Source organism: Acinetobacter sp. IK23, assembly GCF_035615275.1.
GTDB classification, from domain to species: Bacteria; Pseudomonadota; Gammaproteobacteria; order Pseudomonadales; family Moraxellaceae; genus Acinetobacter; species Acinetobacter seifertii.
Window position 1 is genome coordinate 1 of the sequence record NZ_JANBNX010000023.1, and the last position, 57,671, is coordinate 57,671.

The 57,671-nt window shown below is 38.8% G+C and carries 47 protein-coding genes and 1 pseudogene (1 of these 48 running past the window's edge); 28 read left to right on the top strand and 20 right to left on the bottom strand.

All coding sequences use genetic code 11. The features are described 5' to 3' along the window. Positions 1–314 precede the first annotated feature (314 nt). On the top strand, positions 315–2,513 hold the full coding sequence (locus MSG95_RS14230; RefSeq protein ID WP_077166128.1) for an OsmC domain/YcaO domain-containing protein: 2,199 nt from the start codon (positions 315–317) through the stop codon (positions 2,511–2,513). 63 nt (positions 2,514–2,576) lie between these two features. On the opposite strand, the gene MSG95_RS14235 is transcribed toward MSG95_RS14230, so the two are convergent. From MSG95_RS14235 to MSG95_RS14250, 4 genes are all read right to left on the bottom strand, one after another. After that, positions 2,577–4,247 carry a GMC family oxidoreductase gene (locus MSG95_RS14235; RefSeq protein ID WP_077166129.1) on the bottom strand — a complete coding sequence of 557 codons (1,671 nt, stop codon included), beginning with the start codon at positions 4,245–4,247 and terminating at the stop codon, positions 2,577–2,579. Positions 4,248–4,274: 27 nt separating this feature from the next. Further along, positions 4,275–5,168, bottom strand: a complete 894-nt coding sequence (locus tag MSG95_RS14240) for an alpha/beta hydrolase (RefSeq protein ID WP_077166130.1) — start codon at positions 5,166–5,168, stop codon at positions 4,275–4,277. Positions 5,169–5,240: 72 nt separating this feature from the next. Further along, on the bottom strand, positions 5,241–6,095 hold the full coding sequence (locus tag MSG95_RS14245) for an SDR family NAD(P)-dependent oxidoreductase (RefSeq protein ID WP_017386380.1): 855 nt from the start codon (positions 6,093–6,095) through the stop codon (positions 5,241–5,243). Positions 6,096–6,139: 44 nt separating this feature from the next. After that, entirely contained in the window at positions 6,140–7,627 is a 1,488-nt protein-coding gene (locus MSG95_RS14250) for an NAD(P)/FAD-dependent oxidoreductase (RefSeq protein ID WP_324645094.1), read from the bottom strand. A gap of 134 nt (positions 7,628–7,761) precedes the next feature. Here MSG95_RS14250 and MSG95_RS14255 point away from each other — a divergent pair, with 134 nt between their 5' ends. Further along, positions 7,762–8,775, top strand: coding sequence for an AraC family transcriptional regulator (locus tag MSG95_RS14255; RefSeq protein WP_077166132.1), 1,014 nt, complete (start codon positions 7,762–7,764; stop codon positions 8,773–8,775). Between the two features lie 8 nt (positions 8,776–8,783). Here MSG95_RS14255 and MSG95_RS14260 read toward each other — a convergent pair whose 3' ends face one another. The 4 genes from MSG95_RS14260 to MSG95_RS14275 all read right to left on the bottom strand — a co-directional run bounded on the left by MSG95_RS14260 (position 8,784) and on the right by MSG95_RS14275 (position 13,172). After that, positions 8,784–9,659, bottom strand: a complete 876-nt coding sequence (locus MSG95_RS14260) for a class I SAM-dependent methyltransferase (RefSeq protein WP_077166133.1) — start codon at positions 9,657–9,659, stop codon at positions 8,784–8,786. Positions 9,660–9,770: 111 nt separating this feature from the next. Next, positions 9,771–11,294: a flavin-containing monooxygenase gene (locus MSG95_RS14265; RefSeq protein WP_077166134.1), complete on the bottom strand. Its 1,524-nt coding sequence runs from the start codon at positions 11,292–11,294 to the stop codon at positions 9,771–9,773. Between the two features lie 22 nt (positions 11,295–11,316). Beyond that, positions 11,317–12,150 (bottom strand): SDR family NAD(P)-dependent oxidoreductase, encoded by an 834-nt coding sequence (locus MSG95_RS14270; RefSeq protein WP_004702815.1) that lies wholly within the window; start codon positions 12,148–12,150, stop codon positions 11,317–11,319. 62 nt (positions 12,151–12,212) lie between these two features. Beyond that, a complete protein-coding gene (locus tag MSG95_RS14275; RefSeq protein ID WP_077166135.1) occupies positions 12,213–13,172 on the bottom strand; it encodes a metal-dependent hydrolase in 960 nt (319 codons plus the stop codon). A 526-nt stretch (positions 13,173–13,698) separates the two neighbouring features. Between MSG95_RS14275 and MSG95_RS14280 the strand changes: the two genes are divergently transcribed. Next, on the top strand, positions 13,699–14,322 hold the full coding sequence (locus tag MSG95_RS14280) for a TetR/AcrR family transcriptional regulator (RefSeq protein ID WP_004702811.1): 624 nt from the start codon (positions 13,699–13,701) through the stop codon (positions 14,320–14,322). Between the two features lie 58 nt (positions 14,323–14,380). On the opposite strand, the gene MSG95_RS14285 is transcribed toward MSG95_RS14280, so the two are convergent. Continuing rightward, positions 14,381–15,103: a pirin family protein gene (locus tag MSG95_RS14285; RefSeq protein WP_000459995.1), complete on the bottom strand. Its 723-nt coding sequence runs from the start codon at positions 15,101–15,103 to the stop codon at positions 14,381–14,383. A gap of 555 nt (positions 15,104–15,658) precedes the next feature. Between MSG95_RS14285 and MSG95_RS14290 the strand changes: the two genes are divergently transcribed. From MSG95_RS14290 to MSG95_RS14315, 6 genes are all read left to right on the top strand, one after another. Next, the gene (locus tag MSG95_RS14290; protein WP_223861106.1) at positions 15,659–16,576 is read left to right on the top strand and encodes a metal-dependent hydrolase; all 918 of its coding nucleotides are present in this window, start codon (positions 15,659–15,661) and stop codon (positions 16,574–16,576) included. A 65-nt stretch (positions 16,577–16,641) separates the two neighbouring features. Next, a complete protein-coding gene (locus MSG95_RS14295; protein WP_004702805.1) occupies positions 16,642–17,472 on the top strand; it encodes an SDR family NAD(P)-dependent oxidoreductase in 831 nt (276 codons plus the stop codon). Positions 17,473–17,495: 23 nt separating this feature from the next. Then, positions 17,496–19,046 carry a flavin-containing monooxygenase gene (locus tag MSG95_RS14300; protein ID WP_077166136.1) on the top strand — a complete coding sequence of 517 codons (1,551 nt, stop codon included), beginning with the start codon at positions 17,496–17,498 and terminating at the stop codon, positions 19,044–19,046. A gap of 368 nt (positions 19,047–19,414) precedes the next feature. Next, positions 19,415–19,642 (top strand): hypothetical protein, encoded by a 228-nt coding sequence (locus MSG95_RS14305; RefSeq protein WP_004702801.1) that lies wholly within the window; start codon positions 19,415–19,417, stop codon positions 19,640–19,642. A gap of 322 nt (positions 19,643–19,964) precedes the next feature. Beyond that, positions 19,965–21,284 (top strand): NCS2 family permease, encoded by a 1,320-nt coding sequence (locus tag MSG95_RS14310; RefSeq protein WP_324645096.1) that lies wholly within the window; start codon positions 19,965–19,967, stop codon positions 21,282–21,284. Positions 21,285–21,396: 112 nt separating this feature from the next. Then, positions 21,397–22,395: an adenosine deaminase gene (locus tag MSG95_RS14315; RefSeq protein WP_077166137.1), complete on the top strand. Its 999-nt coding sequence runs from the start codon at positions 21,397–21,399 to the stop codon at positions 22,393–22,395. 43 nt (positions 22,396–22,438) lie between these two features. Here the strand turns inward: MSG95_RS14315 and MSG95_RS14320 are convergent, their stop codons facing one another. Next, a complete protein-coding gene (locus MSG95_RS14320; RefSeq protein WP_077166138.1) occupies positions 22,439–22,996 on the bottom strand; it encodes a cytochrome b in 558 nt (185 codons plus the stop codon). A gap of 238 nt (positions 22,997–23,234) precedes the next feature. Between MSG95_RS14320 and MSG95_RS14325 the strand changes: the two genes are divergently transcribed. After that, entirely contained in the window at positions 23,235–23,612 is a 378-nt protein-coding gene (locus MSG95_RS14325) for a hypothetical protein (RefSeq protein ID WP_077166139.1), read from the top strand. Positions 23,613–23,679: 67 nt separating this feature from the next. After that, positions 23,680–24,246 carry a ribonuclease HII gene (gene rnhB, locus MSG95_RS14330; protein WP_004702791.1) on the top strand — a complete coding sequence of 189 codons (567 nt, stop codon included), beginning with the start codon at positions 23,680–23,682 and terminating at the stop codon, positions 24,244–24,246. Positions 24,247–24,316: 70 nt separating this feature from the next. On the opposite strand, the gene csrA is transcribed toward rnhB, so the two are convergent. From csrA to alaS, 3 genes are all read right to left on the bottom strand, one after another. Continuing rightward, positions 24,317–24,571, bottom strand: coding sequence for a carbon storage regulator CsrA (gene csrA, locus MSG95_RS14335; protein WP_000906487.1), 255 nt, complete (start codon positions 24,569–24,571; stop codon positions 24,317–24,319). Positions 24,572–24,816: 245 nt separating this feature from the next. Further along, a complete protein-coding gene (locus MSG95_RS14340; RefSeq protein ID WP_077166140.1) occupies positions 24,817–26,097 on the bottom strand; it encodes an aspartate kinase in 1,281 nt (426 codons plus the stop codon). A 65-nt stretch (positions 26,098–26,162) separates the two neighbouring features. Then, a complete protein-coding gene (gene alaS, locus MSG95_RS14345; RefSeq protein ID WP_049063549.1) occupies positions 26,163–28,799 on the bottom strand; it encodes an alanine--tRNA ligase in 2,637 nt (878 codons plus the stop codon). 269 nt (positions 28,800–29,068) lie between these two features. Here alaS and MSG95_RS14350 point away from each other — a divergent pair, with 269 nt between their 5' ends. The 6 genes from MSG95_RS14350 to MSG95_RS14375 all read left to right on the top strand — a co-directional run bounded on the left by MSG95_RS14350 (position 29,069) and on the right by MSG95_RS14375 (position 35,420). Further along, entirely contained in the window at positions 29,069–30,088 is a 1,020-nt protein-coding gene (locus tag MSG95_RS14350) for a type I glyceraldehyde-3-phosphate dehydrogenase (RefSeq protein WP_039253865.1), read from the top strand. Between the two features lie 172 nt (positions 30,089–30,260). Continuing rightward, complete coding sequence (locus MSG95_RS14355) at positions 30,261–31,349, top strand: hypothetical protein (protein ID WP_077166303.1); 1,089 nt, start codon at positions 30,261–30,263, stop codon at positions 31,347–31,349. A 183-nt stretch (positions 31,350–31,532) separates the two neighbouring features. After that, positions 31,533–32,699 carry an ATP phosphoribosyltransferase regulatory subunit gene (locus tag MSG95_RS14360; protein WP_019458153.1) on the top strand — a complete coding sequence of 389 codons (1,167 nt, stop codon included), beginning with the start codon at positions 31,533–31,535 and terminating at the stop codon, positions 32,697–32,699. A gap of 60 nt (positions 32,700–32,759) precedes the next feature. Next, positions 32,760–34,079: an adenylosuccinate synthase gene (locus MSG95_RS14365; RefSeq protein ID WP_004702779.1), complete on the top strand. Its 1,320-nt coding sequence runs from the start codon at positions 32,760–32,762 to the stop codon at positions 34,077–34,079. A 126-nt stretch (positions 34,080–34,205) separates the two neighbouring features. Beyond that, positions 34,206–34,523 (top strand): hypothetical protein, encoded by a 318-nt coding sequence (locus tag MSG95_RS14370; protein ID WP_004702777.1) that lies wholly within the window; start codon positions 34,206–34,208, stop codon positions 34,521–34,523. A gap of 117 nt (positions 34,524–34,640) precedes the next feature. Continuing rightward, positions 34,641–35,420 carry a M48 family metallopeptidase gene (locus MSG95_RS14375; RefSeq protein WP_019458152.1) on the top strand — a complete coding sequence of 260 codons (780 nt, stop codon included), beginning with the start codon at positions 34,641–34,643 and terminating at the stop codon, positions 35,418–35,420. Positions 35,421–35,475: 55 nt separating this feature from the next. Here the strand turns inward: MSG95_RS14375 and MSG95_RS14380 are convergent, their stop codons facing one another. Continuing rightward, on the bottom strand, positions 35,476–36,525 hold the full coding sequence (locus MSG95_RS14380; RefSeq protein ID WP_077166304.1) for an NADP(H)-dependent aldo-keto reductase: 1,050 nt from the start codon (positions 36,523–36,525) through the stop codon (positions 35,476–35,478). A 159-nt stretch (positions 36,526–36,684) separates the two neighbouring features. Beyond that, positions 36,685–37,392, bottom strand: coding sequence for a cAMP-activated global transcriptional regulator CRP (gene crp / locus MSG95_RS14385; RefSeq protein WP_004702771.1), 708 nt, complete (start codon positions 37,390–37,392; stop codon positions 36,685–36,687). 439 nt (positions 37,393–37,831) lie between these two features. Here crp and MSG95_RS14390 point away from each other — a divergent pair, with 439 nt between their 5' ends. After that, positions 37,832–38,254, top strand: coding sequence for an OsmC family protein (locus MSG95_RS14390; protein ID WP_039253874.1), 423 nt, complete (start codon positions 37,832–37,834; stop codon positions 38,252–38,254). 92 nt (positions 38,255–38,346) lie between these two features. After that, entirely contained in the window at positions 38,347–38,772 is a 426-nt protein-coding gene (locus MSG95_RS14395; RefSeq protein ID WP_077166305.1) for a GNAT family N-acetyltransferase, read from the top strand. Here the strand turns inward: MSG95_RS14395 and MSG95_RS14400 are convergent. Then, positions 38,769–39,578 carry a peptidoglycan DD-metalloendopeptidase family protein gene (locus tag MSG95_RS14400; protein ID WP_039253881.1) on the bottom strand — a complete coding sequence of 270 codons (810 nt, stop codon included), beginning with the start codon at positions 39,576–39,578 and terminating at the stop codon, positions 38,769–38,771. The two genes, MSG95_RS14395 and MSG95_RS14400, sit on opposite strands and share 4 nt — an antisense overlap. 356 nt (positions 39,579–39,934) lie before the next feature. Here MSG95_RS14400 and MSG95_RS14405 point away from each other — a divergent pair, with 356 nt between their 5' ends. Next, positions 39,935–43,843: a Dyp-type peroxidase gene (locus MSG95_RS14405; protein WP_151819329.1), complete on the top strand. Its 3,909-nt coding sequence runs from the start codon at positions 39,935–39,937 to the stop codon at positions 43,841–43,843. Positions 43,844–44,165: 322 nt separating this feature from the next. Further along, the gene (gene clpB / locus MSG95_RS14410; RefSeq protein WP_019458146.1) at positions 44,166–46,745 is read left to right on the top strand and encodes an ATP-dependent chaperone ClpB; all 2,580 of its coding nucleotides are present in this window, start codon (positions 44,166–44,168) and stop codon (positions 46,743–46,745) included. A 56-nt stretch (positions 46,746–46,801) separates the two neighbouring features. On the opposite strand, the gene MSG95_RS14415 is transcribed toward clpB, so the two are convergent. Next, the gene (locus MSG95_RS14415) at positions 46,802–47,290 is read right to left on the bottom strand and encodes a CinA family protein (RefSeq protein ID WP_151819330.1); all 489 of its coding nucleotides are present in this window, start codon (positions 47,288–47,290) and stop codon (positions 46,802–46,804) included. Positions 47,291–47,556: 266 nt separating this feature from the next. Here MSG95_RS14415 and MSG95_RS14420 point away from each other — a divergent pair, with 266 nt between their 5' ends. After that, positions 47,557–47,973, top strand: a complete 417-nt coding sequence (locus MSG95_RS14420) for a hypothetical protein (protein ID WP_004702759.1) — start codon at positions 47,557–47,559, stop codon at positions 47,971–47,973. A gap of 24 nt (positions 47,974–47,997) precedes the next feature. Here the strand turns inward: MSG95_RS14420 and rlmKL are convergent, their stop codons facing one another. After that, entirely contained in the window at positions 47,998–50,202 is a 2,205-nt protein-coding gene (gene rlmKL, locus MSG95_RS14425; RefSeq protein ID WP_019458144.1) for a bifunctional 23S rRNA (guanine(2069)-N(7))-methyltransferase RlmK/23S rRNA (guanine(2445)-N(2))-methyltransferase RlmL, read from the bottom strand. Positions 50,203–50,430: 228 nt separating this feature from the next. On the opposite strand from rlmKL, the gene MSG95_RS14430 reads away from it, so the two are divergent. The 5 genes from MSG95_RS14430 (at position 50,431) to MSG95_RS14450 (ending at position 55,677) form a co-directional block, all read left to right on the top strand. Beyond that, complete coding sequence (locus MSG95_RS14430; protein WP_049066570.1) at positions 50,431–50,775, top strand: hypothetical protein; 345 nt, start codon at positions 50,431–50,433, stop codon at positions 50,773–50,775. Positions 50,776–50,898: 123 nt separating this feature from the next. Further along, the gene (locus tag MSG95_RS14435) at positions 50,899–51,915 is read left to right on the top strand and encodes an aspartate carbamoyltransferase catalytic subunit (RefSeq protein WP_004702756.1); all 1,017 of its coding nucleotides are present in this window, start codon (positions 50,899–50,901) and stop codon (positions 51,913–51,915) included. Positions 51,916–51,927: 12 nt separating this feature from the next. Next, entirely contained in the window at positions 51,928–53,163 is a 1,236-nt protein-coding gene (locus tag MSG95_RS14440; RefSeq protein WP_039250713.1) for a dihydroorotase, read from the top strand. 213 nt (positions 53,164–53,376) lie between these two features. Further along, positions 53,377–54,795: an OmpA family protein gene (locus tag MSG95_RS14445; protein WP_077166154.1), complete on the top strand. Its 1,419-nt coding sequence runs from the start codon at positions 53,377–53,379 to the stop codon at positions 54,793–54,795. A gap of 102 nt (positions 54,796–54,897) precedes the next feature. After that, positions 54,898–55,677: a Rossmann-like and DUF2520 domain-containing protein gene (locus MSG95_RS14450; protein ID WP_077166153.1), complete on the top strand. Its 780-nt coding sequence runs from the start codon at positions 54,898–54,900 to the stop codon at positions 55,675–55,677. Positions 55,678–55,691: 14 nt separating this feature from the next. Here MSG95_RS14450 and MSG95_RS14455 read toward each other — a convergent pair whose 3' ends face one another. Together MSG95_RS14455 and trmB are read right to left on the bottom strand one after the other, a co-directional pair. Further along, positions 55,692–56,318, bottom strand: a complete 627-nt coding sequence (locus MSG95_RS14455) for a glutathione S-transferase family protein (protein ID WP_077166152.1) — start codon at positions 56,316–56,318, stop codon at positions 55,692–55,694. Positions 56,319–56,488: 170 nt separating this feature from the next. Next, positions 56,489–57,205 (bottom strand): tRNA (guanosine(46)-N7)-methyltransferase TrmB, encoded by a 717-nt coding sequence (gene trmB / locus MSG95_RS14460; protein ID WP_077166151.1) that lies wholly within the window; start codon positions 57,203–57,205, stop codon positions 56,489–56,491. Between the two features lie 145 nt (positions 57,206–57,350). Between trmB and MSG95_RS14465 the strand changes: the two are divergent. Beyond that, positions 57,351–57,671 (top strand): annotated as a pseudogene (locus MSG95_RS14465) (ExeM/NucH family extracellular endonuclease) (it continues 2,119 nt past the right edge of the window).

Here is a 57,671-nt window from a genome sequence, read left to right on the forward strand (position 1 = left end):
GAAATTCATGCGCGTGTGGCAGTTCTGAATAGATTTACGGAATTAGGTAGACCTCGCACCCAAGTTGTGTCTTAAATTTGAATGGATTGGGGAGAACTCAGCTTTTGAATGTTTATGCAACAAAGCCTATCAACTGCACAAAATCCCTCTATAATACTGCCAATCTTATTAAAGCCAATTGAGTCGTTCATTAAACACATGGCTTTAATCTCTCATTTTTTTTAAGTCAATTTCTTCGCTGTGATTCGGCTTATTTTTCAATATTTAGAATTTTATGTGTCTGTGCTGACACATAAAAATATTTAGGTGCCAGCATGGAAATCAAGGTTAATTATCTCGACAATCTTCGACAGGAAGCTAAGTTCGATGACTTTACGGTAATTGCCGATCAACCAATTCGCTACAAGGGGGACGGTTCGGCACCGGGCCCATTTGACTATTTTTTAGCATCATCAGCATTGTGCGCAGCGTACTTTGTAAAAGTGTATTGTGCCGCTCGAGATATCCCAACCGATAATATTCGTTTATCGCAAAATAATATTGTTGATCCTGAAAACCGCTATAAGCAAACCTTTAAAATTCAAATTGAATTACCAGCTGATATTTCAGAGAAAGATCGCCAAGGGATTTTACGTTCGATTGACCGTTGTACTGTTAAAAAAGTGATTCAAACGGGTCCCGAATTTATTATTGAAGAAGTTGAAAGCATTGATGCAGATGCACAAGCATTGTTATTGCCGAGCTTAACTTCAGAAAGCCATACCTATATTCAAGGTAAAGACCTGCCATTAGAAGAAACCATTGCCAATATGTCTGCCATTTTGGCAAATTTAGGCATGAAGATTGAAATCGCATCTTGGCGTAATATTGTCCCGAATGTATGGTCATTACACATTCGTGATGCACAGTCTCCGATGTGCTTTACAAATGGTAAAGGCGCAACTAAAGAAAGTGCTTTAGCGTCTGCATTAGGCGAGTTTATTGAGCGTTTAAACTGTAACTTCTTCTATAACGACCAGTTCTGGGGTGAAGAAATTGCCAATGCTGAATTTGTGCATTATCCAGATGAAAAATGGTTTAAACCGGGTCCAAATGGTGAATTACCTAAAGAAATCTTAGATGAATACTGTCTTGAGATTTACAACCCAGATGATGAGTTGCTTGGCACACATTTATATGATACCAACTCAGGCAACGTAGAGCGCGGCATTTGCTCGCTACCTTTTGTACGCCAGTCTGACGATGAAGTTGTATATTTCCCATCAAATTTAATTGAAAACTTGTACTTAAGTAATGGTATGAGTGCAGGTAATACTTTGGCAGAAGCCCAAGTTCAATGCTTGTCAGAAATTTTTGAACGTGCTGTTAAACGTGAAATTTTAGAAGGTGAAATTGCACTTCCAGATGTTCCTGAAGATGTATTAGCAAAATACCCAAGTATTGTTGCTGGTATTAAAGGTCTAGAAGAGCAAGGTTTCCCTGTATTAGTTAAAGATGCATCACTAGGTGGCCAGTTCCCTGTAATGTGTGTGACTTTAATGAACCCTCGTACGGGTGGGGTATTTGCGTCTTTCGGTGCGCATCCAAGTTTTGAAGTTGCGTTGGAACGTAGTCTGACTGAATTACTTCAGGGCCGTAGTTTTGAAGGCCTAAATGATTTACCTCAACCGACTTTCCAAAGTAATGCGGTCACAGAACCGAACAATTTTGTTGAGCACTTTATTGACTCAAGCGGTTTGGTATCTTGGCGCTTCTTTAGTTCTAAATCTGACTATGACTTTGTTGAATGGGATTTTTCTGGCGAAGGCGAAGAGTCGAATGCAGAAGAAGCTGCAACATTGTTCGGCATTCTCGAAGAGATGGGCAAAGAAGTGTATATGGCAGTCTATGAGCATTTAGGTGCGACTGCTTGCCGTATTTTAGTACCGGATTACTCAGAAATTTATCTCGTTGAAGATTTGATTTGGGACAATACCAATAAAGCACTTTCATTCCGTGAAGATATTCTAAATCTACATCGTTTGGATGATGAACAGCTTGAGGCGTTGGTTGAACGCTTAGAGGAATGTGAGCTAGACGATTACACTGAAATCACCACACTTATTGGTGTCGAATTTGATGATAATACAGTTTGGGGTCAACTCACTATCTTAGAATTGAAATTGCTAATTTATGTTGCTTTACAACAGTTTGAAGAAGCAAAAGAGCTTGTCGAAACTTACTTGCAATATAACACCAACACCGTTGAGCGTGGCTTGTTCTATCAGTGCATGAACGTGGTGCTTGAAGTGATGTTAGATGAAGAACTCGAGCTTGAAGATTACCTGACTAATTTCCGCCGTATGTTTGGTGATATGCGTATGGATGCTGTACTAGGTTCTGTCGATGGTAGCGTTCGTTTCTATGGTTTAACACCAACAAGCATGAAACTAGAAGGACTTGATCGCCATTTACGTCTGATCGAGAGCTATAAAAAATTGCATGCAGCTCGTGCTAAAGCCGTAGCGATGTAATTTAAAAAGCGAAAGAAAAAAGCCTATTTTTAAATAGGCTTTTTTATAAAACAAATTTCTATTTTAAGCAGAAGCTTTGGTGATCTCTATGGTTACTGCATCTACTCTGTGATCTTGCTGCTCATCCAAAGTATGTTTAGCTGGAATATAAGACATTGCGCGTTCTGCAAGAGCTGTAATGGTGAGACTTGGGTTAACGCCTAAATTGGCACCTAACATTGAACCATCTACAACGTATAAGTTTTTATAGTTAAAGACACGGTTTTGTCCATCTACCACGCCACGCTCTGGACTTGAAGCAATTGCGCAACCACCCATACAGTGGGCTGTAAAAGGTACATTAAACAAAATTTCGGTAATGGTCGTCATTGGGTGGCCATTAAACATTTTGGCAACTTTTTCGGTAAATGCATTGGCCTGCGGAATATACACAGGTAGCTTTTTACCTTCGCTCGATAACACCTTGCCAAAAGGCCAGAACCAATTACGTTTCAAACGCATGTTAATGGAGGCATCTGCTGTTTGCATCACCAAGAAAATTAAAGTCTGACGTGCAAAACTGACAGGATTACTCATGCGAAGGAAAATAAATGGATGGCAAATAAGTGCCCATAACCAAAAAAAGATACGCGTCCAACCTGGTTTACCTTTAGCCATGTAAGTACACATGAGGCCCATGGCATCTGAACCAGTTTGGTAACGAGTCGCTTCAATGTGAGTGTCATGGTCAAGGTAAATACTTGAACCAATGGCAACACCTTTGCTCATGTCGACATCTTTACCAAAAAAGCGAACGCCTAAAATCGACTCAGCATTAGTACGAACCCGATTGCCTAAATCATCAGAAATATTTGGTAGTGAGCCAGCCTGTTTTAAACGGAACAACATCTCTTGCGTACCCAAAGAAGATGCCGAGAAAATCACGTTACGAACACGCCATGTACGGCGCTGCTTGTTAAACCATGAACTTGAACATTCAGTCGTAACTTCATAGCCATCGCTGCCATCGGCTTTACCATTGAGTGGTTTAACGTCAACAACTTTGGTTTCTTCGTAAACCTGGGCACCATTTTTTTCGGCAAAATACAAATAGTTTTTATCTAAGGTGTTTTTTGCGTTGTGTTTGCAACCTGTCATACAGCCGCCACATGCGGTACAGGTTCCGCGGTCTGGACCTTCGCCGTTAAAGTACGGGTCAGGGTAGGTCTTGCCACCTTGTTCACCTTCGGGTGGAAAAAACGTTGCAACACGAGTCGGTTTAAATGTATGCCCAACCCCAACTGCATCGCCCATTTTTTTAAGCATGTGGTCTGCAGGACCGAAAATTTTATTATCAGTCACCCCAAGCATACGTTCGGCTTCAGCATAATGCTGTGGCATTTCATTTTTCCAGTCCGCCGCATCTGCCCAAGTGCCTTCATCCCAAATATGTTCAGGTGGAACCAGTAGGGTATTGGCGTAGGTGATTGAGCCGCCGCCTACAGCATTACCGCAAATAATGGTGACATGGCGAAAAAAACGCATGTTGAAATAACCAAAAAGTTTCATGCCCGGGCGCCAAATCCAGCGACGGGTATTCCAGTTATTTTTAGCAAAATCTTTAGCTTCCCAGCGTCGCCCCATTTCCATTACAGCAACAGAGTAGCCCTTTTCGGTGAGACGGCAAGCAGAAACACTACCACCAAAGCCTGAACCAATAATGAGGTAATCATAGTCATAATTGTTTGTTGTCATGCCGAGGACTCCTCTCTGGCGATATTTTTATATTGACTGTGTATGTTTATCAATGAATTGCCCAATGCGCTCAATCGAGTCATTAGATTCATTTAGTATACCTGCGTGGAATTGAAAAACATGTCCGACTCGGTCATAAACCTTCAAGTTCGTCGGAATACCATACTTTTCGGTTTGTTTAGCGAGCCGTTTTGCATCGTCTAATAAGACTTCTTCGGTACCGACATGAATTAAAACAGGTGGTAATCCCGTTAAATCAGCATAAAGTGGGGAACAGGTTAGGTCGGTTGTCGATTTTTGTCCGCAATAGTTTTTTGCACACCAAGCTAACCAGTCTTCTGACAGCATTGCATCTTGAGCAGCATGAGTTTTCATGGTGCTTCCAGAGAGGCTTAAGTCAACCCAAGGTGAAAGTAAAACTAATGCTGCTGGTAATGGTAACCCTGCGTCCCGTATCGCAATTGCAGTACTTAAACTCAGTCCGCCGCCAGCAGAATCACCCGCAATTACGAGTTTTTTCGGGTCTTGTCCTTGGGTAAGTAAAGCTTTATAGACTGCAACTACATCTTCAATAGCCGCAGGGCTTGGGTGCTCTGGGGCTAGGCGATATTCAGCTAACCAGACTTGTGCTTGAGCGACATGTCCAATTTGAGCAGCAAGCTTAGTGTGACTTTTTGAGCTACCCACCACATAGCCACCACCATGTAAATACAAGATACCAAGCCCTGATTGAGTCGTTTTGGGCTGAATGTGAACTGTCGGTACTTGAGCAATTGTTTGCTTTTTTGTTTTATAGCCACGTGGCCCAAGCACAATTACACTGGCTGCATCGCTACAAAAACGTTGTAGCTTTAGTGGTGTTTTAGGGGATAAAGCTGGACGTAGCGTGGTACGAATAGTCCATGCAAGAAGCTGCTTCATAATAAGGACTCATACTAAGCATTTAATGTCAGTCAGCATCTCTTAAAATCAAGAGAATGCTGACCACTGTTTTTATTTTGCTGATTTGTTGAGTAGGCGAGTTTGCAAGGCAGTCGCAGTTGCAAAAATCTTTTGGTAACCCTGTGGAAGAATACGCTGAATCACATCAACGGCTTTCGCATCGGCTCCAATGAGTAAGCGGCGACGGTCTTTACGCACAGCTTCTAAAATTTGTTGAGCGGCATCGTCAGCAGGGGTGCGAAGTAATTTATCGAAAGCATCCTGACTTTTTAAAGGATCCATTCCTAAAGACTGGACGCTATTATTCATGCGGGCAGCTTTGGCAATATTGGTACGGATACCACCCGGATGCACACAGGTCGCACTCACTCCAGCATTTTGTAGATCGAGTTCTTGGCGCAATGATTCAGTAAAGCCACGAACGGCAAATTTACTGGCGTTATAAGCACTTTGAGTCGGTTGAGCTGTTAAGCCGAACATACTGGAAATATTAATAATATGCCCATCACCACTTTGCTTTAAGTAAGGCAAAAATTCTTTAGTGCCATAAACCACGCCCCAAAAATTAATCCCAATCAGCCATTCAAGGTCTTCGTAGCTCACACCTTCAGCCGTACTCCCTATTGCGACCCCAGCATTATTAAAAATCAGGTTAACTTGGCCATGTTCATCTACAACTGCCTTTGCCCAAGTGGCAACTTCATCACGCTTAGCTACATCAACTTTTTGTGTAGTTACTTTGACTGAATAAGGCGTTAACAGCTCGACTGTTTTAGCTAATCCAGCTTCACTAATATCGGAAAGAGCCAGATGGCATCCTTGTTTTGCGAGAGCAATGGCAAGTGCTTGTCCAATACCTGAGCCAGCACCTGTCACAGCTGCGACTTTATTTTTAAAAGACTTCATAAAATTCTCCGTTTATTTTTCTCATTTCCTATGGTGAAGCTTGTTTAAGAAATAGCCGAAACCTGAGTGTAGTTTTCAACATCGAATCGGCGAGTACGTTGTCGATATTCAAGGGTAAAACCCGGCCAGTTATTGGTATTTTTACCATCCGCAGTTTGATACCAACTGGTACAACCTTGTGCCCAGACAGTTTTTTTCATTTTTTCTTGAATGCTTTGATTAAACTCATGTTGAACTTCTGCACGAACATTGGTGAACAGAAGTTTGTTTTGTAGGGTTGTTTGAATGGCATCTAAAATATAATTCACTTGGCTTTCAATCATATAGACAATTGAGTTGTGCCCAAGATTGGTGTTTGGACCATAAAGCATAAAGAAGTTTGGAAAGCCGCTTACAGTTAAACCGAGATAAGCTTCTGCACCATCTTTCCATGTGTCTTTTAAGGTGCGGCCATCAAGACCTGTAATCTGCATGGGTGCCATAAACTCTGTTGCGGCAAAGCCCGTACCATAAATAATGGTGTCGACTTCACGCGGATTTCCTTCAGTATCTAAAATACCGTTTTCAGTAATTTCTTGAATGCCAGTATTAATGACATCGACATGAGGCTGAGTCAGCGTTTCATACCAGTGATTAGAGATTAAGATACGTTTACAACCAATTGGATAGTCCGGCATTAAGCGGTGGCGCAACTTCCCATCTTTAACGACTTTACGGATGTGGCGCTGGAATAAATATTCCACCAAAGGCATTTCATTAAGTGAAGTTGTAAAAGCAAGTAGGCGAATTTCATGATGACCATATTGCAAAGCACGGTCCAGACTTTGCAAAATAGGTAATTTACGGAAAGCCTTTTTTTCTAAAGGTTGGTAAACCCGATCTGGTTTTGGAATCACGTAAGGTGCAGAACGTTGATAAACGTCTAGATGTGCTACTTGTTTAGCAATTTCAGGTACAAACTGAATTGCGCTTGCACCTGTACCGATCACTGCAACACGTTTGCCAGTTAAGTCATAATCATGATCCCAACGCGCTGAGTGAAATGCCTTACCTTTAAAGTTTTCAATGCCTTTAAGTTTTGGATAGGCAGGGCGGTTGAGTTGGCCTACCGCACCCACTAAGAATTCAGCTTCGAACTGTTCACCCGTTGTACTTTGGATGTGCCATACACCTTGCAGCGCATCAAATTCGGCACTGGCTATTTCAGTATTAAATTGAACATGCGGGCGAATGTCATATTTATCGGCACAGTGACGTAAATATTGATAAATCTCTTGAGATCTACCATAGCGATTTTTCCAGCCAAGTTCTTGCTCAAAAGAAAAAGAATAAAGATGAGAAGGCACATCGCATGCAGCGCCCGGATACGTATTGTCACGCCATACGCCACCAACATCGCTAGCTTTTTCAAAGAGAGTAAATTGTTCAAAACCTGCTTGTTTGAGACGAATGGCAAGGCCTAGACCACCAAAGCCAGTGCCAATAATGGCGATGCGTACATTTTTATTTGAATTAGTAGACGAATTAAACATGGGCTGCTCTAAATCCTTAAAAACAGTGAGCGAAAAATCGCAATTTCCTGTATGCAGAATAGACGTTTATTTGCTTGATTTAGAGGATGGATGAGGACAAAATATTGTGATTCGAGGACATTCTGAGCAATACAGTGAAGTATGCATGGGCTTTTGAACGCAGTGTACATAGTGTTCGGTTAATGGCTGATTTTGCGGTGGAATCAGGTATTTCTTATCAGACGATTTTAAAAGGGACTGGGCTTAGCCAACAACAATTACTCGACCCAAATATGGTGGTGAAAGGCCATCAGGAATTACAGCTCATTCAAAACTTGGTTGAGCAACTAGGAGACAGGCCCACATTAGGCTTAGAAGTAGGTACACGCTATCATTTCACCACATTTGGGTCATTAGGTATGGCTCTGATGAGTAGTGCTAGCATTCGTGAAGCACTAGATTTGGCTTTAACCTATTTTACTTTAACTTTTGCGTTTACCCGCTTTGATGTATCCGATACACCACAGGGCGTCCGCATTGAAATTGATGAGCAAGATATTCCCTTATCAGTTCGTCAATTCATTATTGAACGAGACGCTGCTGCGCTCATTACGGTACAACGAGATTTGGTGCAGGACAATTTTTGCCAGTATTTGGCTTTTTCTTTTCAACCCAAAGGTGATGTTCAGCCTTATCAAGACTTATTTGGCGTAATACCAGCATTTGGCTCAGCTAAAAGTTTTGTAATTCTGGATCCTCAAAAAGTAGATCAAAAGCTACTTATGGCAAATGATTTGGTGCTACATACAGCCGAAGAACAATGCCGTCAAATATTAGAGAAACGCCAATCACAAAATAAATTTACAACCTTGGTGCAACAGCAACTTATGAATGTGCGAGGGAAAATACCTTCTATGGAAATAGTCGCTGACCGATTGCATTTAAATGTTCGTACTTTACGCCGTCATTTGGCATTAGAGGGAATGACTTTTATTCAAATTCGTGAAGAGGTTAGACAGGTCTTAGCAGAGCAATATTTGGCATTACCCAAAACTTCGGTTGAACAGATTGCCGAGTGGCTAGGCTATGCAGAACCTGCCAGTTTTATTCATGCTTATAAAAGATGGCATGGGAAAACACCTCATGCCATGCGGCTTAACAACCAATAAAAATATCTTTATTTCTTCAAACGTAGATGCAGTAAGCGTGTTGCCGATGTATGGCGTATATTGTCTGCGCGATTATAAAAATAACGTTCAGTAATAGCTTCACCAGATAGGTCTTCTACGACTTCAAAACCCATTTTTTCAACGGCCTGATGCAAATCTGAGGGTTTAAATTGGCCTAATAAAGGTTCTTTCAGTAAATGGGTAAACTGTGCAACGCCCATACTTCCAAGTCGCTCAATACCCTTTAATTCCTGAAAATCAGTTGAATAATCGAGTACTAGTTCACTACCGTTTGTAGCAAATTTGGCAATACTTTTTAAAGTTTGCAGGGTTGTTTCGGGGGTTAAATAATGAGTGGTGCCTAACCATGAAAAAAATGCAGGAGCAGATGAATTATAGACACTTCTAGTCAGAGCTTCTGAAATAGATTCTTTTTCAAAGTTAATGGCAACAAATTCAATCGTGGAGGGGAGTTTGCCTAGCTTTTTGAGCTTGGCTTGTTTAGTCGCTTGAGTATCTGGATGATCGACTTCAAAAATTTTTAACGTTGGATAATGCTGTGACTCACGTAGTATAAAAGAGTCTAGACCCGCCCCAACCAAAACATATTGCTCAATATTGTGTTGAACTGCCTGATCCAGTAAATCTTCGGCATAACGAGAGCGACCGACCACTTGCCCAGTAAGTAAACCTAAAGTACGATTTAAAACCGAAGAATTCATCACTTTAGCAATCAGTGGGTTAGAGAGTAGTTTTTTCCAGCCTTTACTCGTTAGTTCAAAAGCATAGGGATCTGAAAATACAGGGTTCGTCGTATTTTTAAAGTGATTTGCGCGTAAGGCAGCAGCAGCTTCGGCAGTACGGCTTGATTGACCTTCTTTCATCTTTAACCTGTTCTTTTATTTCTTGAAGATTCAATGAAGAAAGCAGTGTATTTTATAAAAAACAAAAATACACTGCTCATTCCTAACAACGGATTTGGTCAAAATTACAAGTTAATGTGTTTTTGACGTTTGATATGTGACTTCATAATCTTTTAAATCTAGATTTTTCAAACGTTGTTTTAGCTTTTTCAATGACCACGGCCATGCGGCAAAGTTGCGACCGTTGGCATCAAGGTAATAACTCTTACAGCCACCGCTATTAAATACCGTTGTTTGTAAGTGCTTTTGCACCAAGTCGTTGTGCTTTTTAATTACATCAGACTTAACGTTTAACTTGCTAATTCCTTTATTTTTAATTTTCAATAAGCCATCTACGATATAGTCGAGTTGTGCTTCTGCCAAACCAATAAAAGAGTCATAGACAAGTACGTTAGGACCTAAAATTAAAAATGCATTTGGCACATTTTCAATGTTGGTTCCTAAGTAAGCTTCTGGTGAAGTGTTTTTCCATAAATCATTTAAACGTTGTCCTTTTTCATTAAACACACGTTTACCGATAGGTGGGTGCGATACTTCAAAACCTGTACCCCAAATAATCACATCAACTTCGTGGCGCTCACCATTTGCAGCAATAACAGTATTGCCTTCAACTTTTACTAAACCATGAGGAATCAGAGTCGTGTTTGGTGCTTGTAGTGCAGGGTAGTAATTGTTAGCAAACAAAATACGTTTACAGCCAATATCAAAATTAGGCGTTACGTTTTTGCGTAATTCAGGGTCTGCAATTTGAAGTTTAAGTAATTGCTTACCCAATACATTGACTGGTTTTAGAGCAAGTGGATTACGTAAACCAAAGTTAATTGCATTCAACGTTAGCGCTACACTTTTACGCCAGCTCGCTTGAATAGACGGATATTTAGCAATGACGGATTTACTCAACTCGCCCAAGTCGGTATCTGGTTTTGGCAGCACCCAAGGAGCTGTACGTTGGAACACAAACAGCTCTTTTGCTTTAGGTTGAATTTGTGGCACAAATTGGATGGCAGATGCACCCGTACCAATCACGGCAATGCGTTTACCAGTTAAGTCATAATCATGATTCCATTTCGCTGAATGGAACATTTCACCTGTAAATGTTTCTAAGCCTTCAAGACGTGGAATTTGAGCTTCAGTAATTGGACCTGTGGCAAAAATAACGGTTTTAGATAAATATTGACCAGTAGTGGTATCAAGTACCCATACATGACGTGAGTCATCCCACGCTGCGTTAAGCAACTCGTTGTTAAACTCGATTTTAGATGTAACATTAAATTCGTTACTCACATCTTCCAGATAACTTAAAATTTCTGGTTGACGCGCAAATAAATGGCTCCATTTTGCACTTGGGGCAAATGAGTACGAGTAAAGAGCAGAAGGTACATCACACCCACAACCTGGGTAGGTATTTTCACGCCAAGTACCACCTACACGTCCTGCTTTTTCAATAATTTTGTAGTTGGTATAGCCAACTTGGTCGAGACGAATCGCTGTGGCAATACCTGAAATGCCAGCGCCCACAATAAAAGTATCGAAAATATGCTGAGGTGAATTGACAGCTTTTTTTGCTGATGCATTTGTTTTCATTTGAGCAGTCATATGTGTACTACCTATAAATTTCTTATTTAAATAATTTGTAAGACGTACCAAGGAACTTGGTATACAAGCTTGGAGATGCGCGTTTCATGAGCCAGAATAACTTCGCATCGATTTGAGGAATGGTATAAAGCTCATCCTGATCAAGACGGTTAAGGGTGAGTTTGGCGACGTCATCACTTGTGGTGAGTGCATAGTTCATAAGTGCATGGTCTGCAAGCTTCGAATAACGACCCGGAATACGACCATTTTTAATGATATTGGTGGGAACTAAAGTTGGGCAGAGTACATTGACTTTAATATTAAACTTACGCAGTTCGGCCGAAAGTGTTTCAGATAGCGCACGTACACCCGCTTTCGTTACGTTATACGCGGTCATTTCTGGAGCAGCAGTGTAAGATGCCGCCGAAGCCACATTAATAATTGCGCCGTAACCTAACTTTTTAAACTTTGGTACAAAAGCATGACAACCATGAATAACACCCCAAAGGTTAATGTTCATGACCCAGTTCCAGTCTTCTAGACTGAGTTCGTCAAACTTGCCACCCAAACCCACTCCTGCATTATTAATGACAAGAGTTACAGGGTGCCCAAGCAAAATTTCAGCAGTTTCAGCTAAATGATTTACTTGTTCTGCATTACCCACATCACAACGCATAGCAAAAGCTTTTGCGCCTTCTTGTTCAAGAAGCTTTACGGTTTCTTCTGCGGCTTCTAAATTAATATCTGCACATACTACGCTGCCACCACGTTTTGCCAGTTCAATTGCAAAACTCCGACCAATTCCGCTACCTGCACCCGTCACGACGGCATAAGCTTTTTGGCTTGGTTTAACTCTCTTTTTGCCAAATAAAATCATGATTCATCCCGAAATAGATTTAAGGAAAACCAGCCATTGAGTAGTGACTGGTTACAAGCCAATTAAGACATGCGTACAGGAGGGGTAAATTCCTTCACAAAGTAAGGTGCAATTGCACCGCCTTCGCTTAGTAATTTGTTTTTGTAATATTCTAGATATTCAGTCGTATCATGATCATTTGGGTGGAAATCAGGGCGTAAGTAGTCAAGAATTTGACTAATGGTGCTACCAAATACGCCATCTTTTGGACCAAAAATAAGTCCTACACCACGGCGAGCATCTTTCCAGAATTTTCTAGTCAACATTTCCTGTGGCTTTCTTAAAACCGGAATAAACAAGGTAGTTGCTGGGATTAAACCTAAAATAGTGAACAAAGCTAAGAAGAAGCCAGAAGCTCGTAATGGGTAGCTACCATTAAGTAATTGATAAACATCGTAGGCAATATCTTTATGCTCGGATTCTTCAAGCATATGCCACATCCATAACGCACGGCTTTTCGCATCGTCCGAATAGTAAAAGTTCTTCTCGTGCTTCATCATGTATTCAGCAAGTACAGCCGTAAAATGCTCAATACCAGCCATCATCGATAATTTCAGTGGTTGCGGGAATTTTAAAAACACATATTTGAAGAAGTTCTCGCCCAAGAAACGATATAAATCGACAGGGTACTCAACATCTTTAAGCGCATCGTTATATTCATTGTGCAATTTTGAATGGATGGCTTCTTGACCAATGAGGGAGGTAACGCGTTGCTTTAACACGGGGTCTTGAATAAATTCGCGGTGGTGACGAGCAGTTTCAATCACCAAATCTTCACCATAGGTTAGAAATACTGAAAGCGTAGCAAAAAAAATCGTCGCAAATTGATTGTCCATATAGAATCTGACATCAATTTCCTTTCCATCAAAACCAATATTTAAATGACGGATTGGGATAGATTTTTTACTGGCAAAATCTGGTAACTCGATTTCACGGTAAAATTTAATTTTGTTTAGTGATTTTTTAACTGTGGTCGAGATCATGGCGACACCTTCAGATCAATCAGTGATAGTGCGATATTGCTGAAAACCAAAAAGCTTTGATTTCCAACAGGGCACTGTAAATTCCATTTTCAAAAAGCAGTTTTCTCTGCTTACTGAGTACGGTGATGTTGCTCCGTTATTTGTTTGATTATTTGACTGAATAACGGAAAAAGAGGCGAACTTGATAAAATGAATCAACCTCTTTTTAGATTTTTTCATGTTAATCTGAGTTTATGTTCGGATTCAATTCGGGTAACTTTTCAATTTATTTAAGCTCAAACCTAATGTATAAATAAAATAAAAAATTAGTTTAAAATTTTATTAATACATTGATTTTTATTTGAATATTTTAATTTCTTTTAAAAGTAATTTCCTAATAATAAGAGAACTCATAACTATGTTTAGCCATACCTCTAAAGAAATTACTTCATGAAGTTTGACAAGTATTCGGATTTTGTTTTTTTATTAGGGTAGGGCTAAATTACATGCTAACCTGAGCTTATGTTCGGATTATTTATAAGAAAATATGTCTACGCGAAAACCCCGTCAGGCACGAGCCAAAGTCACTGTTGATACTATTATTGAAGCAGGTTTTATTGCCGTAGCATTGCATGGACCAAGTGGTACCACTACACGTCATATTGCAGAAATTGCAGGTGTGAGTGTTGGGTCACTTTATGAGTATTTTAAAAATAAAGAAGAAATTTATGATGCGATGAATCACTACTTTGTGAGTGAAATTCTCGATATGATTAAAGAGTTAACTCCTACAATTCTAGAGTTGGAGTTAGAGCCTGTTATCGAAATGATCTTTTATACATTTAGTGATTTATTAAAGAAGAATAATGACCGTTACTTAACCGTTTTACGTTATGCAGGTGAGTTGCAATACGACAAATATATTCCAAAAATTGAACAGGCTTTAATGGAAGTCATCATGAAATATATGATGCATAATCCAAAATATTTAAAAATTAATAACTTACCTGTCATTACTTACATTTGTATAAATAGCGGTATTTTTAACGTAGCAAGACATCTTATTTTACCTAACCCATTTATTAGTTTTGATGAAATGGTGCAAGGGTTAACCACTATGATCATGAGTTATATCAATACTGAAATGGCACGCTCGGAAGAACATTCATAGTTTTTAATTTCAATATATAAAAAAACACCTACATATAACTATGCAGGTGTTTTGTTGATTATGGCATGGTTGGAACTTCTTCTGGACGCATATCAAAAATCAGAATTTCAGCATTATCACCATTAGTAAATGATAACTTGCCTCCATCACGAATTCGCGCAGCATCACCCGTGTTAAAGGTTTTACCGTTTACATCAATACGGCCTTTTGCCACATGTAGGTAAACATAACGTCCTTCTGGAATTGCAAACTCTGCTGTTTCTTCGCCGTCAAAAAGACCAGAATAAATATTAATGTCTTGTTTGATCGACAAAGTTTTTTCGCCACCTTTTGGTGAAATCATCAAGTGCAATTTACCGCGTTTGTCTTCCTCAGAAATATGCAATTGTTGATAGCCCGGTGTAGTGTTCACTTCGTTTGGAACAACCCAAATTTGCAAGAAGTGCACGTTTTCTTGTGCAGAGTGGTTAAATTCACTATGAGCAACACCACGTCCTGCGCTCATTAATTGAATATCACCAGGCACAATCACCGAACCTGTACCCATTGAATCTTTATGTTCTAACGCACCTTCAAGCACATAAGAAATAATTTCCATGTTGCGGTGAGGGTGAGTACCAAAACCTTTCGATGGAGCAACAGTATCGTCATTAATCACAAGCAAATCTGAAAAACCTACTTGTTTCGGGTCCCAATAATTTGCAAATGAAAACGTGTGTTTTGACTGTAACCAGCCATGATGTGCTGCACCACGCTCATGAGATAAACGCATATCAAACATGATTTATTATCCTCATTCAATTTTTTTCTCTGAATGCAGTTTATCGTTTTTATTTATGCAATGAAGCTCTAAAAACAGAAAGCTTGGTGTGATTTTTGGAACGCTGAAGTATTAAAATGATTTATTTGGAAAATAGGCATAATATTTCATTTATTATCTTTTTAAGCCATCTTTTTGTCATTTTAGGACAAGTGTCCTTTATTTAAATTATTATGAATAATATTAGCTTATATAAGTTGTTTGAAATAATCAAAAAATATTTAAATTGGCAAAAAGTTTCAAAGTGGGTTGGCTTTTTTTGTCCTTGTTCGAGTAATGCATCAAGCGCACTATTTAACCTGATTTGGTGAATTTAACCTCGCTTAAGTTCATAAAACATGGCAAGGCAGATGTATTCGAGCAAATTTTTGTTCTGGAGCAGTTAAAGATTGCAAGAAATAATTTAAAGACAACTTTACCTGTTTGATTCGACGCTGCCTTGTATTTAACAAATTTTATAGGGTGTCAAAAATGGTCGCTCAAGCTATCCGAAATATTATTTCTCCTAAATCAGTTATGGCTCAGTATCAAAAGATAGACTTTTCAAATAAAGGATCTATCCCAATCCGCCATCTAAATATCGGATTTGATGGCAAAGAAATTGATATCGAGTTTTACGTCAACAATCAGTTTGCAACTTTGTTCTTTGCAACGCTTTCGGTTTTTTTGACCTATGGTGAAGATTTGGTGATTGAAACAGCCCGTCATCACCGCGAATTTATTCAAGACCCAATTTTAAAACAGCGTGTTACTTCTCTTATTGGTCAAGAGGCCATCCATTCAAAATTGCATAATGAATTCAATGATGCAATTAAAGAGCTGGAATATCCGGTCGATTTATATCGTTTCTTAGGTGAAAACTTCTTTAAATATGTGTTTTTAAAATTCCCACAGCCATTAAAGCTTTCACTTATGGCAGGCATTGAGCACTTTACGGCAGTTCTCGCTGAATACATGATGAAGCATGAAAAGAACTTTTATTATACCGATGATGCGAAAAGCCGAGCGTTATGGATGTGGCATATGCTTGAAGAGTCTGAGCACAAAGATATTGCTTATGATGTCTATCAGGTTTTGAACGGTAACTATCCATTGCGTGCAACCGGTTTTCTAATGGCTTTCATTACCATTTTAGGGCTTATTCCAACCGCAACATTATTTGTGCCTGTACTGCGTAAGCCACAAGAAATGCTGACCAGAAAATTCTGGAAAGATGCACGTCGTGGCGTCAACTTAATTTTTAGTCCAAAAGATGGCGTATTCGGTAGCACCGTTGGCCAGATTCTGGATTATTTACGTCCAAGCTTTCATCCAAATGATCATGACACAACTCAATACCTTGAGTACTACAAAAAGAAATTACTTAACGAGGGCGGTGCAATTGCACCTTACTTTGTGAAGGAATTTACTCCCCCAGTTCGTGCAGTTTCATAAGGCTGTTGGTCACGGCAGTAATACCCAAATTACTGTCGTCTCCCTAAAATTTTTTAGGATTTACTATGATTCTATTTGGTAAGAAAGACCAGCCTAGCCGAAACGCATATGCTGTTGTGACAGGGGCAGGTAGTGGAATTGGCCGTAGCTTTGCACTTGAATTGGCAAAACGCGGTGGCAACGTGGTATGTGCGGATATTAATTTAGAAGCTGCTGAAGAAACCGTAAAGTTAGTTGAACAGCTTGGACAAAAAGCTTTTGCAGTCAAGTGCGATGTTGGACAAGCAGAACAAGTACAGGTTTTGGCTGATCAAGCAGAGCAATTATTAGAGCATCCGGTAACACTGATTATTAATAATGCTGGCGTAGGTCTAGGCGGCAAATTTGATGAAATGAGCTTGGAGGACTGGAAGTGGTGTATGCACGTAAACCTATGGGGCGTTATCCATGGTTGTCATGCATTTGTGCCAAAGCTCAAAAAATTAGGTTACGGCGCAATTATTAATGTGGCTTCTGCCGCGTCTTATACTGCAGCGCCAGAAATGAGTGTCTATAACGTAACGAAAGCGGGTGTATTGGCATTATCAGAAACCCTTTCAGCTGAGCTTCGCAAATTCAATATTAAAGTGAATGTGCTGTGCCCGACTTTGGTTCCGACCAATATCATTAAAAATGGTCGTATTCCAGGGCGCTATTCAAAACTTGCAGATCATGCACTCATGAATTATGCCATGACCACCAGTGATGCAGTTGCAACGTTAACATTGAACCGATTAGATCGAGGGCAGCTCTATACTACGCCACAGATCGATGCCAAATTATTCTGGCTTATGAAAAGAACGTCTCCAACTCTATATGCAAAGTTCCTTGGGCTTTCGTATCAGCTATTTAAATAAAATTTTGTATAGGCAGAAAAATTATGGTCACTAAACCTAGAACAAATACACGCACACGTAAAACCCAAGAAGTTGCACATGTTTATGACACTTTTATTGTCGGTGCAGGTATTTCTGGCTTAGCTGCAGCAATTAAGCTAAACGAAGCAGGCTTAACCAATTTTAAAATTATTGAGAAAGCGGGCCGCGTCGGTGGTACTTGGCGTGAAAATACCTATCCGGGTTGTGGTTGTGATGTTCCATCATCGCTTTATTCTTACTCCTTTGCGCCTAGTGCAAAATGGAGTCACTTATTTGCACGCCAACCGGAAATCTTAAGTTACTTAGAAGATGTAAGCCGTGACTTTGATATTGAGTCTTTAATTGAATTCAATACCGAACTATTAAATGCAGAATGGGACAGTCTAGAAAATGTCTGGAAACTCGAGACAAGCTCTGGTTTGTATATCGCTAAAACAGTCCTATTCGCTACTGGTCCAATTACTGAAGCTCAGATACCACGCCTTGAGGGTTTAGATACTTTTACTGGTGAAATGTTCCATTCAGCGAAATGGAACCATGATTATGACTTAACTGGTAAACGCATTGCCGTGATTGGTACTGGTGCATCTGCCATCCAGTTTGTGCCACAGATTCAACCTAAAGCAAAAGAGCTATTTGTGTTCCAACGTACAGCACCTTGGGTACTGCCAAAACCAGATACCGACTTGGGTGAGTTAAGTAAATCCGTCATTGCTAAATATCCAGCTATTCAAGCGACTTGGCGACAGACTGTGGCGGGTACTTTAAATGTCATTAATTTTGGCTTACGCAATCCAAAAGCTTTAAAGCCTGTCAATTTTGCTGCGAAACAACTATTAAAGTTGCAAATTAAAGATCCGGTTCTACGTCAAAACGTAACACCTAATTTTGATATTGGCTGTAAACGTATTTTATTTGCTAACAATTACTACCCTGCACTACAAGCACCAAACACGACTCTGATTCCTCATGGTTTAGTAAAAGTTGAAGGCAATACGGTGGTTGCTGCCAATGGTGAACGCCACGAAGTTGATGTGATTATTTGGGGCACTGGTTTCGAGGTATCTCATCCTCCAATTGGTAAACGCGTACACAATGAGCAAGGGCAATGTTTGGCTGATCTTTGGAAAGACTCTTCACCAGAAGCTTACTTAGGTACCAATATTGAAAATGTGCCGAATGCATTTCTTATGCTAGGACCTAATGTGTTGGTTTACGACTCCTTTATTGGTCTTGCTGAAGCGCAATTGCAATATATTGTTGATGGTTTGCTACAAATGAAGGCAAAGGGTATTGCTAAACTTTCCGTTAAGTCAGAAGTGATTAAAAAGCATAATGAGCTTGTACAAAAACATCTGCAAACCACTGTATTTAATAGTGGCGGATGTAAAAGTTACTATCTCGATGCTAATGGCCGTAATTTTGCCGCATGGCCATGGTCTTTGAAAAAACTTAGACAGCGTTTAAAACATTTAAAGCTAGAAGAATATGAAGTGGTGTATGAGGCTGATTTGATAAAGGCAAAACCTAAAGTTGAAGAAATTGTCGGTTAATTAATTTATAAAAGCCCATTTTGATTGATTGAAATGGGCTTTTTATTATCTGGGAATTGAATAAATAAATTAAAATTCAATCAATAATATAGTGAAGTTAAATTGAAAAATAAATTTAAATATACTTAAAAATAAAAGAGGGAAAGCAGTGTATATAAGTTTTTAATAAAAAAATATAGTGATTTTTAAAAATGAATTTTTAAGTGAAAAGTTTCATTTTTAAGCTTTTTTAAAATTGTAAATTAGAAAACATTTTTTATATCAATAGCTTGAGTGATTGGTAATTATTGTAAATAAATGTGAAAGTATTCACAAACTGGTTATTTTTTGTTAAGATCATTAACATTAAAAACATAGAGATAATAATAATGATCAATAAAGTATTAATAGTGTTGTGTGTGAGTATCGTGTTTGTATTAGGGTATTGGGCGTATTTAGATAGCCAAAATAAAAAACACCAAGAACTTATGCGAATTATTCAAGAAGCAGAAAAAAACTTGCAAACGATTGAGCGAAATCCTAATCGTGTTAGTCATAGCAATTTAGCTTCTTATACTTTGCAAAACTATCTCAGTGATAAAAAAGTTTTTTTCTAGTCAAAACTGTTGTTGTAATTTGCTTTAAAAAGACTGTCATTGGTCATATCTTTTCATAAATTTTGATCATGTTGCGATTGAATCTGTTAAACTTATTTAACGTATAGTAAAAAAGCTGCATAGGGGTTATGCAGCTTTTTTGTGTTTCAAGAGGGGCTGTGTCTATTTTCTATGTATGAAATCAAAATTCAAATGAGTGGCATATTTGTTGCTTCATCTATTTGAGGTTTTTGTTTAGAGATCTGATCAGAAAAACAAGATTGCTCAGATACCTACATAGAAGTACATATTCCACAGCTCAGATTTTGCATAGAGGCTACTTATGGCGGCGCCCAATTCTTCGGCAGGCTGGTTAGAGCGTTTATTTAAGTTAAGCGACAATAAAACCACGTTTCGAACAGAAGTTCTTGCTGGTGTAACTACGTTTTTAACGATGTGTTACATCATCATTGTCAATCCACTCATTTTATCTGAAACCGGCATGGATCATGGCGCCGTATTCGTTGCAACCTGTTTGGCTGCAGCAATCGGTTGTTTAGTGATGGGTATTATTGCCAATTATCCAATTGCATTGGCACCGGGCATGGGGCTTAACGCTTATTTTACCTATTCGGTATGTATGGGCATGGGAGTGCCATGGCAGACGGCTTTAGCAGCTGTTTTTGTTTCAGGAATTGTCTTTCTTGCTATTAGCTTCTTTAAAGTTCGTGAAGCGATTGTCAATGCAATTCCAATGTCGCTTAAATTTGCGATAGGCGCGGGTATTGGTTTATTCCTTGCACTTATTGCGCTAAAAAATGCCGGCATTATTGTTGCCAATCAAGCGACATTGGTAGGTTTGGGTGATATTAAACAACCTACAGTGTTGTTGGCTTTATTTGGATTTTTATTGATTGTAGTTTTACATCAGCTTAAAGTTCGCGGTGCCATCATTATTAGTATTTTAGTCGTTACAGCTATTGCGACTGCTTTAGGCTTGAATCAATTTAAAGGTGTAGTAGGTCAAATCCCTTCAATTGCACCAACATTCATGCAAATGGACTTTAAAGGCCTATTTACTGCAAGTATGGTTGGTGTGATCTTCGTATTCTTCATTGTTGACTTGTTTGACAGTACGGGTACTTTGGTTGGCGTTTCACACCGTGCTGGCCTTTTAAAAGATGGTAAATTACCACGTTTGAAAAAAGCATTATTTGCTGACTCTACGGCTATTGTTGCTGGTGCTGCATTAGGTACTTCATCAACTACGCCATATATCGAATCAGCTTCAGGTGTAGCGGCAGGTGGGCGTACTGGTTTAACTGCAGTCGTTGTTGCTGTTTTATTTATCTGCTGTTTATTTTTAGCTCCTCTTGCTCAATCTGTGCCAGGTTTTGCAACAGCCCCAGCTTTATTATTTATCGGTGTACTTATGATCCAAGGGATCACGCACATTGATTGGGATGATATTACAGAAGCTGTTCCAGCCTTTTTAACGATTGTATTTATGCCATTTGCGTACTCAATTGCAGATGGTATTGCAATGGGCTTTATCAGCTATGCATTAGTTAAACTATTCACAGGTAAGGCAAAAACTGTTCCATACATGGTGTGGATTATTGCTGCTCTTTGGGTATTTAAATTTATCGCTTTTGGCGGTTAATACGATTTTTTATAATTTCCTTCTAGAACTATATTTCGTAATCGTTATATAAGAAGGAAGTTATCGAAGGGTGTGTTACCACACCCTTTTTTTCTTTAGATGTGGAGTTAATATGAATCAAGTCGAGCTGATTCAGGCCTTACCAAAAGCCGAGTTGCATGTGCATATTGAAGGGACGTTTGAACCTGAATTAATGTTTGCTATTGCACAGCGTAATCAGATTCAGATTCCTTACAAATCTGTTGAAGAAGTAAAGCAAGCTTATAACTTTCATAATCTTCAATCATTTCTAGATATTTACTATGCTGGTGCAAATGTTCTTGTTCATGAGCAAGATTTTTATGATTTAGCATGGGCATATTTTGAGAAATGTGCAGAAGATCGTGTCGTTCATACAGAAATGTTCTTTGACCCGCAAACCCATACTGACCGTGGTGTTGCCTTTGCGACAGTAATCAATGGGCTTAAACGTGCATGTGCTGATGCAAAAGCTAAATTTGGTATTAGCTCTCAGCTCATTATGTGTTTCTTGCGTCATTTAAGCGAAGAAGCTGCATTTGAAACGCTTGAGCAAGCTTTACCGTTTAAAGAAGACATTATTGCTGTAGGGCTTGATTCAAGTGAAGTAGGTCATCCACCAGCTAAATTTGAACGTGTTTTTGCTAAGGCACGTGAAGAAGGCTTCTTAATCGTGGCTCACGCAGGCGAAGAGGGCCCACCTGAATATGTGTGGGAAGCTTTGGACTTGCTTAAAGTAAACCGTATTGACCACGGCGTGCGTTCTGAAGAAGACGAACAATTAATGGCTCGCTTAATTAATGAAAAAATGCCATTAACCGTTTGCCCTTTAAGTAACTTAAAGCTATGTGTTGTTAAGGATATGAAAGATCACAATATCCGTCGTCTGTTGCAAAAAGGCGTACACGTGACTGTTAACTCGGATGATCCTTCATATTTTGGTGGATATATGAATGATAACTTCATTGCTATTCAGCAAGCCTTAGATTTAAGTAATGATGAGTTGAAGCAACTCGCAATTAACTCTTTTGAAGCTTCTTTCATTTCAGATGAAGAAAAACAAAAGTGGATTTCAGAAATCCAAAAAATCTAAATAAAAAAACCGCCTTTAATAGGCGGTTTTTTTAACATTAAATTTATTTAGGTTGTTTGGTCATGCTGTTTAAAACATTGTCTTTATCCACAAAGTGATGTTTTAAAGCTGCCAGAACATGTCCAACAATAAGCAGGCCTGCAAACCATGAAATATAAATATGTAATGGTTTAACGATAGCTAATAACTCAGGGTTGTCTTGTACTAAACGTGGAATATTAAATAAATATAAAACTGGGGCAGGGTGACCAGCACTCCAGCTAAATAAGCAACCAGTAATAGGTAACGCTACTAAAATCACATAGAGTAATAAATGTCCAATGTGAGCCAAAGTTTTCATTGTTGGTGACATGGTGTTAGGCAACTTTGGGGCTGGATGGGTGTAACGCCAGAAAAGGCGAATAACCACTAGAAAGATAATGGTTGTGGCGATGTTTTTATGTAGTGTAATGACATCACCTTTAAAACTGCCATCAGCATCATAACTTAAAAAATTTCCACTGTAGAAACCAATCACCCAAGCCGTAATGAAAATGATTGCCATAACCCAATGCAAAATCTGTGCAGTACGGGTGTAGTATTGAGAGGATGAGGCAGGCATAAAAGACCCTAATTTTTTGTCATTTTAGCGCTAGATTTTATGGTAAAGCAGTATTTTTGAGAAATGTTGTTCTCGTAACGGAGCGTACTATAAACAGAACGCTTTAGCTGAAGTGCATGATTAAATCAAACTGGAGTGTAGGAAAATTAGATTGCATAAATGCATCAATTTATTTGTTTCTTCTAAGCACGAGTTTAGGCAAAATACGCGCTGCTTACGTTCGATCAAAGGAAAAATGATGAAAAAATTGATGCTTGCTGTGGCACCAGTTGTTTTGGCTTTAACTGCATGTGCAACAACTCCTGGTACAGGTTCTGCAGAAACTACAACTCAACAGTTAGGCATGACTGCATTAAAAGTTGCTGTAAATGCAAAATGTATTACAGAAATTAATAATGTTCCTGCATGGAAAACAGCAACAAAGCTTATGACTGCTGAACAACGTGATAGTATTCAAACTAATGTTTGTGGCTGCGTAAGTGAAAAGGCACCAAACAGTGTTACGGCAGTTGATTTGGCTACTGCTGCACTTGACCCAGCTGCACGTGCAACAATAGTAACCCAAGTCGTTTCTAATACTGTAAATGCTTGTGTGGCTGAAGCTTTACAAAAGTAATTAATAATTTAAGTTTTAAAGAAGGCTGATTCATATTGATCAGCCTCTTTTTTTCATTGGAGTATACATGTTCGTTGCAGGCGTAGATGAGGCGGGGCGAGGCCCATTAGTGGGGTCAGTTGTTGCCGCTGCTGTTATTTTAGATCCGGAAAATCCGATTTTAGGACTAAACGATTCTAAAAAATTAACTGAAAAAAAACGTGAAAAGTTGTTTATTGAAATTCAGGAAAAAGCTTTAGCATGGTCAATTGCAGAAGCGACGCATGCAGAAATTGACGAGCTAAATATCCTACAAGCAACATTTCTAGCAATGAAGCGAGCAGTGGACGGCCTTAAAACACTGCCTGAAAAAGTTATTGTAGATGGCAACCAAATTCCCAAAGGAATCATTATTCCTTGTGAAGCAATTGTTGGTGGAGATGCGAGCCACGCCGAAATTAGTGCTGCCAGTATCTTGGCAAAAGTCACACGTGATCGCCAAATGGCAGAATTAGATCAACAGTATCCATTATTTGGATTTGCCAAACATAAAGGCTATCCAACAAAAGCACACTTTGAAGCGATTGCAGCTCACGGGGTGATCGATCAACACCGTCGTAGTTATGCACCGGTTAAACGTGCATTAGGTCTATAAATTTATATACTCCCAAAAAAATTTAAAGCGACTAGAAAGTCGCTTTAATTAGGGAGAGAATAACTTCATACTAACGATTGAAGTTTTTCTGTGCATAATTATCATCTTCATATGAAACTTGATAATCTTGATCAAGATGTTGAAGGTGTTCATGCATTGCACGTTCATGTTGAATACGTTGATAAATTTCTTCGCGATGAACAGAAACCTCTTTTGGCGCATTCACACCAATTCGAACCTGGTTTCCTTTGACGCCAAGCACAGTAACACTGACTTGATCCCCAATCATTAATGTTTCCCCGACACGGCGGGTAAGAATCAGCATGTTTATCTCCTTGCTAAACGCTTAAAACTGCAATATTGGTACCCAAATAAAAGCTCAACCTCAGTTTTCAGTCAGATTCTAACAGAAATATGAGAACAAAGTCATATTTTGATAATCACTGCCAAAAAACTTTCCGTTTAATATAACAGAGCCGCTATAAAAAAAACTATAGCGGCTCTGTGTTTTCTTTGATTATTGTCGGACAAGTAAACATTTTTTAATGAATTCTTGACCGTTTGGTAAAATTAAGCGCGGGCGCTGCTTTCACCATGTTCGCGATCTAAACCAAATGCGGTATGTAGGCAACGAACTGCAAGTTCAAGGTATTTCTCATCAATAATGACAGAAACTTTAATTTCAGAAGTTGAAATCATAAGGATGTTAATGCCTTCATCAGCAAGGGCAGTGAACATTTTGCTCGCTACACCTGCGTGTGAACGCATACCAACACCAACGATAGATACTTTAACGATGTCATCACGTGTTGAAACTTCACGCGCGCCAATATTTTTAGCAGTTTCGTTTAAGATTTTTTCAGCTTTCGCTAAATCAACACGGTTTACAGTGAAAGTGAAATCTGTTGTGCCATCTTCTTCAACGTTTTGCACTATCATATCGACTTCGATATTGGCATCACTTACTGGTGATAAGATTTTAGAAGCAATACCTGGTTCATCAGGCACACCTAAAATCGTTAATTTTGCTTCGTCACGGTTAAAAGCAATACCTGCAATGATTGGCTGTTCCATATTGTCTTCCGCCTCAGTCGTAATGAGTGTACCTACATTTTCTTTAAATTCGTCGTCAAAAATGCCATCGTTATCATTATCAAAGCTTGATAATACACGTAAAGGAACTTGATATTTCCCGGCAAACTCTACTGAGCGAATTTGTAAAACTTTAGAACCTAATGATGCCATTTCTAGCATTTCTTCAAAAGAAATACGGTCGATTTTTTTGGCTTTAGGAGCAACACGAGGATCAGTGGTGTAAACGCCATCTACATCGGTATAGATCTGACATTCGTCAGCTTTTAAAGCAGCAGCAAGAGCAACACCAGAAGTATCTGAACCACCTCGGCCTAGTGTTGTGGTATTTCCATTTGCATCAAAGCCTTGGAAACCAGCAACCACAATAACACGGCCTGCATCTAGGTCATTGGTCATGACATCTGTATCAATAGACTCGATACGCGCCTTGGTAAATGCACTGTCAGTTTTAATACCGACTTGACGTCCGGTATAGGATTTAGCTTCCACACCAATCGAATTAAGTGCCATAGCTAACATGGAAATCGTCACCTGTTCACCGGTTGAAACCATTTGGTCTAACTCTCGTGGGTCAGGTGTTTCGGTAATGGCTTTAGCGAGGGCAAGTAAGCGGTTTGTTTCACCACTCATTGCAGATACGACCACAACAACCTTGTGACCGTGATCATGCCAACGCTTCACACGACGAGCAACATTTAAAATGCGCTCGGGGGTACCCATAGAAGTACCGCCATATTTTTGAACGATTAATGCCATAGTTGTTCCATATAAGCCATGACCCTGAGAGGCTTTTCAGGGTCAGTTACACAAAAAGTGAAGTCTTATTTTTGTTCAAGCCAAGCAGGCAATGCTGCAATAACTTGTCCAAACTTCTCGTTAAGTGGCGCGCCACCTTGTGCTAAGTCAGGTTTACCACCACCTTTACCACCTAACTCAGTTGCTAGATGTTTGATGATGTCACCTGCTTTTAGATTTGCAGTGTATTGCGACGCGACTGATGCAAGCAGGCTGACCTTGTCACCCTCTACACCTGCTAACACAATCACTGCATTCTCTAATTTTGATTTCACACTGTCATGCAAGTTGCGAAGCGCTTTTGCATCAACACCTTGAACAGTAGTGATAAGCGTTTGACGATCAGCAATCGTTTGTACCTGATCAATCAAGTCAGCCGCTTGGAAGTTTGCCAATTTCTGGTTGAGTTGTTCAATCTGCTTTTGTAATGCAGAAACCAATTCCACATTAGCTTGAACACGCTCAACAGTTTGGTCTTTCTGTGCTTTTAGTAAGCTATTAATGTGCTGAATATCGTTGTCAGCTTTTTGTACCACTTCTAACGCTTTAGTACCAGTCACTGCTTCAATACGACGTACACCAGCAGCTACACCACCTTCAGAAGTGATTTTGAATAAACCAATATCACCTGTACGTTTTACGTGAATACCACCACAAAGTTCGATTGAGAAGTTTTTCTCATCAATGACTGAACCCATAGAAAGTACACGTACTTCATCACCATATTTTTCACCGAACAACATCATTGCGCCTTTTGCTTTCGCAGCTTCAATGTCGAGAAGTTCAGTCGTTACTGGAGTGTTGGCAATAACTTCAGCATTTACGAGACGTTCAACTTGTTGTAATTGTTCAAATGAAACAGGTTGGTCATTTGCAAAGTCAAAACGTAAGATGTCGCTTGCAACTAAAGAACCTTTTTGTTGTACATGTGAACCTAAGATTTGACGAAGGGCAGCATGTAACAAGTGAGTTGCTGAATGGTTGCGCGCAGTAGCTTCACGAATGTCTGCTTTAACAATCGCTTCTACATTTTGATTTGCTTTGAGGTTACCAACAGTCACAATACCTTGATGAACAAAAGCACCGCCAGACTTTTTGGTGTCTTGAACTTCAAAAATACCAGTTTCGTTTTTGAAGATACCCGTATCACCAATCTGACCACCACTTTCAGCATAGAAAGGAGTTTGGTTTAAAACGATTAGTGCTTCGTCACCTTCAGAAACTTCATCAACTTGTACGCCATCTTTATAGATCGCTACAATTTCACCTTGACCAGTTGTGTTGATATAACCATCAAATTGAGTTTCACCTTCAACTTTTACAATGTTGTTATAGTCAACTGCAAACTTACCAGCATCACGTGCACGTTGACGCTGTGCAGCCATTTCAACTTCAAAACCAGCTTCATCAATAATAAAGCCACGTTCACGTGCAATATCAGCCGTTAAGTCTGTTGGGAAGCCGTAAGTGTCGTAAAGTTTAAATACTGTCGCACCAGGAATAGTTTTGTCTTTTAACTGAGCAAGTTCACCTTCAAGTAGTTTTAAACCTTGCTCAAGTGTTTTAGCAAACTGTTCTTCTTCACGAATTAAAGTTGCTTCAATAACATCTTTGCGCGCTGCAAGTTCTGGGTACGCATCACCCATAACTTCAATTAAAGGTTGCAACATTTTGTAGAAGAACGTACCAGTTGCACCAAGCTTGTTACCATGACGCACAGCACGACGGATAATACGGCGAAGTACATAGCCACGGCCTTCATTGCTTGGGTTTACACCATCAGCAATCAAGAAACAGCAAGAACGTGCATGGTCTGCAACAACACGTAAAGAAGGCTGACCTTCGTCTTCAATACCAATAATGTTTGCAGCAGCTTTTAATAGGTGTTGGAACAGGTCAATGTCATAGTTTGAATTAACATGTTGCAATACAGCAGAAATACGCTCTAAGCCCATACCTGTATCTACAGATGGAGCTGGAAGAGGGTGAAGCACGCCATCAGCAGTACGGTTAAACTGCATGAAAACGTTGTTCCAGATTTCAATGAAACGGTCGCCATCTTCTTCAGCAGAACCAGGTAAACCACCCCAAATGTGGTCACCGTGGTCAAAGAAAATTTCAGAACATGGGCCACATGGACCAGTATCACCCATTGCCCAGAAGTTATCTGAAGCGTATTTTTCGCCTTTGTTATCACCAATACGGATAATACGCTCTGGCGCTAAACCAATTTCTTTATTCCAGATGTCGTAAGCTTCGTCATCGGTGTGATAAACCGTTACATATAAGCGGTCTTTCGGTAAAGCAAGCCATTGTTCGCTGGTTAAAAATTCCCAAGCAAAATTAAGTGCATCACGTTTGAAATAGTCACCAAATGAGAAGTTACCTAACATTTCAAAGAATGTATGGTGACGAGCTGTATAGCCGACGTTATCTAAATCGTTATGTTTACCGCCTGCACGTACACATTTTTGTGATGTTGTGGCACGTACATAGTCACGTTTCTCAAGACCTAAAAAACAGTCTTTAAACTGGTTCATCCCAGCATTTGTAAATAATAAAGTTGGGTCGTTGGCAGGAACAAGAGAACTCGACGCGACACGTGTATGCCCTTGCGTTTCAAAGTAGCGCAAAAATGCTTCACGAATTTCAGCAGATGTCATTAAACGAGTACTCACAACCAAGTCACTCCATATTTTCGAATTTGGCTAAAAGCATCACTACAAGTTTGTTTGTTCACAAATCTTGCATGTGATACGGGGCTTATTTTTAAAAAACGCTAAATTGTAACGGAAAAACCCCACCGAACCAACGATTTTAGAGGGAATATCTTACAAAACTGTGATTTGGCTAAAAATCTATATTCAATTAGCCTTCACGTGTTTTACTATATGCCTTCTTTCGTTTCTGGTTTTGTAGATAAGGATAGGTCATGCAACGTATCGCCATTAATGGGTTTGGCCGGATTGGACGTAATGTTTTACGTGCTTGGTTTGAAAGCCCGAAACAATTTCATTTTGAAATCGTGGCGATTAACGATATAGCAGATGTAAAAACACTAGTGCATTTATTCAAATATGATACAACCCATGGCCGTTTTAATGGCAAAGTTGACATAGCTATTGAAAATGAAAAGATTTATTTAAATATTCAATCAAACCAGCGAAATCTGAAAGTTGAAGTTCTTCAGCAAAAACAACCAGAACTTTTACCGTGGGCAAGCTTGCAAATTGATGTTGTACTCGAATGTACTGGATTGTTCCGTTCTCATGCTGATGCAACACGCCACCTAGAGGCAGGGGCGAAGCGGGTCATTATTGGGGCAGCACCTTTTGATCATGTCGATGCGGCAATTGTCTATGGTGTTAACCATGCAGATGTAAAAGCAACTGATCAAATCATATCTAGTGTGTCATGTACTACGCAGGCTTTAGTGCCATTAGTAAAAATTATTGATGATGCATTTGGTATTGAAACTGCGCTCATGACCGAAATTCATGCAGTAACAGCAGACCAGTCTGTACTTGATCACGCACATCGTGATTTACGTCGTGCTAGAGCTTCTGGGCAAAATATTATTCCCACTACGTCTAGTGCACTTGGCGCATTAAAACGTGTAATGCCGAAAATGGAAGACCGTATTGATGGTTACTCAATTCGAGTTCCTACCATTAATGTGGCTGCAATTGATTTAACGTTTATCGCACAATCACCAATTACTGTTCATCATATTAATGAATTGCTGATTAAAGCTTCTCAAACAGATTATGCAGAAATTATGGCAGTAACTGATGAACCACTAGTTTCAAGCGATTTTAATCATTCACCTTATTCACTTATTGTTGATTTAACTCAAACTATGGTTGTAGGGCATCAAGCTAAAGTATTTGCTTGGTACGATAACGAATGGGGTTATGCAAATCGATTATTAGATTTGTGCAATTCTTTTTGAATATATATTTAAATATTTTAAGGATATTAAGTTAACTTAATATCCTTTTTTTTATGGTTAATATAAATCTCTAATAGAAATAATCGAAAATAAAAATTTAGTTTTGGTGTTGTATGTAACTATTTCTGTTTGTATGATTCGCAAACATTAAAATTTTAACTATAGAGTTCATATGAAATTTAACTCAAAAAGAATAAGTGGTTTTTTAATTATCACATCTACTATTATTTTAACTGCATGTACTGGTGACGGTTCGGATCAAGATACGAATGGTCAAACTGACAGTAATTTAGAAAAAGATACCGCGATTTATCAAGTTTATTATCAATCTTCTGATATTTCTTCAGGTATTTATAGTGATTATTTTGAAATAGCTAAATATCCTATTCAAAATAATGAAATATTTTTTGCAAAGTCACATAACCAACCACTAGAAAAAGAACTTTTAACAGAACAGAAAGTTTTAAATAAGGGAACACTACAAACAAACATTGTAAAAAGGTTAACACCGAGCAGTTGGACTTATGAGCTAACACCAAGTTTAAAACAAAACTTAAATTTTGAAATTGTTAAAATAGATGGTGAAAAAATCTTTGATCGAGTATTGCCTGGCTATAAAGAAAATAAAAATCTAGAAACAGAACTTCATAATCAGCTTGATAAAAGTTTAATTGACTTCTATCGAAATTATAAAAATGTTACCTTCCCAAAAGGTAGCTATTGCTATCGTTTAAAAGAAACTCAATGGAATCAATCTTATATTTCTTATATATCTAGTTTTAATTCAAATCCTTCTTTTAGTCAGTCAAAACAGTCAATCGGCGAAAAATATAATAACTTAGGTACAGATAAAAAGTATTTTAGGCTTCTAAACTCGCAGTGGTATGGCTATAACTTAACTGTTTTAGAAAACTTGGAAACAGGGGATATTCAAAGTGCGCTGGGAAATAATAATGACCAGTCTGCTTCTATGGATTTTATATCAAGCAGTTTATGGGATGCTGATAGAAGTTTGGCCTATGAGAAGTCTCATCTGTATTCTGTCGATGATAACCCGCTTAATGAAGTACATTCATTAATTGCTTTCAGACAAAAGTTAAGAATAGCAAGTCTTGAAAAAGGTTGTTTTGCTTTTAATACCCAAGCAGCTCAAGCTATTCAAAAGCTAAATTTGGTTAATTGGAAACAAGGTGATAGTTCAGATATTGGCCCATTCTTTGGTCGAAGAACTTTTGATTATGATATAAGCAAAGCGCAGTAAGATATTGAATGTTATTATTAATTGTTTAAATCTTCTTTTTGACTTTAGAGTTTATTCAGAAAGATTTATGCAAATTGTAAGGTGCATGGCACAAAGTATCATGCTACACTAAGAGAAATCGGGTGTGTTCCCGATTTTTTTATGTGGGGTCGTTCCACGTTGATCAGATTTTAGGCTTGAAATATGACCATTTCAGAGACATGGTTGCTGCCTGACGGGGTAGCAGATGTATTGCCGGAACAGGCGCAAGTCATTGAAAAACTTCGCCGTGAAGCTATCGATTTCCTCGCAGTAAGAGGTTATCAACTGGTATATACACCATTTATCGAATACATCGAATCGTTGTCTTCATTATCAGAATTAAATCAAGACTTGGATTTAGTAACTTTTAAAGTCATTGACCAGCTTTCAGGCCGTTTACTTGGCATCCGTGCTGACATGACACCGCAAGTTGCACGTATTGATGCACATGTAAGACCCGTTGAAGGTGTTGCACGTTACTGTTATGCAGGGACTGTATTACATACAAAACCACAAAATTTCAATGCAACTCGTGCACCTTTGCAATTGGGTGCAGAGCTATATGGCCACGATAGTATTGAAGCTGACGTCGAAATGGTCGATGTTATGCTCGGGCTAATTGAGAACATTTACACTTTACAAGGCGCTCATCTAGATTTGGGCCATGTAGGTTTGTTCCGTAGTCTAGTAAAGTACGCTGGTCTGTCAAAAAATGAAGAACATGAGCTGTCTGATCTATACCAAAGAAAAGCGTTGCCAGAGTTAGCAGAATTTACTCAAAACCTAAATATGGGTTCTGATTTTTATGCGCTTGGCCGCTATTCAAGTGATTTAGATGCACTACAGGCAAATTTAAGTGCAAACATATTACAAGATGCTGAATTTAAAGCAGCATTAGACGCACTTAAAACAACACTTGACCAAATTAAAAATCGTTGGCCAGCACTGAACGTCGGAATTGACGTTGTTGAACTTCGTAGCTACCACTATCACACTGGTTTGATGTATGCAGTTTATGCACCAAACCGTGCTGCACCTTTAGCACAGGGTGGTCGCTATGACGGTATTGGTGAGCACTTTGGTCGTGCGCGTCCTGCTACTGGTTTTAGTTGTGATTTATATGCATTAGGTGCAAATCAATTCGCTGAGATTGAAACAGTAGTTGCACCTAAAGGTACAGATACAGATTTGCTTAAAGCAATTGCAAATGCACGTTCACAAGGCTTACGCGTGGTTCAATTGTTAGGTAATGATGATTTAACTTCTATTCCATATGCCACACATCAATTGGTGTTGCAAAATGGACAATGGAATATTGAAAAGATTTAAACGCCAACAGTATTTTACTGATGGTTTCCAATTTTAACAGCATGATGTAATGAGGCTATTATGGGCAAAAATGTTGTGGTACTTGGTACCCAATGGGGCGACGAAGGTAAAGGTAAAATCGTCGACCTGCTCACAGATCAAGCGGCTGCGGTAGTACGTTATCAAGGCGGACATAACGCAGGTCATACTCTTGTCGTAGGTGGTAAAAAGACTGTATTGCACCTCATTCCATCAGGCATTTTACGTGAAAACGTATTGTGCTTAATTGGTAATGGCGTGGTGCTTTCACCAGCAGCACTAATTGAAGAAATGGGAATTTTGGAAGCTGAAGGTGTTCCAGTTAAGGAACGTCTACGCATTTCTCCAAACTGTCCACTTATTTTGCCTAACCACATTGCTCTTGATCAGGCTCGTGAGAAGAAACGTGGTAACGCTAAAATTGGTACTACAGGTCGTGGTATCGGCCCTGCGTACGAAGACAAAGTAGCTCGCCGTGCAGTGCGTGTTGCTGACCTTGTTCGTGGTGGTGCAGCGCTAGAAGAGAAACTTCAAGAAATGCTTGAGTTACATAACTTCCAGTTAACTCAGTTCTACGGTGTAGAAGCTGTTAAATTTGAAGATGTATTGGCTCTTTGCAACCAATGGCGTGAAGTTCTTGCTCCATTAGTTATTGACGTGACTAAAGTATTGCATGACTACCGTAAAGAAGGTAAAGCTGTGATGTTTGAAGGAGCTCAAGGCTCACTTCTAGACATCGACCACGGTACTTACCCGTATGTGACTAGCTCAAATACAACGGCTGGTGGTGTAAGCTCGGGTTCTGGTATGGGTCCTTTACATCTTGATTATGTATTAGGTATTACTAAAGCTTATACAACACGTGTAGGTGCTGGACCATTCCCAACTGAATTGGTTTACGATGCTGCAACTGACTCTGGTGATGCAATTGGTAAACACCTCGGTACTGTAGGTCATGAATTTGGTGCTTCTACTGGTCGTCAACGTCGTTGTGGTTGGTTTGATGCCGAAATCCTACGTCGTTCTGTAGACGTTAACTCACTTTCAGGTATTTGCTTAACTAAACTTGACGTTTTAGATGGTTTAGAAGAAGTAAAAATCTGTGTAGGTTATGAAAATACTGATTCAGGTTGCGTAGGCTCTTCTGATGCGGTTTCTTTTGAATGCTTGAAACCAATTTATGAAACTATGCCAGGTTGGAGTGAGTCAACTGTTGGTTTAACTAGCATTGACCAATTACCTGCAAATGCTTTGGCTTATGTGAAACGTATTGAACAATTAATCGAATGTCCGATTGATATCGTTTCAACTGGTCCAGACCGCGCAGAAACAATTGTTTTACGTCATCCGTTCTCTGCTTAATTTGCAAAGATGATAAAAGCCTCCTGAAAAGGGGGCTTTTTTTATATCCGACTAAAGTGCAGTTTCTGTTTTGTCTAATTCAGATTACAACATAGACATAGGTTATATCATGGATGATGAACTCAAATGAAATTACAGCCAGCTATTTCAAAAACGATGTTTTATTCTTTTTTGTTTGCTATTGGTGGTTCGCCTACATTAGCAATGTTAGTCATCTATGGGCAAAATTATAATCAAGATTTCTTTATGACTGCCTTTATGAGCTTGTCCGTATTGTTCGCATGTGTGCTCATTCCTGTCGTACTCATACAAAATAGTTATTTGCTGTGGAAAAGGAAAAGTCCTACTCTTGAGGAAAAAGTTAAGACCTTAAGTCATGTATATTTGGGCTTAAACATAATTTGTTTAATTTTCTGGATTTATTTGATGACTTTATCGACGTGATCTTTACATAAATACTATGATCGTGAAGAAATGAGACATTCAAAGCTTGTGTGCTATTTCTTATAATTAGTGCAAAAGAATAAACAGTTTTTTTAACGATTTAGGTGATCCATGTTGATGAATAAAAAACTCTTTTTAAGTTTATGTGCTGCGAGTGTGGTAACAATCTCTGGTTGTGCAACAGTAGCAGACATGGCTGGTGCAGATACTGCAACACTAAATGCGCAATCTGCACAAGGTTTTAATCAAATGGTGCAGGAAGCGCGTGGTAAAGGGACTTTAGATACAAGTTCAAGTACCTATAGCCGTATTAATGCTGTTTTTAACCGTTTGAGACCTTATGCGAACCAAATGAACCAAACAGGTCAGCCATTTAGTTGGCAGTTGGCTGTACTGAAATCAGATACGGTTAACGCTTACGTTGCACCAGGTGGCAAGGTGGTGTTCTATACAGGCATTGTCAATAAATTGAACCTGACCGATGCCGAAATTGCAGCTGTTATGGGCCATGAAATGACGCATGCTTTAGAAGAACATGCGAAAAGTAAAATTGGTGCTCAAGCTCTCACTGATTTAGCTTTAGGCATTGGATTAAGCTATGCGGGTAATAATGTGGGGCAGCTTGGTACTGCTGCTGCTCAGTTAGGCTCGCAAGTGGGTGTAGGCTTACCATATTCACGTAGTTTAGAAAGCCGTGCTGACCAAGGTGGCTTAATGTTAATGGCCCGTGCTGGGTATAATCCAAATGCAGCTATTACATTATGGGAAAAAATGAACAAGCTTGAAGGTGCTGGTGGTTCATCATTCTTATCGACTCACCCATCTAACTCACAGCGTATTAATGATATGCGTAAAAACTTACCTGCTGCATTAGCGATTTACAATGGTCGTAAGTAAGTTTTAAAACTTTCAGTTCATATAAAAACGGATGCTTAAGCATCCGTTTTTTATTTTAAGGAGCGGGGTTTGGCTGTTGTATATGAATAGCTTCAATACCTTGTAAAATTTCTGGTGAAAGATCAATTTCAAAAGCCTGAATATTTTCTTTGAGCTGATCTAGGTTGGTTGCTCCAATAATTGTACTTGTCACAAAGAACTGCTGCTTAATAAACGCTAGAGCCAATTGAGTCAGGCTTAAACCATGCTTTTCAGAGAGTTGTGCATATTGTTCAGTTGCCCATTCACTTTGTGCATTGCTATAACGACTGAAACGTGGAAATAGAGTAACGCGAGCATTCGCAGGTCGTGCACCATTTCTAAACTTACCAGTTAAATAACCAAAAGCCAGAGGAGAGTAAGCAAGTAATCCTACACCTTCATATTTAGCAATCTCAGACATACCTATTTCATAAGTACGATTAAGCAGGCTATATGGATTTTGTACACTTACAAATTTACTTATTCCTAAATTTTCAGCGAGCTGTAAAAACTTCATGGTGCCCCAAGGTGTTTCGTTAGACAAACCGATATAACGGATACGTCCACGATTAATTTCTTTTTGAAGGGCAAGTAAAGTTTCTTCTAAGGGTGTCGTGTCATAATCATTTTGTGCTTGTTGATTGCCATAAGCGAGCGTTCCAAAGAAGTTGGTATGACGTTCTGGCCAGTGCAGTTGATAAAGATCAATATAATCAGTTTGTAGTCGTTTGAGTGAGCCATCAAGAGCTTGTGAGATATGGTCACTATTGAACTTGGTATGGCCTTCTCGAATATGAGTTCCACCAAAGCCGGGACCTGCAATTTTTGAAGCAAGGAATACTTTGTCGCGTTGACCATGCTGTGCAAACCAATGACCTAATATAGTTTCAGTAGCGCCATATGTTTCTGGTTTGGGTGGTACAGAATACATCTCTGCTGTATCCCAAAAATAAAGACCGTGCTCTAAAGCATAATTGAGTTGTTCGAAAGCCTCTTGCTGAGTGTTTTGCTCACCAAATGTCATGGTACCTAAGCAAATTTCTGGAAGGTTAATGCCAGTGTGTCCAAGCGAGTTAAATTGCATATATCGAAATCCTTGAGAAATTTGAGTTAGCCTAATCGCAAATATGTATTCAACTTAAATCATAAAATTAGAATAGTTTGTAAGTTTTGTGTATTAACTCATTGTTGCATATAAAAAAAGCAAACCGAAGTTTGCTTTTTATTAAATCATTGTAATTACTTATTCTTCATCATCATAGTCTTCATCAGTGACTGAATTCTCTTCTAATGAAGCATCAAAAATGAGAATGGCTTTACCATCAGTTTGGATCATGCCTTGATCTTCTAAAGTCTTCAATACACGACCAACCATCTCGCGTGAACATCCAACAATACGTCCAATTTCTTGGCGAGTGATACGAATCTGACGACCATTCGGCAAGATCATTGCTTCTGGCTGTGAAGATAAGTCGATTAAGCAACGAGCAATACGACCAGATACGTCAATGAACGCAAGGTCAGTCATTTTGCGAGTTGTATTTTTTAAGCGACGAACAAGTTGCGCAAAAACGGCATAGCTAAGATCTGGATACTGCTTGCTCAGTTCGTGGAAGTTGTCATATGAAATTTCTGCAATTTCACAAACATCACGAGTACGGACTTCAGCTGTACGTTGAGGGTTCGGTTCGAAAAGCCCCATTTCCCCAAAGAAGTCACCAGGATTCAAATATGCCACAACAATTTCACGTTCGTCATCTTCACGCAAAATAATTGAAACTGAGCCTTTTAAAATTAAATATAAAGATTTTGACTCTGTTCCGGCATCAACAATTGTGGTTCGTTTTGGATATCTGTTGATGTGAGCACGCTTTAACAATGCTTTAACGGATTCAGGTAGTTGCCCCGGAGATAAAGCATCTGTGCTGAGTTGTGAAAAATTTGAAGTCATGCTTGATATGTTCCGAATAGGGTAAACAATTCACACAGGCTCGAGATGAGCTATTACACAGAAGAGATGAAATTCCTTATCAACTCATTTTATGTTAGTGTACAAAACAAGGGCCTGTTGACATTTCACAGATGGTTGCGACATAAGACGATTTTTCTAGACGTTACGAAGCAAGAACTATGGAATTTAGTCATTCTAAATAAATAGAGCTTAACAACGAAACGCACAAAAAATCTGGTCTTGCGCTGCTTCTAAGATGCTTAAATCACACCTCAGATTTTGGCTGAAATTTAATAAATTTTATTACAAAACTGGACAAAGGATTGCCCTTGTCTGTGTTTTGCGTTTTTATTTGAATTAATTTTTAGCTATTACGCAATCCATAGATGAAATGTCAACAGACCCTGCTTAAATTTATAATTTTTTTTGGGTAGTTGCAATGCAAACAAGTGTACATTGGCTAGAGAATGTTGCTTTTGAAGCGAAATCGGATAGTGGACATAGTGTCATCATGGATGGCTCACCTGAGTATGGTGGTGAAAACCGTGGACCACGTCCTATGGAATTGCTATTAATGGGACTTGGTGGGTGTGCTTCGTTTGATATTGTGACGATTTTAAAGAAATCTCGTCAAGATGTGACGAATGTCGTATGTCAGCTTAAAGCTGAGCGTGCCGATGCAATTCCAGCGGTTTTCACAAAAATTCATTTGCACTTTGTGGTAACAGGTAAAGCTGTTAAAGAAAAACAGGTTGCAAAAGCAGTAGAGCTATCAGCTGAAAAATATTGTTCAGCGAGTAAAATGCTTTCTGATGGTGGTGTAGAAATTACTCACGATTTTGAGATTATTGAAGCTGCATAATTTCATATGAATGCCTGAAAAAGAAAAGCTAACAGTGATGTTGGCTTTTTTTGTGATAAGAATAATTCAAAAAATATTAAGGAGAATGTTGGGTGAATATTCGTTTAGCACAGTCGCAAGATACCGAGGCCATATGTCACTTGCTGGAGCAAATAGGATACTCGCAGCCTTTAGGATTGGTTCAGGAACAATTTCAAAAGTTAAATGAAGATCCCAATGCAATTACATTGGTCGCAGCCGATGATTCGCATGTGTATGGAGTTTTGTCCCTCTATTTTATTCCGCAAATCGCCTTAAAAGGAGATTTTGCCAAAATCTGTTATTTATGCGTTGATCAGAATATACGTCGTAAAGGAGTGGGGCATTTGCTTATGCAAGAAGCAGAGCGTCTAGCTAAGCAGCGTGGTTGTGATCGAATGGAATTGCATTCAGGAATACAAAGACCTTTGGCACATCAATTTTATCTAAAAGAAGGTTATGTTGAAGCACCAAAGTATTTTCGTAAGGCTTTAAATTAACGAGGTGTATTTAGAAAAAGCTGCGGATCTACCCGAGCATTATTAAGACTCATGCCCCAATGTAAATGAGGGCCTGTCACGCGTCCTGTTTTGCCCACTAAACCTAATGTTTCTCCTTGGCGGATATGTTGGCCTTTCTCTACTTTGATTGAGCTTAAATGGCAAAACATGCTGACTAGGCCTTGGCCGTGATCAATTAATACAGTTTGGCCATTAAAGAAATAGTTTCCTGTCTGAACGACCACGCCATCTGCTGGTGCAATTACTTTTTGACCTACAGGAGCTGGAATATCAAGACCTGAGTGAGGTGCACGTTCTTCACCATTAAAAAAGCGTTTTCTTCCAAAAGAATTTGTAAATTTCCCTGAAGTGGGACGTATAAATTTGGGTAAACTTTGCCATGAACTTGATGTGAAAGAGTTATAAACTTCATTTTGTTCTTTCGCTTCTTGAGCATAACGATCTAACTGACTTTGGTTGGGGTTCACATAGTCTTGGTTAGTGACTTTAATCCGTTGCTCAGCATAAGGATAAGACTTAACTTCTATTGGAATAGGCACTTTATTGGTATTGAGCTGAATACTGCCAAGTGGTGTGGACAACGGAATACCAACGACAGCATAACGTTGGTGGCCTTCTTGACTAATTAAAACTGGTTTCTGTTGAAAAGTGACCTGAGTAATATCGGCAGTTAATGGAACGACTGCAATTCCACCGGGTCTTCTTGAGTCTTGGGGAAGCTCGGCAAAGCAGTAAAAAGGTATTGATGTAAAAAGCAAAGTAGAAATAAGTTTTTTTATCAGCATAGCGACAATAATTTTCTAAAACAATGCTAGAAATTATATCAGTAAGCTTTACTTAAAAGTTGTTTTAATTTTTTTAATGATTTTATTTTAATTTTATTTTAATTTTATTTATTATTTTATATTAATAATTGATGGCTTGTTTTATGTGATTGGCTTTATTTTTTGTGACTTTTTCTGCTTTATATTTTAAATTCTCTAAACTTAAATTTTTATTGGGAATGTTTATTAATTCTTACTATTTTTGTTTGATTTTAAATATCTTGTTATTTGAAATTTTATTATGAATAATGCTTTTGTAATTAAATTTATAATCATACTTTTAATTATTATATAAAAATTTTAAAGGAACTAATATAATGTTAAATATATCTTATGAAGATCGTTTTACTGAAATATGGAAATATATGCAACGTGGGTTGGTTTATCCTTCACCACATGCCATTTTTAGTACAGTTTGGCTAAATAAAGAAATTACGCGGGAAAAAATACGACAATTAATGATAGCTGTGCGTCAAGAGGTTAATAAGAATCCAGCACTTTCTAGTAAAAATACAACTTTGGCAATTGGTGTATCTTTTGACAATTGGGATCTGATTTGTGAAAAAGATAAGTTGTCACGACCAAAGGGAATGCAATTACATTATCCAGTAGAAAAGAACCCAAATGTCTCAGAAGTTTTCTCTGATTCGAATGGGAGTTTTAAAAATTCGGATGGTGACATTTGGTTGCATGTAAAAAGTGATGATGCCGATGCGTGTACAGTATTACAGACATATATTGAGCATTTTTTAGCTTCAGATATTAAAGAAATATTTAGTCAAGTTACTGCTTCACAATCTAAAACAGGTCGCAATGGTAAGGTTTTAGGGTGTCGTTTTTCTGAAAATTTAAATAATCCATCTGATCCAATTTCACTGGCAAAACATACGTTAATTGGTGCAGAAGATATTGATCATTTTGGTGGCTCATACGTTTTATCTCAAAGGTTTTTAATTAATTGGGATCAAATCAACATGATGTCAGAAGATCAAATTGAAGATTTGATTGGACGTAAAACTGACGACACAATTATTCCAGACCGTGATAGCCGTTCGCACATTAAAGCTTCTCGTGTACAAGATGAAAATGGAAATACCACGCCTATTCTGCGTCTAGGTTTACCGTTTGGCCGTGCTGAATCAAATTCAAGTTTTAGAGTGCCAAAATCGGTAACTAAAGCCGATGAAGCAGGAATTTATTTTGCTGGATTTGCAAAAACTGCTGCCATTTTAGAAGAAGTTATGGCAAGTCAGATTGGGGCAATAGAAGGCTTTATGAATGACCGTCTATTCAATAGCCTTCATTCAGACTTGGGAGGAATATTTTATATTCCAAGTTTAATAGATTTAGCATTAGATGATGCACCAGAATACTTATATGATTTTAGTCGATTAGATAAAGATAACTGGAATTTTTTCCCAGGTATGGATTGGAATCGATTTGATCGCCATTATACGAACAGCTCAGATAATGGTTTGATGTACTACAATCATAGTAATTATCTTTTTAATATGGCAACTGGGCTAAATCCCCATAGTGAATTTTTTAAACCACCTTCTAATCGTATTTTAAGTTTACTTGAAAATACATTTTCTTTATGGCAAGACAACTGGTATTTCAACCGGAAACAAGAAGAAATTGAACAAGGGGTAGATTATTATATTGATGAGTTTGACATCAGTGATAAACCTGAAAATATTATGGGTTTATCTATTATGCTGCGCAAAGGTTGGGCCATTCGATTAAGTTTACAGTTATTCTCATCAGAAAACTATGGTTTCCGCGGACGGAAAATTTTATTAAAAAATGGTGAAATGATTCCATATTCAACTGGGCGTGAATGTGAAGGTAAAGTCATTTATGGATCGGACACTTATCGCATTATGCCTGATGAAATTATTGTAGGAGCTATGCCAAATCTGACCTTGGGTGAAGGTCGTTATGTCATGAAGTATTTGTCTGAAGAAGAACGTCTTCAGGGCTTTTTGCGTAACTTAAGTGAAGCATCGGGTGTTGGGCATGTTATTCCAAATTATAAAAAGGCACTAGATTTAGGTTTAGCTGGTCTACAACAAGAAATTGTGAAACATGCAAGCAATGCGCAGACTCCAGAGAAAAAAGACTTCTATGAAGCTTCGAGATTAGCATTAGTTGGTATTTCTGAATATTTCTTAAATTACTCAAAGCTCGCATTTAAAGTCGCAGACCAGATGCAAAAAGGACAAGAGTTCGAAAGAGATAATTTAATTGCGATTGGTCATCGAATGGAAAAGTTATCGAAAGATAAACCGGACACATTTCTTGAAGCAGTTCAATTTATTTTCACATTGCATAGTTGTTTGCATTTAAATGGTGAGCCAACAGCATTTGGACGTATGGATCAGCTGTTGCAACCTTTCCTTGACAAAGATGCGATTCCGCCTGAAGAAGCACAGGAAATTATCGATGCCTTCTATATCAAGCTAGACGAAAAAGTACAACAGAACCGTATGTTTATGGAAGACCATCAACCTTTTGGTAATCTTGCGATGGGTGGTAGCTCAGGTCCTTATCCTCAAGGTGCATCTTTGGGACAATGGATTCAACAGATTACAGTTGGTGGTACAGTCGCTGATGGTGAAGAAAACTTTTCTAAAACCAAACCTGCTTACAATGATGTGACAAAATTATTCATTCGTGCGTCAGGTCGTTTACCGTTAAATGCACCGTGTTTGTCTTTACGCACACGCAAAGATATTCCTGAAGATATTTTAGAAGAAGCTGCACATGCAATTTTATCTGGTGGTGCTCACCCGATTTTATTAAATGATGAAAAGCTTATTCCTAGTCTTCACCAAAGTGGAGATGGTGTAGGGGGAGATGTACTCTCTAATTTGCCAATTTGGAATTCTAAGGTCGATATTCTTTCAGCCCAAAATTATGCTTGTGATGGTTGTTATGAACCTCAGTTCCCTGGTGAAAACTGGTTTTCATTAGGTGGTTTCTCGACATTACAGCCTTTGGAATGTGCATTAAATCAGGGTAGAACAATTTCAAGTGCTGGGCAAAGCTACCTGTTTGGGCAAACTGTTTCACTAAATACGAAACCTGCCGATCAGATAGATAGTTTTGACGAACTATTAGATCTATATAAGCAACATTTTGAATTGCTCAATCGCAAGGCATTTAATGGGCAAATTCTGGGTTATGGTGCCAATACAGATATTTGTCCATCTCCAATTCTAAATGTTTTGATGGATGACTGTTTGGCTAAAGGTCAGGATTTTTATAGTGGTGGTGCTAAATATAATATTTATGGACCGTGTTATATCTCGCTCAGTAATACCATTAATTCACTATATGCGATTAAGGCTATGGTTTTTGATCCATTAACTGCGGTAACTACATTACCTGAACTCTTAGAGTGCTTGTGTTGTGACTGGGGTTATAAAATGACTGAGCCATTTATTAGTAATTTAGCTGGGCATGCTCGTATTGCTGCACAAGCTGATCGCTATAAGCGTTTACGAGAGATTGCTTTGGCACAACCGCGTTATGGACGAGGAAACTCTGAAGTCGATAAATTAGGCGATCAGATTGTTCAAATGATTGCTGAAATTTCAGTCGAAACATTTAGAAAACCATGGCCACAATTTGCGCAAAGTCTTAAAGGCTTAGCTGAACGTTATGGTTCAGAAGAGCATCCTTTTGGTATTCAGATTCAACCCGGTGTGGGAACTTTTGAAAATCATGTGGAGATGGGCGCATGGAATGGGGCGAGCGCTGATGGTCGTCGTTTAGGTACAACAGTAGCATCAGATTTAAGTCCATCGCCAAGTCCAGCTGATTTGGCTGTTGATCATCAAATCGCTGAATTCAGTCGGGCTTTGCAAGGTTTTGATGGTACGGGTACAAATCTAATGGCAGATGGTGCACCTACAGACTTTAATATTCGTGAAGACTTTGGCGTTAAAGATTTGATCAAGATATTGAAACAATTCAGCCAAGGTGGGTCATCTAATATTTTAACGATCACGGTCGCTAACCCAGAAACATTTACTCAAGCGGTAACATCACCTGAGCAATATAATTTATTAAGAGTACGTACTGGTGGTTGGTCAAACTTCTTTACGTCGGTATTTCCTATCATTCAGGAACAGCATCAGCGTCGTCCAATCTCTACGCCAGATATTCCAAAAGAAAAAACAGAGCAAGCTAAGTGTCCGTTCCATCAATGGCATAACTGATTAGCTATCTGATGAGGCAGTCTCTCAAGTGAGGGACTGCCTTTAATCTTTTTAAATTTAAATACGATAATTAATAAAGATATTATGGCTTTAAAATTGCCATTAATGATAAAAATTCAGAGGAAATATCACGTTTTTGTTTTCTCTTAAAAATTATACAAAATATACTTGAAATAGATCATTCATAAACCCATATTATAATGGAGTTTTACTTATTGTTATTTTAATAACATTATGAAAAATATATAAAAATTTATTTGAAATCCGAAAAAGTGTTCCCATCTATTAGACAAGTACAAATTTGTTGTGAGGAATAACAAGAATGCGTTTTGAAAAATTTACAAACCGCTTGCAGCAAGCCCTTTCAGATGCTCAATCTTTAGCGATGGGTAAAGACCATACCGCTATAGCAGGTATTCATATTTTGAGTACCTTATTAGAAGAGCCTTCAAATATTAGCTTGTTGCAACAAGCAGGTGCACGGTTACCTGAACTTAAACAAAAGCTTGAGCAAGCTATCAAAGATGCTCCGACTATTGCGAATCCGACAGGCGATGTCAACTTAAACCCAGAAGCAGTTAAAGCGCTTAACTTGGCAGATCGATATGCGCAAAAAGCGGGTGATGAATTTTTGTCAACTGACTGGGTTTTATTAGGCTTGGCAGAAACTGGCGAAACGAAAAATATTTTAAGTGCCGTAGGTGTAACTCCCGACAGCTTACGCAAAGTAATTGAACATATTCGAGGTAGTGACAAAGTCATGAGTAATAATCACGAAGACCAACGTGACTCACTTAATAAATATACGATTGATTTAACTGAACGGGCTTTATCTGGAAAACTTGATCCAGTCATTGGGCGTGATGATGAGATTCGTCGTACCATTCAAGTCTTGTCACGTCGTACAAAAAACAACCCTGTACTCATCGGTGAGCCGGGTGTGGGTAAAACCGCTATTGTTGAAGGTTTAGCACAGCGTATTGTGAATGGCGAAGTGCCAGAGGGCTTAAAAAATAAACGTGTTTTATCCCTCGACTTAGGTTCATTACTTGCGGGTGCGAAGTATCGTGGTGAGTTTGAAGAACGCTTAAAAGCTGTTTTAAAAGATTTGGCGAAACACGAAGGCGAAATCATCCTGTTTATTGATGAGCTGCATACGCTTGTAGGCGCTGGTAAAGGCGACGGTGCGATGGATGCAGGGAACATGTTGAAACCTGCATTGGCTCGAGGTGAGTTACGCTGTGTGGGTGCGACTACTTTAGACGAATACCGCCAATACATTGAAAAAGATGCAGCTTTAGAGCGTCGTTTCCAAAAAGTATTGGTTGATGAGCCAAGTGTAGAAGATACCATTGCGATTTTACGTGGTCTAAAAGAGAAATATGCGACTCACCATGGTGTGCAAATTTTAGACTCAGCGATTATTGCTGCGGCGAAAATGTCTCATCGTTATATTACAGATCGTCAATTACCAGACAAGGCAATTGATTTGATCGATGAAGCAGCTTCTCGTATTAAAATGGAGATTGACTCTAAACCCGAAGCACTTGATAAGCTTGACCGCCGTTTAATCCAGTTGAAAATGCAATTAGAAGCGGTGAAAAAAGATGAAGATGCAGGCAGTAAAGCCGAAGTTACTCATCTTGAAAAGCAGATCGCTGAAGTTCAGAAAGAATACAACGATCTTGAAGAAGTGTGGAAAGCTGAGAAAACTCTAGTAGAGGGCACCAAGCAAGCTCAGGTTGAACTTGATAAAGCGCGTATTGCTTTTGAAAAAGCTCAGCGTGAAGGTGATTTGGCTGAAGCGGCACGTTTGCAATATGGTGTAATTCCAGAGCTTCAAAAACAACTTGAGCAAGACGAAGTTGCTGAAGAAAACGAAGAACCAAAACTCATTCGTACTAAAGTGACTGAAAACGAAATTGCTGAAGTGGTTAGTGCTGCAACGGGTATTCCGGTTGCTAAAATGATGCAAGGCGAGCGTGAAAAACTTCTTCATATGGAAGAGTTTTTACATGACCGTGTTGTTGGGCAAGATGAAGCAGTCGTTGCTGTATCGAATGCAGTTCGTCGTTCACGTGCAGGTTTATCTGACCCGAATCGTCCTAGCGGATCATTCTTGTTCTTGGGGCCAACGGGTGTAGGTAAAACTGAGTTGACTAAAGCTTTAGCTAACTTCTTGTTTGACAGTGATGATGCCATGATTCGTATCGACATGAGTGAATTCATGGAAAAACATTCTGTCAGCCGTTTAGTTGGTGCGCCCCCAGGGTATGTTGGCTACGAGGAAGGCGGTGTTTTAACTGAAGCTGTTCGTCGTAAACCATATAGTGTGGTGTTGTTTGATGAGGTTGAAAAAGCGCATCCTGATGTTTTCAATATCTTGCTACAAGTGTTGGATGACGGTCGCTTAACCGACTCACAAGGTCGAGTAGTGGACTTTAAAAACACGGTTATTGTGATGACATCAAACTTAGGTTCACAAGATGTACGTGAGCTAGGTGATGGTGCAACTGATGACGAAGTACGTACAGTCGTGATGAATGCAGTGAGTCAGCATTTCCGTCCGGAATTTATTAACCGGATTGATGAGCTTGTGGTTTTCCACTCACTCAAGAAAGCGCAGATTCGTGGTATTGCGGATATTCAGTTAGATCGTTTACGTTCACGTCTGGTTGATCGTGATATGAGCTTGAATGTTGATGACAGTGCATTTGATTTATTGATTGATGCTGGTTTTGATCCTGTGTACGGAGCGCGTCCATTAAAACGTGCAATTCAACAACAGGTTGAAAATACATTAGCTCAAAAAATCTTATCGGGTGATTTTGTCGCAGGTGATACTATTTTAGTTAAAGGCGAGCATGGTCATTTAGTTTTTGATAAGATGAAACTGAGCTAAGCTCTTTCTGCTAAAACCGAAAAGAGAATATGGAAACATATTCTCTTTTTTTATATTTAAATTTTATTTTGATTAAGTGATATAAGCGTAATAATTGAGTCTGCTACTTTTTGTGTGAGAGTTTTTAGTTTTTGTTCGGCATGGCCAGATAAAAAATAATGATAATGATAAGTACGCTTTTTGTAAGAAATACAGATAAAAAAAGTACCTACAGGCTTTTCTGCGGTTTCACTTCCACCATGTTTGAGTAAACCCGTACAACTTACAATAATATCCGCTTGCTGAAATAAGATTTGGCCCAACTTACACATTTCTTCTGTCACTTGTGGCGATTCAGCTGTGTACATATTAATTAAATTTGGATCGACTTTTAAAATACTAATTTTAATGCTGGGGTCATAACTAACCAAACCGCCCAGTAAAATATCAGCGCCACTATTTTTATGAATCGAAAACTGACTGGTTAAGTAACCTGAACTGGCACTTTCAATAAATGCAACTTTAAGTTGAAGATCTTCTAATAATTGGCAGCATTGCTGGAGCATTATTTCACCTCGTATGGTGTGTATTTATAAATAAAATCAAATACAAATGAATTATAAAATTACAGTAAGTGATTTAAAGGTACCGTTCAAGCCTGAGATAACAATCTATAAAACTATTGAATAGTGACGAAATACTTGTGATATATTTTGATTTTAAAATGATCAATGCTAATTATCGGGAAGTTTCTTTATAACATTGCGACAAGGTTAAAAAGTTGCTAGTTTTATTCGATATAACAAACAATAACAATTTTAGGAAGTAGGTAATGAATAATAAGCAAGGGTGTGCGCTAATAATTTTAAGCGGTATGTCTGTATTATTATCAAATACTTGGGCTGCTCAACCCATGAGTGAAAGTGCGCTTTCGACTCAGACAGGAGCGATAACCGCATCTTTACCCGTTATTATTGCTAAAGCCCAAGATGATGCCAAGAAGCCTGAAAAAGAACAGCATCGAGCTCGAAAAGAATTAGGAGATAACTATTTACAAGAAGTTCGCTGGAATTCATTAAGGTCGAGTGTGTTATCACCTTATCAGGAACAAAAACAAAATCAGGTAATAGATATTAAAGAAAAGAAAGAACTAGAAATGGTTGCATTACCAGATCGGGCAGATCGTTTTACACGTTATGAATTTGAGCCAAAAAATGTACGTGGCGAAGTTATCATTACCGTAAAGTAATAATAACTTCTCGCCAAATTTATATTAGTTCAGACCTAGATGCTGAATTTTCCAAGCACGGTGGATTTTTTGATTTCGTTTAAAATCAAGTCCGATCGTTTCAGACGTAATTTCTTCAACGTCGTATAGTGCTTCAATCTCTTCATCCATCTCGAAGCCACGATAGTTATTCGAGAAGTAAAGTGTACCTTCACTTGTTAAACGGTTCATTGCACGTTTAATAAGAGAAACGTGGTCGCGTTGTACATCGAAAGTACCATAGAACTTTTTAGAGTTAGAGAAGGTAGGTGGGTCAATAAAGATAAGATCATATTGTTCGTGACCTTCTTTTAACCATTCAAAACAGTCGCTTGCAAAGAACATGTGTTGTTCGTCTGCATGATCTACAGTTAAACCATTTAAAACGAAGTTTTCTTTTGACCAGCCTAAGTAAGTATTCGATAAGTCGACACTTGTGGTACTAGCAGCACCGCCCAAAGCAGCATGTAAGCTTGCTGTAGAGGTATAACTATATAAGTTCAAGAAATGTTTACCACGAGCTTCTTGAGCAATACGTAAACGCATTTGACGGTGGTCAAGGAATAAACCTGTATCGAGGTAGTCGGTTAGGTTCACTAAAATTTTAGCTTTACCTTCTTGAACGATAAAACGTTTTGAAGCTGTACTTTGTTTCGTATATTGATTAGTTCCTGTTTGACGAGCACGTGTTTTAATAAAAATAGCATCGCGGTTCAAACCAGTCACAGCACGAATTACAGCAAGCGCTAAATTAAAACGTTTTTTTGCTTTTTCAGGATCGATTGTTTTTGGTGGAGCATATTCCTGAACATGTAAGCGATCGCCATATAAATCTACAGCGACGTTAAAGTCAGGTAAGTCGGCATCGTATAAGCGTAAGCAATAAATATTTTCTTTAGTAGCCCATTTTTTTAAGGCAGTCATATTTTTTTGCAAACGGTTAGCAAAGTCTTGAGCTTCTTCTATTTCCACGGGTTGAGCTTGCCAAGTTGCTAAAAATGGCTGTGTTACTTTTTCCGGTTTGATTGCACCGAAGCGAATGTAAATTGGTAACTTACCATTCATTAAACGTAAAGTTTCAGGTGCTTCAAAAGCTAAAACATCGGCTTGTTCAATTTGAGCTGCAATAATAGCGGCATATTGATTTGGGAAATGTTTTTGTAAAAGTGCAGATAGACCTAAATAAAGAGAACGGTTTGATGCTTTATCACCTAAACGTTCACCATATGGCGGGTTAGTTACAATAAAAGCTGTTTTCTTTTCAGCGGCAAAATCTGGCCAGTCAGCTAAAGTACGTTCTTCAATTTGAATTTCGCTTAATAGTTTTTCAAAGCCCGCCGCAATAATATTTTCGCGTGTTGCTTTTACCGCTTCCCAGTCAGCATCGTAGGCATAAAATTTAGGTAGAGGTAACTCAAGCGCTTTCTCATGACGTTCTGCTGCTTCAGCTTTGAGCGAAAGCCAAAGTTCACGGTCATGACCATGCCAGCCATTAAAGCCAAAACGACGAACAAGACCAGGTGCGCGGTCAGTTAAAATCATTAATGCTTCAATGATAAATGTACCTGAACCACACATTGGGTCGAGTACAAGTTCTGGATTACGTTCTTTAAGCTTAGCTTTTTGTAAAATCGCGGCAGCTAGGTTCTCTTTAATCGGTGCATCTGTCATGTAACGACGGTAGCCGCGTTTATGCAATGAGTCACCAGATAAATCTAGACAGTAAGTATGTTCGGTCTTACCAGCAAGCACATATAAGGTAATTTCTGGTTGTTTAGTATCAATACTTGGGCGACGACCTACAGCTTCCATAAAGGAATCGACGACACCATCTTTTGCTCGAAGCGTTGCAAATTGGGTATTAACTTTAATTTCACGCTCTGCATGTAAGCGAATAGCAAAGGTACTTTGTGGTGCAAAAATAAGTGACCAGTCAAAGCTCATTGCACCTTCGTAAAGCTCTTCTGCTACATCACGCGCGTCATGTGTGTGTTCAAGTTCATAAGTATGAATTGGAAGTAAAACACGAGAAGCGAGACGTGACCACATGCAAATACGATAAGCATGCTCAAGCGTTCCTTCAATGATTAAACGTCCGGCTTTACGTTCTGTCACTTTGGTGCCAAGCTGTTCTATTTCTTCTTGTAAGAGGCTTTCTAAACCATCAGCACAAGTAATCCAATAGTGGTTTAAACGTAAAGAGGTATTCATAAACTCAATTGACCAAAACATATAAATATTAACGATGCAAAGTTTAACTTATTTTGATGTGTAAAGGTCTTTAAATTATTGCAACCTATCACTTGGCAACCAATAAACTGATTTTTAAAGCTTAAAATATATAAACTGGTATGTATTTTGCTAAACCTCTATGAGTAACGCTTATTTATTAAATGGTTTTTAACCAATTTTATGATTTGAAAGCATAGGGGAATATAAATGAAAGATATGATGGGGAATGGTTTTGTAACCAATGCGGAAGCTTTTTCAATCTCTACACAAATATATGTACGTATGCGTAGAGTCACGGGACGAGTCATAGATGCATTGTATGTAGTCCAAAATAAAGATTATGCAAAGTATGTAATAGCGCTTGCCTTGGAAACAGATGACGATGAATTAAAACGTTTTGTTGAGCGATTAAACTCATTGACTGACTCAATACCCGAGCTTCCTCAAAAACAAATCGCTAGCAATGTTCAGTTGAGCGAAGAAACAGAAATCACGGCTGAAGATATTTATCGGGCACAAGTTCCACATCATTATATTGGTGCTTTAAGGTAATCTTTGCGCGACCCTAAATTTTCTGGTCAATTTAGGGTCTTATTCTGTAAAGTTCTTCTGCGAAAAAGCTGGAATTCAGCTACACTATGCACGTTTTCGCGATTCGACCCATAGGAATCCATTATGCATATTGCAGCGTTGCATCAGCCGAGCCAGGTTCAGCTCAATCAAGACGGAAATTTAAAACATTTTTTAACGATTGAGGGCCTTTCAAAAGAAAACCTTACTAAGATTTTGGATACTGCGCAAAGCTTTTTAGATGATAATAATAATTTAATCAACCGCCCGCTTTTAGAAGGACGGACGGTGATGAATCTTTTCTTTGAAAACTCCACCCGTACTCGTACTACTTTTGAAGCAGCAGCAAAGCGTTTGTCTGCCAATGTGCTGAACATTGATATTGCTCGTTCAAGTACATCTAAAGGTGAAACTTTACGAGATACGCTTTGGAACCTTGAGGCAATGGCTGCCGATATTTTTGTAGTCCGCCATTCATCTTCGGGTGCTGCACATTTCATTGCTAAAGATGTATGCCCAAAAGTCGCAATTATTAATGCTGGAGATGGACGTCATGCTCATCCAACGCAAGCGATGCTTGATATGCTGACCATTCGCCGTGAAACCAAAAAACCATTTGAAGAGTTGAGTGTTGCGATTATTGGCGACATTAAGCACTCTCGCGTAGCACGTTCAGATGTGGCTGCACTTCAAACTCTTGGATGTAAAGACATTCGTGTGATTGCACCGAATACATTATTGCCAGTTGGTTTTTCAGAATACGGTGACCATGTTCGTTTGTTCAATAACATGGATGAAGGTGTTACTGGTTGTGATGTGATTATTGCGCTACGTATTCAAAATGAACGTATTGATTCACCAGCATTGTCTTCGCAATCTGAATTTTACAGAATGTATGGCTTAAACAAAGAGCGCCTTAGTTTAGCTAAACCAGATTGTATTGTTATGCACCCTGGCCCAATGAACCGTGGTGTAGAAATTGACTCGAGTATTGCCGATGGTGACCAGTCTGTGATTTTAAAACAGGTCACTAACGGTATTGCAGTTCGTATGGCTGTATTGGCGTTGTCTATGCAAGGGCAACTTCAAGAACAAGGTTTAATTGAAGCAATTGCGTTGTAAGGAATGGATCACATGAGTATTGTAAAAATTGAAAATGTACGTGTGTTAGACCCAATCCAAAAAACAGACAGCGTACAAACTGTATATATTCAAGACGGTAAGTTGGTTGCAGCAGTTGACCAAGTTGAACAAACCATTGATGGGCAAGGCAAATGGTTAATGCCGACTATGGTTGATTTGTGCGCACGTTTGCGTGAACCAGGTCAACAACAACACGGTACACTTAAGTCTGAAGGGAAGGCTGCACGTGCTAATGGTATTTTGCATGTCATTACCCCTCCAGACTCAAAGCCAATTGTTCAGGACAATGGTGCCCTCATTCATGGCTTAGTTGAAAAAGCTTGGCTTGATGGTGGTATCCATATGCATATTATCGGTGCGCAGACTCAAGGCTTAAATGGTAAACAACCAGCAAATATGGCTGGCCTTAAAAAGGGTGGTTGTACTGCTGTTTCAAATGCGAATGCTGCTTTTGAAAATGATGATGTTGTTGTTCGCACGCTTGAGTATGCGGCTGGTCTTGGTTTAACAGTCGTGTTCTATGCTGAAGAACCGCAACTTGCTAAAGACGGATGTGCTCATGAAGGTTTTATCGCATCGCGTCAAGGTTTGCCGATGATTCCTGCAATTGCTGAAACTGTAGCGATTGCAAAATATTTGCTTATGATTGAAGCGACAGGTGTTAAAGCTCACTTTGGCTTGTTGTCTTGCGGTGCGTCGGTTGAATTAATTCGTGCAGCAAAAGCAAAAGGCTTGCCTGTGACTGCCGATGTAGCAATGCATCAGTTACATTTAACTGAGCAATTAACTGATGGCTTCAACTCGCTAGCCCATGTTCGTCCTCCATTACGTTCTGAGCAAGATAAAGAGCTTTTACGCCAAGGTTTAAAACAAGGTGTCATTGATGCAATTTGTACGCACCATGAACCATTAAGTAGTTCAGCGAAAATGGCACCATTTGCTGAAACTCAACCGGGTATTACAGCATTCGATACTTATGTAGCCTTAGGCATTCAACTTATTAATGAAGGCTTATTTGAGCCGCTTGAATGGGTTACCAAAGTGACAAGTGCTCCTGCACAGGTAGCAAACATGACTACACGTTGGCAAGCCGAAGCAGGGTGGGTGTTGGTCGATCCTGAATTAAGCTGGACCTTAAGCAAAGACACTATTTTATCGCAAGGGAAAAATACGCCACTACTGGGTCAAAACCTTACTGGTAAAGTGCTACAAACTTTTGCTGTGTAGTTTCCGACGGCTAAAAACTTATTCAAAATATAAACAGGCAGATCTTTTTGATCTGCCTGTTTTGTAAATACTAGATGGAAAATTGTATATAAATTATTTAAAAAACAACAAAAGATTTCGAGCGCATTAGAATAAAAAACTATCAGCAAACAGAAGTATTTGAATAACCAAAAAATTGCTGGTTACGACGTATAAGATTCGGGAGAATAAACAATGTCGATAAACCCTATAGAACTGCTTAAAGAAAAAGTATCTTCAACAATATTAGATAATCAGGATGGATTCCTAGGCGAAAAAACTAATGCGCTTTCTAAGTTTTATCCAATTTTACTTTCATTATTAGCTGCTAAACCTGATCTTATTGGACAATTGAAAAATAGTTTAGCCCCCTCATTATCCGATCTTTTTTCTCACAATGATCAAATTAAAAATACTGTACTGACTCATTTAAGCGGTACTGCGCCATCTGCCGAGATTGAAAGTACACTCAATAGTGCAATCAAACCTAGTCTCGATACAATTTCTGAAGTTGCTGGAAGTGATCAACAAAGTATTGTGAGCTATTTACGTCAACATGCAGAAACGATTCGTTCATATTTACCAGGATGGGCAGTTGGACTATTGGCACCATTAGGTCTTGGTGCAGGTTTATCATCAGTAACGACATCAACTGCACCACCGCTTGCCGCGGCAACCGAAACAACAGGGAAATCTCGTGGAATTTTACCTATCATTGCACTGATTATTCTTGGATTGTTAATCGCTTGGTTGTGGCGCTCTTGCCAACATAAAGAGGCTACACCTGTACCTGAGACTTCACCTGCAAGTGGTGTGGCAACCGCAGCAGCTGCACCTGCTACTTTAACTTTAAGTACAGACGACAAAGGCGCTGTGAGTCAATGTCAGGCAGGTATTGGTGATCAGGGCTTCTTGGCAACTTTGCAAATGCATGTTAAGAAAGTTCTTTCAGCGACTAAAGACTGTGATGTTGATACTAGCCAAACTTATGCCTCTGCATTTACCGATAAAGATGCATTAGCAGGTGTACTTGGTGCATTGAAAGGTGTTCCAAATGCATCTTTAGAATGGGTAGGTGACAAAATTACATTGAAAGCAGGTGATGCCGCAGCTTTAGAAGCTTTAACTGCTAAGGTAAAAGCGTTGGTGCCACATACTGAAGTTGTTGGTACAGCACCTGCAACAGCTGAGCAATCTGTGAGTAATAGTTTAACGGCTTCGCAAACAGCGTTAGGCTCAATTGACCCGAACAATGTAGACGTAAATGCTTTAGTTAAAGCTCTTAACTTGCAAATCATTAACTTCGCGAGTGGTTCAAGTGAAATTCCTGCAGATAACAAAGCTATTCTTGATCAAGCTGCAACACTGTTAAATAAAGTGACTAGCGTGAAATTAAACGTAGGTGGTCATACTGACTCAACAGGTAATGCTGCTGCCAATAAAGCACTTTCTCAACGCCGTGCTCAAGCTGTAGTAGATTACTTAGTTTCTAAAGGAGTAGATGCTTCTAAGCTTGTTGCCCAAGGTCATGGTTCAGAAAACCCTGTTGCTGACAACAAGACTGAAGAAGGTCGCTTTAAAAACCGTCGTATTGAGTTTTCAGTAGCCCAATAATCAATATATTTATAAGAAATCTTGATTTTACTGAATTCTGATTTGAAAAAAGCTTCTCATTTTGAGAAGCTTTTTTATAGAGATCAATATTGTTGAGTTGACATGAAAATCAGTTTGTTAGGAAGTGGGCGTGTTTCTTTTCATTTGGCAAAGGCACTTTTGGCTAAGGGGCATCACATTACTCAAGTTTACGCACGTGATTTTGAGAAAACCCAGAAGTTTGCAGAAAAAATTCAAGCAAAAGCATGTCAGTCTCTTCAAGAGTTTCAAGCAACTGATTTAATTATTTTGGCAGTTTCAGACAGCGCTATTGCAGAGCTTGCAACGCAGGTACATGAGATATTCCCAGAAACGCTTATGGTCCATACATCGGGGAGTACCAATATCGAAGTTATCAGTAATATTCATAAAAAAGCAGGGGTGTTTTATCCATTACAAACATTTAGTTTAGAAAGAGATGTTGATTGGTCTGCAACGCCGTTATTTGTTGAAGCAATAACAGATGTCGATCAGGAGCTACTCTTCGATTTAGCAAATAGCCTAAGTAATCGAGTATATCAATACACCTCAAAACAACGTTTAACTTTACACTTAGCGGCTGTCTTTGCTTGTAATTTTAGTAATTACTGTTTTGATATGGCTAAACAGATTGTAGATGCAGAACAAGTCGACTTTAGCTTGCTCTACCCATTAATGTTAGAAACAGCAAAAAAAGCCACTGAAAACGATCCGAAACAAATGCAAACTGGGCCTGCAGTAAGGGGAGATCAGAATATCTTGGCAATGCATCAGGACCTATTGGCTAAAGCAGGGCGAGATGATTTAAAACAGGTCTATCAACTTTTAAGTGATGGCATTGTAAAACGCCATCACTTGGACTAAAACTGATTTTAAAATTAAGGTTCGCCGTTATTTCCCCATTTTAAGAAACCAGCACGTTGATTTAAAAGTTCAAAATATTGGTCGACATGTTTAAGTGTTGGATGGTCAAAAGGTGTTGCCTTCCAGCGCTGTACAGACAAGCCAATTGGAATGTCTGCTAGGGTAAACTCAGTTCCTGCAACATAGGCTTGAGTTTTTGCAAGCTGTTGGTCAAGAATCTGCATATGGTGATTCCAATTATCAATACCTTTTTTTAATAAATCTGGATCTTGATGATTTGGTGAATGTCTAAGCAAAGACATAATCGTATAAGTCCAACTATTATTTAGCTCGATCGCTTGCCAATCAAGCCACTGGTCAACAAAGAATCTTTCTTTCGCTTGAGTAGGGTAAAGCTTATGCTCTTTATCATAAGCATTGGCGAGATAACGGATAATACTGTTGGACTGCCAAAGAACTAAATCACCATCTAAAACAACAGGAATTTGACCATTTGGGTTTAATTGTAAATATTCTGGTGATTGAGCAGAGCGAAAGCCTCGACCCCAGTCTTCTTTTTCATATTCAAGATTTAATTCTTCACATAGCCATAAGACTTTGCGAACGTTAATGGAGTTATCGCGCCCTAAAATTTTTAACATGGGTTGTCCTTAGTGTTTTTTAGTGTGGCTAATACCAGTTTCTATAAATAGCTAGATTTAGTGCGATTGGCAAACATTAATTCGAAAGAAAAAATAGAATAAGTAAGTGCTAATAAATTTTTTAATATTAAAAGATAAAAGGCTTAGTAATGAACTAAGCCTTTTGTTGTTTACTTAATCTTTTTAAAGATAAAGTCATTAATTTTATGACCTGACTCAATACCACGGCGTTCAAACTTAGTCACTGGGCGCCACTCTGGTCGAGGGTAGCTGTTGCCTTTACCTGCCAAGTTTTCAAGATGAGGACGATTGTCTAGTACATCAAGCATCCATTCTGCATATGGTTCCCAATCTGTTGCTGCGTGGAATGTACCACCAAGCTCAAGTTTCTGTTCAACCAGTTGCATACGCTCATGAATAACAAAACGGCGTTTAAAATGACGTTTCTTTTGCCAAGGGTCTGGGAAGTAAAGTTGTACACAGTTAATACTGTTGTCTGGCATTTCACGTAAAACTTGAATCGCGTCTGCATCGAGTACACGTAAGTTTTTAAGTTCCGCTATACCTGCTTCATATAGACATTGAGCAATACCAGGTACATGTACTTCAATACCCACATAATTGCGTTCTGGGTTTGCTTTAGCCATAAGCACTAACGAACGGCCCATACCAAAACCGATTTCAACAGTTAAAGGACGTTCTGGATGTTCAAAGTGTTGACGTAAGTCACCAACAGGATATTCCAAAATTAAATCGCGATGTTGTTCTAATGCCGTGCGTTGAGACGTATTAAGTGGTGCTGAACGACGCATAAACGTCACAATTTCACGGTGTTCAGGCAAATTGTCTAATTCTGCAATTTGCGTTTCTAATTGATCGATCGACATAACCTTGGCAATATTGAAATTCAAATGCGGTATTTTAAGTCTTCAGGTGGTCAAGTCAAATATTTCGGTGTTTTTCTTCATGTAGATGTCATGATCAATATTTAATCTAAGAGACTAATTAAAACTCACATGAACATTTTTAATCATGAAAACTTTTCAATTAAGAACACTTTCAGTTTTTTTAAGTGCATTTGGTGCATTTTCATATAGTTCTGTTGCTCAGGCACAGCTCATGTTTAGCCAGTATGTTGATGGTAGTAGCAATAAAAAAGGGTTAGAGATTTATAACCCGGATGGTACTACAGTTAACTTAGCCGATTATGAGATTCAACAGTTTAATAATGGTGGTACTGCAAAAACGGTGACTTTCCGTTTACAGGGTACACTTCCAAGTAAGCAGAAGTTTTTAGTGGGCCGCTCGGAGCTACAAACTGAACTTGGTAGTAAAGTAAATCAAGTAGCTGCC

Coding starts and splice junctions, on each gene's coding strand:
- MSG95_RS14300 (WP_077166136.1), top strand. CDS start 17,496: ATGGTCACTAAACCTAGAACAAATACACGCACACGTAAAACCCAAGAA.
- MSG95_RS14390 (WP_039253874.1), top strand. CDS start 37,832: ATGCAAACAAGTGTACATTGGCTAGAGAATGTTGCTTTTGAAGCGAAA.
- MSG95_RS14260 (WP_077166133.1), bottom strand. CDS start 9,659: ATGAAAGAAGGTCAATCAAGCCGTACTGCCGAAGCTGCTGCTGCCTTA.
- MSG95_RS14235 (WP_077166129.1), bottom strand. CDS start 4,247: ATGACAACAAACAATTATGACTATGATTACCTCATTATTGGTTCAGGC.
- MSG95_RS14430 (WP_049066570.1), top strand. CDS start 50,431: ATGAAAGATATGATGGGGAATGGTTTTGTAACCAATGCGGAAGCTTTT.
- MSG95_RS14280 (WP_004702811.1), top strand. CDS start 13,699: ATGTCTACGCGAAAACCCCGTCAGGCACGAGCCAAAGTCACTGTTGAT.
- MSG95_RS14370 (WP_004702777.1), top strand. CDS start 34,206: ATGAAATTACAGCCAGCTATTTCAAAAACGATGTTTTATTCTTTTTTG.
- rlmKL (WP_019458144.1), bottom strand. CDS start 50,202: ATGAATACCTCTTTACGTTTAAACCACTATTGGATTACTTGTGCTGAT.
- crp (WP_004702771.1), bottom strand. CDS start 37,392: ATGACTTCAAATTTTTCACAACTCAGCACAGATGCTTTATCTCCGGGG.
- MSG95_RS14445 (WP_077166154.1), top strand. CDS start 53,377: ATGTCGATAAACCCTATAGAACTGCTTAAAGAAAAAGTATCTTCAACA.
- MSG95_RS14285 (WP_000459995.1), bottom strand. CDS start 15,103: ATGTTTGATATGCGTTTATCTCATGAGCGTGGTGCAGCACATCATGGC.
- MSG95_RS14320 (WP_077166138.1), bottom strand. CDS start 22,996: ATGCCTGCCTCATCCTCTCAATACTACACCCGTACTGCACAGATTTTG.
- MSG95_RS14400 (WP_039253881.1), bottom strand. CDS start 39,578: ATGCTGATAAAAAAACTTATTTCTACTTTGCTTTTTACATCAATACCT.
- MSG95_RS14295 (WP_004702805.1), top strand. CDS start 16,642: ATGATTCTATTTGGTAAGAAAGACCAGCCTAGCCGAAACGCATATGCT.
- MSG95_RS14420 (WP_004702759.1), top strand. CDS start 47,557: ATGAATAATAAGCAAGGGTGTGCGCTAATAATTTTAAGCGGTATGTCT.
- MSG95_RS14325 (WP_077166139.1), top strand. CDS start 23,235: ATGAAAAAATTGATGCTTGCTGTGGCACCAGTTGTTTTGGCTTTAACT.
- MSG95_RS14360 (WP_019458153.1), top strand. CDS start 31,533: ATGACCATTTCAGAGACATGGTTGCTGCCTGACGGGGTAGCAGATGTA.
- MSG95_RS14290 (WP_223861106.1), top strand. CDS start 15,659: ATGGCTCAGTATCAAAAGATAGACTTTTCAAATAAAGGATCTATCCCA.
- clpB (WP_019458146.1), top strand. CDS start 44,166: ATGCGTTTTGAAAAATTTACAAACCGCTTGCAGCAAGCCCTTTCAGAT.
- MSG95_RS14250 (WP_324645094.1), bottom strand. CDS start 7,627: ATGTTTAATTCGTCTACTAATTCAAATAAAAATGTACGCATCGCCATT.
- MSG95_RS14275 (WP_077166135.1), bottom strand. CDS start 13,172: ATGATCTCGACCACAGTTAAAAAATCACTAAACAAAATTAAATTTTAC.
- MSG95_RS14415 (WP_151819330.1), bottom strand. CDS start 47,290: ATGCTCCAGCAATGCTGCCAATTATTAGAAGATCTTCAACTTAAAGTT.
- MSG95_RS14265 (WP_077166134.1), bottom strand. CDS start 11,294: ATGACTGCTCAAATGAAAACAAATGCATCAGCAAAAAAAGCTGTCAAT.
- MSG95_RS14435 (WP_004702756.1), top strand. CDS start 50,899: ATGCATATTGCAGCGTTGCATCAGCCGAGCCAGGTTCAGCTCAATCAA.
- MSG95_RS14310 (WP_324645096.1), top strand. CDS start 19,965: ATGGCGGCGCCCAATTCTTCGGCAGGCTGGTTAGAGCGTTTATTTAAG.
- MSG95_RS14305 (WP_004702801.1), top strand. CDS start 19,415: ATGATCAATAAAGTATTAATAGTGTTGTGTGTGAGTATCGTGTTTGTA.
- MSG95_RS14380 (WP_077166304.1), bottom strand. CDS start 36,525: ATGCAATTTAACTCGCTTGGACACACTGGCATTAACCTTCCAGAAATT.
- MSG95_RS14405 (WP_151819329.1), top strand. CDS start 39,935: ATGTTAAATATATCTTATGAAGATCGTTTTACTGAAATATGGAAATAT.
- alaS (WP_049063549.1), bottom strand. CDS start 28,799: ATGACATCTGCTGAAATTCGTGAAGCATTTTTGCGCTACTTTGAAACG.
- MSG95_RS14365 (WP_004702779.1), top strand. CDS start 32,760: ATGGGCAAAAATGTTGTGGTACTTGGTACCCAATGGGGCGACGAAGGT.
- MSG95_RS14350 (WP_039253865.1), top strand. CDS start 29,069: ATGCAACGTATCGCCATTAATGGGTTTGGCCGGATTGGACGTAATGTT.
- MSG95_RS14450 (WP_077166153.1), top strand. CDS start 54,898: ATGAAAATCAGTTTGTTAGGAAGTGGGCGTGTTTCTTTTCATTTGGCA.
- MSG95_RS14340 (WP_077166140.1), bottom strand. CDS start 26,097: ATGGCATTAATCGTTCAAAAATATGGCGGTACTTCTATGGGTACCCCC.
- MSG95_RS14315 (WP_077166137.1), top strand. CDS start 21,397: ATGAATCAAGTCGAGCTGATTCAGGCCTTACCAAAAGCCGAGTTGCAT.
- MSG95_RS14355 (WP_077166303.1), top strand. CDS start 30,261: ATGAAATTTAACTCAAAAAGAATAAGTGGTTTTTTAATTATCACATCT.
- MSG95_RS14270 (WP_004702815.1), bottom strand. CDS start 12,150: ATGATTTTATTTGGCAAAAAGAGAGTTAAACCAAGCCAAAAAGCTTAT.
- MSG95_RS14245 (WP_017386380.1), bottom strand. CDS start 6,095: ATGAAGTCTTTTAAAAATAAAGTCGCAGCTGTGACAGGTGCTGGCTCA.
- rnhB (WP_004702791.1), top strand. CDS start 23,680: ATGTTCGTTGCAGGCGTAGATGAGGCGGGGCGAGGCCCATTAGTGGGG.
- MSG95_RS14375 (WP_019458152.1), top strand. CDS start 34,641: ATGAATAAAAAACTCTTTTTAAGTTTATGTGCTGCGAGTGTGGTAACA.
- MSG95_RS14230 (WP_077166128.1), top strand. CDS start 315: ATGGAAATCAAGGTTAATTATCTCGACAATCTTCGACAGGAAGCTAAG.
- MSG95_RS14440 (WP_039250713.1), top strand. CDS start 51,928: ATGAGTATTGTAAAAATTGAAAATGTACGTGTGTTAGACCCAATCCAA.
- MSG95_RS14455 (WP_077166152.1), bottom strand. CDS start 56,318: ATGTTAAAAATTTTAGGGCGCGATAACTCCATTAACGTTCGCAAAGTC.
- MSG95_RS14240 (WP_077166130.1), bottom strand. CDS start 5,168: ATGAAGCAGCTTCTTGCATGGACTATTCGTACCACGCTACGTCCAGCT.
- csrA (WP_000906487.1), bottom strand. CDS start 24,571: ATGCTGATTCTTACCCGCCGTGTCGGGGAAACATTAATGATTGGGGAT.
- trmB (WP_077166151.1), bottom strand. CDS start 57,205: ATGTCGATCGATCAATTAGAAACGCAAATTGCAGAATTAGACAATTTG.